Raw genomic sequence first — 55,348 nt, 5'->3', positions numbered from 1 at the left:
GCGACTGGCCGCAGCCAGCAACTCGGCGAAGGCCTCAGGGTCGGCCTGCGCCCACCGGGCCGCTTCCGTCGCACGGCCAAACGGCGCCTGCATGCCACAAACTTCGGCCAGTTGCCGTGCCAGCAACCCGCGCCATATGTGACGGGGCTCCAGCCCCTCGGCCAGAAGCTGCTCCAGGGTCTCCGCGTCGGGATGCTGACCCATGTGCGGATCCGTACTGAACCCGATCCGCACCACGGTGTTCTCCAGAGCCTTCGGCCCCCCCGACCCCACAAGACGCTGGCGGGTCGGTTGATCGAACAGGGCCGCCGTCCACACCGATTTGCCGGAACCCCGCATGCCGATCACGACCGTCGTGTCCAGACTCAGGGCACGGGTGTGGCTTTCCGGCACGTATAGCTCCCCCGGGCCGGGTGGCGTCAGGTTCTCCTGAGCGGAGACATCGGGCAATTCACACAACGCCGCCCGCAGGGCCTCCACTTCCGATTGCGTGCCGGTCACTCCTCACCCCTCCGGACACCGAGCTTCAGGCGCTCCCCGGCCACGCGGAAAAACTCGCCGTAGACCTTGTCCAGAACCTGGGCCACCGGCATCTCCGCAGGCATATTGAACGTGGCGCCTGACATCGATGTATCGGCGTACACCGGGATCGGCCAGTGCGGCATACCCTCGTCTTCCTCCTCCGGTGCAGACGGTCCGGCTTCGGCCTCTTCATCGTAGAGCCATTGCCAGGTCTCGTAGGAACGCTCCCGGAACGCGGCCTGTGCCTTCGGCGTGGACCCCGCCATGGCACCGACCGTGCTCAACCGCCAGCGCAGATCCGTATCCGGCATGTTGAACGTGATGGCGGGTGACCAGCGCAGGTGCCGGAACAGCTGTTCATAACCCGCCCATGTCGGCGGATCGTCCCGGGCGAACAGAAACGCATGCGCCCCCAGGCGGGTCACCGCCGCCGCGCCGATGTCGTGCATGCCGGCCCTCGCATCAAGCAACGCCACGTCGAACGGCTCGATGCGGTCGGCCGCAGTTTGCAAAAGCGCATGCACCGCCTCCGCGAACCCGTATTCCGCCCCGTCGACCCTGACCGACAGATACGCACGCCCCAGCTTGGCGACATAATCCCGAGTCCGGGAACCAAAGGCCGGAGCCAGCCGGATCTCCCCGGGCGTTCCGGGTGCCAGCTCGACGCTTCCCAGCATCCCTTCGAACAACTCGCGATCAGCCTGCCCCACTCGGCCCTCGACCAGCCAGTCCACCACGCCGTAATCCGGCCAGGGGGACGCAGCCTCGCGCCTCGGTCCCAGCAGGAAGTTCTGGACCCCGGGAGCCTCCAGGTCCAGGTCCACCACCAGCACCTTCATGCCCCGGCCCGCCAGATGATGAGCCCAGGCCGCCAGCGTGGTTGACCGTCCCACCCCACCCTTCAGGCTGAAGGCCACCGCCGTTGGCAGCGGGGGCTGGTCGGTGACGGGCGTTCGCAACCAGTCCTGGTTGTTCATCAGGCGGTCCACCAGACGAATTTCGAGGATGTCGTCACCGTCGAGCCCGACCCATTCCGGCGACTCGAATACTTCCTCCGGCATGAGCAGGTCGTCGCGCGTCTGCACGGCTTCGTCGGCACCGGGGGCAAACCGTCCGAGGCGCGCATTCAGGTCACCGGAGAGCTGCGCGCGCTCCGGCAGCTCTTCCGCGGACACGTTCACCGCCAGAGAGACCCGACCCAGCAAATCCCGAATGGCGTACACACACTTGAAGCGGGCCAGTCGTTCACACGCGAACGATTCCGCAATCTGGAGCGCATCGTGGAATCGAACCATCCATTACCCCCTGAACAGGCCAGTTGCCACCAACAAGCGGCGCGCCCCTTCGCAGTGCCGCTCCACGGCGGCCTTCGGCACCGCGCCGTCTGCCGCGTACCGCTGTTCGACATCCCAGTCCGCAAACCGCTCCTCGCCTGCCAGCTCTCCAGCAAGCCCCGGAAACTGGTTCCGGAATGCAGTCGCCTGAATCTTCCTCCACAGAACGTTGATGTGCTTGCAGTGCTGATCCTCACGAAAATACCCGGCCCTCTTCAGCGCCGATTTCAAGGCGCACTCGGCCGCAAGACCGTAGAGCTGGTCCGCGTTCTCCCACCGGCTCCGCTCGTCCAGCAAACGGGCATCTCCCCAGTGGCGGCGGGCTGCCTCGTCATAGTTCTCGTCCATGCATGCTCCACAAACCGGTTCCCTGAAAACCCCGACTTTGCCGCTTCCGGGACCGAACGGGAACCCCCGGCGTTCGGCTCGCCGGCACGTTGACCAGCCCACGTCCGTCCACAATGCGCTGAGCCACAAGCTCAGCAGACGAAATCGTACGGGTGTTGCGGTGGCTCGGCCGGGTGGATCCATGCGGAACGGCCCCGGCTCCACTGCCAGGCGGCCCATGCCGCGGCGCAGGCGGCAACCGAATGGTCGCTGGCATCGGCGAGACCGAGCACCCCGTTCAGACCCTGCCGATCCAGCCATGCCAGCAGTTGCCGTCGCGCGTCCGCCGCGTGCTTCATCGCCTTCAGGGTCTCGACCGAAGCCCCGCCCAGCGCCATGGCGACCGTGGGGTGCACCTCCGCCACGCGGGCATCCGGGCGCTCGGAGGCGAGCATGCGGCTGACCGCGACACCGCGCAGCGTCAGGTAGCTCATCCTCGGCGCGGAAGGCGCCATCACGGTGCCGGCCGGCAGGCCGCACTCCACCGCCAGGCGGCGCAGGGACTGATCGGACGTGCGACTGCCCCCGGTGGGCGAGTACGACAGCGGTGCATCCAGCCCCACCACCGCCGCGGCCGGCACACGCTCCAGGATCGCCTGATCGTCCGCCCCCGCAAGCAGCTCCCGCAGCCGGAGCGCCCCGCCGCGTTCAGCGAAAACGGCGAGGGACGTCTGCCCGGCACTCCCGGGCCCGGACAGATCCACCCCGACGATCCACTGCCCCATGCGATCTCCTTTGGCCGGCTTCGAACGCGCCGGGCTGCGAACGTTCTTCTACGCTGTGGCACCATCGATGCCATGAGCGTTCGTCGTATCCTGCGTATGGGCCACCCCGACCTGCGTCGCGTCTGCGACCCGGTGGCCGATAGCGACTCCGGCAGCCCCGGGCTGCAGGCCCTGGTGGATAACCTCGTCGATACCATGCACGCCAGCGAAGGGCTCGGCCTCGCCGCCGCCCAGATCGGCGACACCCGGCGCGTGGCCGTGATCGAGATTCAGCCCGGCAACACGCGCTACCCCGATGCCGTACCCACCGGCCGCCTGGTGCTGGTGAACCCGGTGGTCACCGTGCTGGACCCGACGTTGCAACGCTACTGGGAAGGCTGCCTGTCCGTGCCCGGCCTGCGCGGCGAAGTCGCCCGGCCGCGCCACATCGCCGTCGACTACCACGAGCCCGACGGCACGCCCCGCCACCTGGAACCCGAAGGCTTCCTCGCCACCGTGTTCCAGCACGAGATCGACCACCTCGACGGCACCCTGTTCATCGACCGGGTGACCGACACCACCCGGCTCGCCTTCCTCGACGAATACCGCGAGTTCCACGCAGAAGCATAGGACTCACGCCCGGTGCAGCTTACGGCGCCGGGCGCTTTATGGCGTCAAAAAAAGGAGAGCTTATGCCGCAATACCCTCGACAATGAGATGGCTAACGTCGGTACGCTGGCTTGCATGTTCAAAGGTGATCGCGCAGACATTGCCGCTGGCATCCACATCCAGAATGGTGTTTTCGTCCAGGTCTTTCGATTCCGCAATGTCGCTGCTGCGGAACTCGATGTACAGAGTATCGCTGTCATCGAAATAGCTGACTTTCATGGCCGGAACCCCCGATCAAAGAATGCATTGTGAATCGTCTCGCCATCGTCCAGCAGAATCACCCGCAGGTACCGGCCTTCCATTGCCTCGATCCTGGCCCATCGCCTTATTCGGCCATCTGCCTGCACGTGCTCTCTCTCGGGATGCTGCACCACGTACTGGATCCATTCGTCCTTGATTCTCGCACGGTCCGGCCTGCCCCGAGTCGCCCGGAAGTATTTCGTGGTTTTCACAGATATTTTTCCTTTCCTGCATGAATCGCCGGCATCGTTCCCGTCAGGTAACCGAGGCGCCAGGCTGACTATCAGCCCCCCTCACTCGACGACACCCTGTTCATCGACCGGGTGACCGACACCACCCGCCTCGCCTTCCTCGAGGAATACCGCGAGTTCCACGCAGAAGCATAGGACTCACGCCCGGTGCAGGACCGGTCAGTCGTGCACGATGATGCGGGAGCCGGCGGCGTCGATGTCCACGCGGGAACTGGAGTAGTCGCAGGCCTTCGCGATGTCTTTCAGAGCCGGCATGTCATTGAGCTCCGCCAGACGATGCAGCAGGCTGCCGCCCTCGCAGTCACGCGGCATGCCGCCGTCGTCCAGCGTGCAGCCGAACTCGCCCCCGTTCACCGACCAGTCCATGTCGGCGGGCATCTTCAGCACCACCGGTTCTTCGTGCATCACCTGGAACTTCGCCCGCATGGCGTTCCTGCCGTTTTCCCAGTCCAGGGCCGGCATGTTGTCTACGCTGCGCATGGTATGCCTCCTTCGCGATTCCGCGAGGTTGCAACGGGTTTGCCGGAGCCGTTCCCTGCCCCTCTCCTTTGACGCTAGACGCCGTCCACGAGGCGGTCAAAGGTGACCCCGGCGGCGATGGGGAAGGATTCGTGTGGTCCATTACCGTTTGGTGGACTCCTTCAACAGGTGGCACACCGCAGGGCAAGCGGCAATTGCCCCCGAAGTTCTCGCTCCCGATCAAGCTATTTGGCGGTCCAGGACGTCGGTTCAAGGGCCCGCCCACGCGCATGGAGAGCCGTAGGTCCCTGACTACGGTGAAAAACTGGAGCCCGGACCGAGCATCAGCTACACAACAGCTTGACGACTCGTACACAAATGTACGAGTCTATGGGCAAGGGATTAGTGGGCCGCAACATGAATGGAAACGAATACCTGAAGCGGCTGCAGAGGCTGGGAAAGAAAACCGGCACGCCGGTTCAACTGGTCGAGCACCAAGGGAAAGGGAGCCATGGCCGAATCTACTACGGTGACCGCTTCACGACCCTGAAGGACCGTAAGAAGGAGATCGGCCCCGGGCTGCTGAAAGCCATGTGCAAGCAGCTCGGTATCGACCCGAACGACATTTGAGGACAGAGCCATGCGCTACGCATACCCCGTACAACTCGAACGCGACGAAGGCGGCCACTACCTGGCGACGTGCCGGGACGTGCCCGAGGCCCTGACGGACGGGGAATCTCAAGAGGAGGCGCTGCGCGAAATGGGCGAGGCCCTGGGCGCGGCGCTCGCTGGCTACGTCATGGAGGGGCGCCCCATCCCCTCCCCCACCGACGCGGAACCGGGCGAGGCAATCGCGCCGGTGTCGCCCCTGATCGCCGCCAAACTCGCGCTCCGGGTCGCCATGCGGGCGGAAGGGGTCAGCAACTCGGAACTGGCACGCCGAATGGGCAGCCATGAGGGTGCGATCCGGCGGCTAATCGACGTGGATCACCGCTCCAGGATCGAGGCGGTCCACGCCGCGATCGCCAGTCTGGGTCATGGTCTCGTCGTGGAGGATGCTCGCCCCTTTAAACCCGTCGCAGCATAGAGGGTAACCGCCAGCGCCCGCCCGGGCTCGCGGGTTCAGGCCTGCGCGGCCTCGCCGATGCGGCGGAGGAAGGGGGCCTGCGGCGGGCCGGTGACGATCAGCTCGTCCATGGCCCGGGTCATGGCCACGTAGAGCAGGCGGGCCTCTTCGGCCTCGCGCTCCTCGGCGGTGTCCATCTCGCCCAGGCCGGTCAGGGCCACCACGGGAAACTCCAGGCCCTTGCTGGAGTGCATGGTCACCATCTTGACCGTGTCGGCCGGGGTGGCCGACTTCTGGCGATTGCGGTCCCCGAGGTTTTCCAGCGGGATGCCCGCACGCTCGAACACCGCGCGGATCTTGCCGGCGGCGGGCACGCGGCGGTGCAGCACGGCCATCTCGCTCCAGGGGCGGCCCTGTTCGTGCAGCCGCTTGAAGTGCCCGGCGATGTATTCGATCTCCTGCGGCTGGGCGGGCAGGGGGATGATCGCGGGCTCCGGGCCTTCGCGGCCCGCGCTTTCCGGCGGCACGAGCGGGATGCCGTCTTCCTCGGCCTCCTGCGGGTCCAGCAGTTCGCGGGCGAAGCGGGTGGCCAGGTCCAGCACCTGGCGGGTGTTGCGGTAATTCACCCGCAGGATGGTGGTGCGCCCGCGGGCCTCCACGCCCACGCTGGAGAAGCTGAACCGGCTCTGGCTGCGGCCGTAGATCGACTGAGCGTCGTCGTACAGCACGAGCACCGAGTTGGTGTCCGGATCGACCATCTGCGTGGCCAGCCGGAACCAGTGCGGTTCGAAGTCGTGGCCCTCGTCGATCATCACCGCGCCGTACTGCCCGCCGGGGATCTGGCCCTGGTCGACGCCGTCGATCACCTGCTGCACCAGCTGGTCGAAGAAGGCCCGCTTGTCCGTGTTATTCGGCGGGGGCGGCACGTTGTAGGTACGCAGCTGCGCGTGGCACCAGCGGTGGAAGTTGTACACCGCCACCTGATCGCCCGCGCCCTTCTCAGCCAGGATGGCCTGCAGGCGGTCGGCCAGGGTGCGGTTGTAACACAGCACCAGGAGCGGCTTGCGCAGCGCCCGCGCCAGATGCAGGCAGCGGTAGACCAGGATCAGCGTCTTGCCCGCCCCGGCCGCGCCATGGATCACCCGATGACCGGTGCCCAGGCTGCGGGCCAGCTGCTCCTGCTGCAGGTCCATCACCCGCATCAGGTCCGGGAGCACTTCGGCCGGGGATTCGGTCTCGTCCGCGTCGGACGCATCGTCGAACAGGCTGCCCTGGCGGATGCGAATCTCGGGGAACAGATGGCCGCGGATGCGGTCGATCTGCGGCAGCGACAACCGGTGCGGGAACTGCACAGTGAACATGTCCCACAGCCGCTTCTGGAAATCCTCCGGATCCTGGGACTCCGTCATCTCGTCGCGACAGATGACCCGATTGGCCGGAATCACCTCGCCCAGCTCCTGCTGCTCGAACTGCGCGCGGGTAATGTTGGCCAGCACCACCCCGTGCCCGAACGGCAGCATCAACCGGCCCTGCAGCGAAGATCCCGGCGGATGCACCAGCTGCGGATCGCGCTCCAGTGGCTTGATGACCTGATAGGCATACTGGCGCGCCTGCTCCAGCGGGTTGGGGACCACCTTCAGGCCCCGGTCCGTCAGGATGGTCGCCTCCTGGCGATCGATCTGCCGGATGGTCTCCAGCCGCCAGTCCTTCACCTCCAGGATCAGCAGACCCCGCTGCGGATGCAGCACGATGAAATCCGGATGCTCCGACCGCCCGCCCACCGGCACGTCGTACCAGCACAGGTAGTCATCCTCCAGGAAGTGCTCCAGTCGCCGCGCAAAGCGCTTCTCGCCCGACGTCATCCGCGGCAGGCAGCTGTTCAGCGAAGGTATGAGTGTTGTCACTTCCGGGGCTCTCCCAAAGTTGCGCGGAATGGCCCCCGCTTGTCGCGAAAGCCCCGCCACCGCAATCGATCTCTATCCCCCACTCCGGCCCGAAAGGCCCCACTGACCGGCCCGCCGGCAAAGCGCCACTAGCGAAATCGACGCTGAACCACACATAGGCTATGGTTTCCACAAGCTGGCACGCAAGGATGCCGCGTTACCGATTCGCCCGGAGCCAGGAGGAACCAACCATGGCCGAGCTACCCGAGTTCATCGAGTCAGGCGAAGCTGCCCGGCTGATCCCCGTCACCGCCGACTCCAACAAAGAACAACGAGCAGCCTCCATCGTCCTGGCAGCCATGCGAAGCATCTACGAGCTCCGCCAATCCATGCTGGGCTCCCTGGGCGTCCGTGTAGGCAACCGTGCAAGGCTCGGCGCCTGGACCGAAGTCACGTTCAAGGAAGAGAAGAGCGCGAAATCGAGCTCCAAAAAGAACGACCGCCCCGACGGCCTGCTGGTCCTCGATACCGGGAAGAAGCGTTGGACCGCCCTGATCGAAGCCAAGATCGGCAATGCCGAAGTGGACGAGGAACAACTCCAGTCCTACGTCCAGCAGGCCCGCGCTCACAAGATCGATGCGGTGATCACCATCACCAACCAGTTCGTGGCCCAGCCTACCCACCACCCGATCAAGCTGCCGAAAAACCAGACGCGCAACGTCGAGCTCTATCACTGGTCCTGGATGTACATCCTCACGCAGGCCACCCTCCTGTTGGAGGCCGACGGGATCAGCTCACCCGACCAGCGCTTCATCCTCGCGGAAGTGACCCGGTATCTGAATCATGACTCGAGCGGCGTCAGCCGCTTCGACAGCATGAACCGGGAATGGAAAGACGTCGTCGCCAAGGTCAAGAATGGCGCGAAGCTGAACAAGAACTCCGAAGAGGTCGAAAACACGGTTTCCAGCTGGCACCAGGAACAACGCGATCTGAGCCTGGTTCTTTCACGGAAACTCGGCCAGGCCGTCAAACTGCGCCTGAGCCGAACCCACCGCACCGACCCGCAGGCCCGCCTGAAAAGTGATTGCGAGCTCCTCGCCTGCGAACACGTACTGCGCTGCGAACTGGACATCCCGCACGCCGCAGCCGAGCTTCACGTGGAAGCGAACCTGGAGAAGCGCGTGATCGTCATGAGCATGCGGCTCGACGCACCGAAGGACAAAAAGAAGACCAGCGCCCGCGTCAACTGGCTACGCCGCCAGCTCGACAACGTCGAATCCGAGGGCTTCTTCGTGAAGGCGATCCGTCCGGGCAAGGCCGAATCCACGCAGGCCCCTCTCGGCCTCGTACTGGAAGACCCTGAACACCTCGAGTCCGAGAATACCGACGCCGCTCCAACTGCCTTCGAAGTGCGCTATGTCACCGATCAAGCCTCCCGCTTCTCCGGCAACAAGGTGTTCATCGAGGAACTTGAGCGTGCCGTGCCCCATTTCTACGAACAGGTTGGCCAGCGACTCCGGGCATGGGTGCCACCGCCGCCGAAAATGAAATCTGACCCAGTGAACACGGCGTCCGAGACCGAACAGGAAGAAGAGGCCACCCCGCCAGACGACAGGCCGAACTGAGGCAAGATGGCTCAATGGCCCTGCCCATGGCACCGTCACTGCGCTCTTGGGCTGCTGTAACGCTTAGCGTAACCGGCCGGCTTTGGAGCGCCAGCGTAAAAGCCGGTCCGTGTTGACGCTATTGTTAGGGCTGCAGCCAGTCACGATCAGGCCTCGCAAGCTGTCGGGCATTGTTATAAGCCATGTCTAATGTGAGGCAAGTCGCCGCCCGATAGAAGTCGGAGAAACGCTCCACGACAAGCGCCAAATCCGCCTTGGCTGGATCTGTAAGACTGAGAGGCAGAAGAAGCTGAATGCTACCCTGGTAGTATTGAGGAATCGCCGTCTTATAGTTTCTTTTTACTCGCTCGATCCCTGAATCAATCGCACCCTTGACTATATTTTGCAATCCGTAGGGATTCATACCCTTAAGGGATTCCGGGAAACGTTCAATATTGTCGGCAACCACATGCTCCACATTGACCCTAAGCTCTTTCCTCGTGTCAAAAACCAGCACCGAAGGATCCGCAAAGTAATGAGCCATTTCCGGCAATGAAGGAAATCTATTCAATTCCCACTCGCCTTTTCTCGCAAACTTCCAGAAATGCCAGTACGGATCAGAATCCTCAAGCTTGTTGCGAGAAAAAAGAAGAAATATCGGTTCTTGATTATCTGTAATAAGGCCTGAGTTCCAGCAGGAATATTCCTCGTCCGTCGTAACGGTAATTTTCTTCTCTTCCGCCACCCTGCGGTAGGTGTAAGTTATGTAGTTGCGTAGCACGGGATGCGGATGATGCTGTTCAGTGTGCTTGTAGTCCCACTCCTCGCGCTCGGCGAGACCTACAAGGGATTCTATGTCATCCGTAAACCGAGGCATTAAAGCGAAGTCTCTGAACAGGTCAGGAAAATCGTATGGTTGTCTCTTCGTCATAAACTCCTCACTTCTTGCGCCCTAACGCCGAAGCTAAGCGGCAGGCCCGCCGGAGGCGGGGCTGTCCGCTTGAGCGTCTTGTTGGGTGACAATCCCGCGAGAGCTAAGGAATGCACGCAGCTCATAGAACTGGCGAAAGCAAAGCTCAGTGACATCAGTAAGCTTGCCCTCATGCTCGATATAGTGTTTGGCGCCCATACGCACTACGACACCCTTTGAAGCAGCTCGCTCTTCTTGGATTAAACGTGGCGTTTTGCGGAGGTCGAAGTTAACCGCGTTACCCGGTGGCGGAATGTAGCCAGAATGATCAATGCCGACATGCTTCTCGTGAATGGTGATGTTGCGAACACCCTGGCCACCTAGTAGCGCCGAGCGGGTGGCCTTGTATGCCTTGACTGCCTCAACACCCGCAATTGGCTTTGCCTGCTCAAGAGCTGAATAAAGAGAGTTGAGGACAGCACTGAGCAAGTAGGAGACTTCCATCGCTGCCGTTGCACCGCTCGTAAGCGGGCGCTTTCTATTTTCTAGAGCATCCAATAGCTCCAGAAAAAAGCTGGCTTCAGCGAGTTTGTCGGCACTGCTCATCTTGTCACCCAACAGTAGATTAGACAGAATCTGTCATATTGGTGATATACAGATTCTGCATATCATCCTGGCGTTCTCCTCTCGGTGGCACACCAATGCGGTAAACCATGCTTTTATCATGGTAGTGGACGTCGCGTCGAGTGGCAGGGCGCCCCGCGCGCTGGGACGAACGATTTTCGTCTCTTGGTCAAAGTCTTACAGGGGCCCTATCGGTCAACGTAGGGGAGACGCAGGGGCCCACGTTAAAGGCTTGCGGGTGGACTGATTCGGGGCGAGACATGGGGAGCGGGGGCTCGGGCGTGACAGAGCGCGGTGCTATACAGAATCGGTATATCACGGTTATTGCAGCGTAGCGTGGCGAGCGGAGGCACCACGCGTGGCCCGAGAATTGGGCTTCCGCCGGGAGCTGTGGCGGCGTTCCCTGGTACGATCCGGCCAGAGACGAACCGGGAGCCGGTGTTGGAAACGCTCAAGGAAGCGAATCAGGCGGTGGTGGTCTGCGGCATTCTGGAGGACGCGCAGGGCCGGATCTTTGTGGCGCGTCGCGGGGCCGATCAGGCGCTGGCGGGGTACTGGGAATTCCCCGGGGGCAAGGCGGAGCCGGGCGAGAGGCTGGAGGCTGCGTTGTGCCGCGAATTCCGTGAAGAGCTGGCGATGGAGCTTCGGGTGGGGGAAGAAATCGGGCGCACGCCGATTCCGGGTAACGGAAGCCTTGAGTTGGTGGCGCTGCGAGCGTGGACGGATGACGAGAGCCCGGTGCTGACGGTGCACGATCGCTGGTGCTGGGTGTCGCCGGCGGAGGCGCCCGGGCTCGACCTCGCGCCCGCGGACATCCCGTTGCTCGAAGCCTTTATTGCAGGACGGTCCGCATGAGCCGGGATAGCGCCGCCAAGTCCCTGCCCGGGGGCGAATGGGTCGGCCTGCATGAACGGCTGGATACGCCGCGGGTTCGGCAGGCGCTGGAAGCCCTGGGGCTGGAGGACCACGCCCGCTGGAGCCAGGGGCTGGAGGGCGACGACCTGGCGATGACCCTGGCCGCCGAGCTGGCCCAACGGCTTGCGGAGCGCGCCGGCGAGCTGCGCGAGAAGGGGCATGAGGACTGGACCCGGGCCGTGCGGATACTGGCGGATGCGCTGGCGGCGGCCGGGCATCCGCTGTCGGGCATTGAGGAGGACCTGCCGCAGCCGCCGTTTCGGCAGTTGTTGGAGGTGCGTTCGCCGACCGCCGACCAGGTGGGGCAACAGGAGACACCGCGGCCAGACATACCGTTGGCGCTGTCCAGCCTGCTCACCGGGTCCGATCGCACGCCGAGTCTGGTGACGCAGATCGAGAAGGAGCTGGCCAGTGCGGAGCGGGCCGATTGGCTGGTGTCCTTCATCAAGTGGAGCGGGATTCGCGCCCTGCGCGAGACGCTCAAGCGCTTCACCGAGACCCCAACGGCCGATGGCTCGCCCAGGCTGCGGATCGCGACGACCTCGTACCTCGGGGCCACGGATCTCAAGGCGATCGAGTTCCTGCTGGGCCTGCCGAACACCGAGATTCGGATCTCGTACGACACGCATCGCACGCGCCTGCACGCCAAGGCCTACCTGTTCCATCGGAACACGGGGTTTGGCAGTGCCTACATCGGCTCGGCGAATGTCTCGCGCGTGGCGATGGATGAGGGGCTGGAGTGGACGGCCAAGGTCAGCGAGTACGAGCTGCCGCATATGTGGCGCCAGATCCAGGCCTCGTTCGAGGCGCACTGGGCAGACCCGGCCGAGTTTGAGCCTCTAACCGCGGAAGACCTGCCTCGCCTGCAGCAGGCGCTGGAGTCGGAATCCAGCGCAGGGCCAGCCGCGCAGAAAGACGCTGCCACATTCTTCGATCTGCGGCCATATGCCTTTCAGCAGGAGATCCTGGAGGACATCGAGCGCGAGCGCCGTTCGGGGATCGACCGCCATCTGGTGATCGCCGCCACCGGGACCGGCAAGACCATGATCGCGGCGTTCGACTATCGCCGGTTTGCGCGCGAGCAGGCGGACAAGGGGCGGCCGTCGCTGCTGTTCATCGCCCACCGCGAGGAGATCCTGCGTCAGGCGATGGCCAGCTTCCGTCAGGTGCTGCAGGACAACGAATTTGGCGACGTGCTGGTGGGCGGGGCGCGCCCGAGTCAGGACCGCCACCTGTTCTGCACGGTGCAGAGCTGGAACGCGCGGGACCTCGATCGCCTCGACCCGGCGCATTTCGATTACGTGGTACTGGATGAGGCTCACCACAGTAGCGCCGGGAGCTATCAGCGCATCCTGGACCATGTGCGGCCCCAATGCCTGCTGGGCCTGACGGCGACCCCGGAGCGCACGGATGCCGACGACATCCGCCAGCACTTCGGCCAGCGTTACACGCACGAGATCCGCCTGCCGGATGCGATCGAGCGTCGCCTGCTGGTGCCGTTCCATTACTTCGGCGTGGCCGACCACGAGTCCGTGGACCTGAGCCGGGTGAGCTGGCAGCGCGGGGGCTATGACGCGCAAGAACTGGAGGGCGTCTTCACCGGCAACCAAGCGCGCGCCGACTGGGTGTTGCGGCAGGCCCATGAACACGCGACCGACCTGGGCTCGGTTCGGGGTCTGGGGTTTTGCATCAGCCGCGCCCATGCGCGGTTCATGGCCGAGCATTTTTCAGCCAAGCAGGTGCCCAGCGCGGTGCTGACCGGCGAGAGCCCGGACCACGAGCGCGAATCGGTGCAGCGCGACCTGCGCGAGGGGCGCATCCGCTTCATCTTTACCGTGGACCTCTACAACGAGGGCGTGGATCTGCCGGAGGTGGACACCCTGTTGCTGCTGCGCCCGACCGAGAGCCTGACGGTCTACCTGCAGCAACTCGGGCGCGGGCTGCGGCTGCATGAAGACAAGCCGCACCTCACGGTGCTGGATTTCGTCGCGCCGCAGGATCGGCGCTTTCGCTACGCCGCGCGGTTCCGTGCGCTCAGCGCGCGGCCGGAGAAGCGGGTGGATCACCAGATCGAGGAGGGCTTCCCCTGGCTGCCCAGCGGCTGCCTGATCCACCTCGACCGGTTGGCCACCCAGCGGGTCCTCGACAACATCCGCGCGCAGATCAACCGCCAACGCCCGCAGATCGTGCGCGAGCTGAAGGGCTGTTTCCAGGAGGACATCGACTCCGCCAGCCTGCCCAAGATGCTCGACTGCCTGCATATGGACGACGCCGAGGACCTGCTGCGCAAGGACCTGCCCTCACGGCTGCGCGCGGACTGCGGTGGGGAGTCGACCGAGGCACTGAAACCGTATGCCAACGGCCTCAAGCGCGGGCTGCAACGCCTGGTCCGCTGTGATGACCAGCAGTTGCTGGAAACCCTGCAAAGCCATCTGGCGGAATCCGCGTCGAACGTGGATGAGCTCAGCGAGGAAGAACGACTCCGGCTGGCCCTCATCCACAGCACGCTATGGGGCAAGTCGCGCCCGGGGAACGGCGACCTCTCGTCGGTGGACCGCTTCGTCCGCGAACAACGCCCGCTCTACCGGGATCTTCAGGAGGTCGCCGAATGGCGGCGCGAGCGCATGGTGCCGGCCAGCGGCATCACATTCCCGGAGCAGACGGGGCCGCTGGAGCTGCATGCGTCCTACACCCGCGAGCAGATCCTGCTGGCGCTGGGCCTCGGGAGCCTGGAGAAGCCGATTACTCAGCAGGAGGGTGTGCGGCATGTGCCGGAACGGCGAGTGGATGCGCTGTTCGTCACCCTGGAGAAATCCGAGCAGGAGTTCTCGCCCACCACCATGTACGAGGACTATGCCCTCAACGAGCGGCGGTTCCACTGGCAGTCGCAGTCCGGCACCTCACCCACCTCGGAGACCGGGCAGCGCTACATCCACCACGAACAGCTCGGCTACACCCCCATGCTGTTCATACGCCCGGCCAAGCGCGACGCCACCGGACTGAGCCAGCCGTTCACCTTCTGCGGCCCGGTGCGCTACCAGCGCCATGAAGGCAGCAAGCCGATGAGCATCATCTGGGAACTGGATTACGAACTGCCCGCCCGCCTCCTGCACCTCGCCCGCCGCACGGTCCTGTAGCGCTCAGCGGCGAGTTCAGGTGGTGGAAAGCGGGCAGGTGATCCGGCAGCCGGGAGCAGTTCTGTTCGACTGCTTTGCTCAGAGGGCCTGTCCGTGGTCTTCGACGTCGCGGCGCAGTTCGTCGCCGGCCTCGGTCAGATCGACCAGATCGAAGGTGTAGAGCGTCCGCAGGTCCTCGATGCGGCCGCGCAGCCGGCCCCAGTCGCTGACGGAAACGTGCCGGGCCGGCACGATCGCCAGGTCGATGTCGGAGTTCCAGCGCGCCGTGCCACGCGGCCAGGAGCCGAACCAGATCACCCGGGCATCGTCGCCGAATTCCTCACGCACGATGGCCGCGGCGTCATGCGCCAGCCCGGTCACCCGCTCGCGCGGCGACACCGCCTCTTCGGCCTTCGGGATGTTGGCGTAACCCGCGGATTCCATGCTCTGCCCGTCCCCTGAGTACAGGAGAACTATAGCATCCGGGGTTGCTGACAAGCCTCGGGTCCGAGCGTCAACTTCAATGTAAAGCGCACCCCCGCATGAGGAGCCACCCCATGAGTCGCCCGTCAGTCAGCATGCCGTTGCGCCATGCCCTGGCAAAGGCGGCCTCCGTGCGAGCACGCTCTCCGATGACCAGGTCGCCGCTACCATCGATTTCACTCGGTGTTGGGCGTCCCGGTCTCGGAAGCCCGGATGCCGACAAGCATCTTTTCGAGCAGTCTGAGAATGCTGGCGGTGCCCGCAGGATCATGCGGCAGGTTGGCGACCATGTCGCCGACAAGCTGAAGCCGCCCGTCCGGTGCTGTCTCCTGTTCCAGGATTTTGATGACACTGGCCCGAGTTGCCTGCGCCATGATCGAGGCCAGATCCCCACCGAGAATGTACGCTCCGGCTTCCAGATAGTCGAAGTCTTCGTGGTCAAGCAGGCCGACATATTCACGGAACAACCGATCACGATTGCCGGCATCCAGATACGTCTCGACAAGATACCGGAGGTCTTCCGCGTCGCGCCGTCGACGGCCATCCTGCCGGCCGTCATCCCAGGCGATGAGTTTGAGCAGGGCCAGACCCGCTGGAGAGATGCATTGCGTGTCAGTTGGTGGGTCGCTCCTGACCCGCACTAGGCGGGCGGTCCTGGAAGCATCGGCGAACCCCTGCACATTCAGATGGAACACGTGGTCGGGTGGCCAGCTGATGGTATGAGCCGGCCTTTCGATCCCGCCAAACGGGATAAGATCGACCCGCACAGGTTGTTGCGCAGCAATGTACAGCAGGCGCTGCGCGGCACGATCCGTGCGGAAACGACCAGTGGCCAGGAGACCTTTTTCGAGACCCTGGAATGTATCCCAGTGTGCGATCTCCAGCGCGAGATCGATGTCCCGAGTGGCCCGCCGGACCTCGAGGCCAAAACCATGATGGAGAACCATATCCCGCGCGGTGGCCCCGACCACTACAAATGGGATACCCAGCTCGGCGGCCAGGCGACCCACCTCACCCAGCACTTCGGCTAGTAATGGGTCAATCCGGTTCGAGACGTCCAGCCAGACCGTGCTCATACAGCATCCTTGCAGTTTCAATGTTGCGTTCGTCGCCGCTGGCCATGAGTTCGGCATGGACGAGCAGTCGCGGCGCGAGGTCCGGGCCTTCGGTGTGGCATTCCGGCGGCCAGAAGGTCTGATGGAGTTCGATGTCTCCATCCGGATCCTTGCGCAGGCCGAAGGCGGCCATCACCCGGTTGGGGGTCATGCGAGTGTGGATGGAAACCCGCTCCGGGATCAGGTATCCGGTCAGCCTTGCGGCCGCGACCTCCCCTCCCCAGACGGCACCGTACGGTCCCAGGTCGGCGTCCTCCCACCACTTGGGCCCGGGGGCGCGGTAACGCCCGAGTAACGTCCTGGGCCGCAGTTGTTCCGGGTATGCGAGGGTCCACCGTTGAATCAGGGCATGATGGTTGTGCAGACGGCGGGTTCGCGATCCCGTTTCGAGGAGAAAGCCCTGGTCGCGCAGTGCCTGAAGACTGCGGCTCGCACTGCCGAGCGAGACGCCGGCGGCATCGGCAATCTCGCGGTAGGTCGCGTGGAGAAGACGGGGAGCGCACAGCAGGGCGAAGACGACGCGCAGGCCGGCGCTCTGGAAGGCAGCGCGGCCTGCCGGGTCGCGGTCCACCGATTCCGCGGCCACCGGCTTGTTGCCCCGGACGTAGACGTACACCGGCGGGGCATTGATGTAGGCGTTTCCGGCCAGGTCCAGATAGCCGATATCCATGCTCTTCAGGCGTTCGGCCAGGCGCGGGTTCACATACTCGCTGACGATCAGTACGGGGTATTCGGGCTCGAGACGGGCGGCGATCCAGCTCACGCTGGCCGGGGTGAGACGGGGCACGGTGTGGACCTCGAAGCACCGCTGGGTGCGTTCCGGGGCAACCCGCAGGTAAAGGGATGATGCACGTTCGATCTGCGGGTGCAGCCCGGTCGCGCCTTCCAGGCATTCGCATGCCTGTTCCAGAAGCTGTTGTTCCTGTAAACCATCCATGACCGGGCGCCTGTTCAAAGATTAAGCTTGTTCAATATTATTGAACAAAACAAACTCATGAACAACGCGAGGATGGGCGCTCAGTCGAAGACGACGGTCTTGTTGCCGTGGGTGAGCACGCGGCCTTCGAGGTGGTAGCGCAGGCCGCGGGCGAGGACCCAGCGTTCCACGTCGCGGCCCTTGCGGATCATGTCCTGCACGCTGTCGTCGTGGCGTACGCGGGTGACGTCCTGTTCGATGATGGGGCCGGCGTCCAGTTCTTCGGTCACGTAGTGGCTGGTGGCGCCGATGAGCTTGACGCCGCGGGTGTGCGCCTGGTGGTAGGGGCGCGCGCCGGAGAACGAGGGCAGGAAGCTGTGGTGGATGTTGATGATGCGCTGCGGGTAGCGCTCGCACATCCACGGCGGGAGGATCTGCATGTAGCGGGCGAGGACCACGGTGTCGGGCTGCAGTTCGTCGAGGCGTTCCTGCAGCCGGGCGAAGGCGCTCGCGCGGTCGTTGCGCGGGACGGGGATGTGCTCGAACGGGATGCCGTAGCAGCGCGCCAGGGGCTCGTGGTCGGTGTGGTTGGAGAGGATGGCGGGGATGTCCATGGGCAGCTCGCCGGCGTTCCAGCGGGCGAGCAGGTCGCTGAGGCAGTGTCCTTCGCGGCTGACCATGAGCACTACGCGCTGGCGGCTGCGCGAGTCGGCCAGCACCCAGTCCATGCGCATGTCTTCGCCCAGATGCAGCAGGCGGTCGCGCAGTTCGCCCTCGCGCGCGGGGTCGAGGGCGAAGACCCAGCGCATGAAGAACCAGCCGGCCTCGGCGTCGGTGTGCTGGGCGGCTTCGGTGATCCAGCCGTCGGTGCCGGCAATGGCCTCGGCCACCCGGGCCACGATCCCGTGCTGGTCGGGGCAGACGATGCTGAGGCGGAAGTCGTGGCGCGCGGGGGCGGTTTCCGTCATGGTCGAGATGTTCCGGGGAGATTGAAGCCGTCAGGGTACACCGGGGCGCCCGGGAGACCGATACCCGGCAAGAATGACTACGGGCTCGACCGGACGCGCTCCCCGGCCCAGCTGGCAAAGGCGGAATACACCTCCAGGGCGTCGGGGACGGCGCCGATCACGCGATCCAGATCGATCGTGTCATAAAGATGCGTCAGTACGTTGCGCATCGCGCAGGCGTCCACCAGCTGGTCGGCCAGCCCGGCATCCAGGCCATGGCGGTCGCGCAGAGCGATGAAAACTTCGCGATAGGCCGAGGCCAGCCGGTCGCCATCCCTGCGCAGGAGTTGCAGCCCGATATCGGCCGCCGATTCACACAAAAGCTGGAGCAGTCGTTCAATCGCATAGTGCTCCTGCCTCTGCACGGACACGTCCAGAGCTGCGTAATACTCCATGTCCGTCAGGAAACGATGGAGCATGTCGAGCTTGCGCCCGACCACCTCGGCGGTATCAGGGGGCATCCGTGCCCTCCATCCGGTGTTGCTGGAAGAGTACGGAGTCGGCGTGCAGGAAGAAGGCCCGGTCCTGCTCGGCGTGGAAGCGCCCGGCCTGTGCTTCGTACAGGCAGACGCCATCCCGGAAGACCTCGAACCGGGTCAGCGGGGAAGTGCCCTCGCTCAGAACCAGCAGATCAACCGGGCAGGGTTCCAGGATCTCTTCCAGTTGCCGTTGCCAGCGGCCCTGGGTCATCAGGCCTGGCATCTCCGCCGGCTGAACGGCAAGGTCGATGTCCCGGCCGGTGCCGTCCCGCGCCGTGGAGCCGAACAGGACCAGCAGCTCCCAGCCATGCTCTCTGGCGAGGTGCTCGAGCTGCGAAGTTTGTTCGGGAGAAAGCATGGGGCACCGCGGCAGCGAATCCGAAAGGGTCCAGATTAGGACAACTCCAGTTCGCGGCCAAGGCCGTTCCTACGGGGCGGGGGCTTGCAGGAGCGAGCTTGCTCGCGAATGGTGAGCAGCCTGTTCGCGGCCGAGGCCGCTCCTACCGGGGTCAGGCGGTGTCGCGCAGGCCGGGGGGGATGGAGAAGGTGATGGTCTCTTCCTGGCCGGCGACTTCGCTGACCTCGTTCACGCCGCGCTCGCGCAGGTAGTCGATGACTTCCTGCACCAGCAGTTCGGGAGCGGAGGCGCCGGCGGTCACGGCGATGCGGTCGCGGCCTTCGAGCCAGGCGGGGTCGATGTCGGCGGCGCCGTCCACCAGGTACGACGGCACGCCGGCGCGCGCGCCGATCTCGGCGAGGCGGTTGGAGTTGGAGCTGTTCTTCGAGCCGACCACCAGCAGCAGGTCGCAGTCGTCGGCGAGGGTCTTCACCGCGTCCTGGCGGTTCTGCGTGGCGTAGCAGATGTCCATCTTGCGCGGCCCCTCGATGTTGGGGAAGCGCGCGGTGAGGGCGTCGATGATGTGGGCGGTGTCGTCCATCGACAGCGTGGTCTGCGAAACGAACGCCAGGCGGTCGGGCTCGCTCACCTCCAGGCGTTCCACGTCTTCCACGGTTTCCACCAGCATCATGCGCCCGCCCTTCGAGGTGTCGAACTGGCCCAGGGTGCCCTCCACCTCGGGGTGCCCGGCATGGCCGATGAGGACGACTTCGCGCCCCTCGCGGGCATGCTTGGAGACCTCGAGGTGGACCTTGGTGACCAGCGGGCAGGTGGCGTCGAACACGGTCAGGCCGCGGCGCTCGGCCTCTTCCTCCACGCGGCGCGGTACGCCGTGCGCGGAGAAGATGACCACGTTCCCGTCCGGCACTTCGTCCAGCTCTTCCACGAACACCACGCCGGCGTCTTCCAGGCGCCCGACCACGTGGCGGTTGTGCACCACCTCGTGGCGTACGTACAGCGGGGCGCCGTGGATCTCCAGGGCGCGTTCCACGATCTCGATGGCGCGTTCGACGCCGGCACAGAAGCCGCGGGGGTTGGCGAGCCGGACCTGCATGTTCATGGCCTGTTCTCCTCGCGGATCACTCGTCCGCCGGGTGCACTTCCAGGATCTCCACCTCGAAGGTGAAGTTCTTGCCCGCCAGCGGGTGGTTGAAGTCCACGGTCACGGTCTCCTCGCTCAATTCGCTGATGCGGCCGGGCACGGCCTCGGCCGAAGGGCTGGTGAACTCGTAGATCTGACCCTCTGCCAGCTCCGCCTCGGGCGGGAACTGGTTGCGGGGCACCGACTGGAAAGCCTCTTTCTCGGGCCAAGGGAACATGGTCCCGGCCTCGATCGCAAATTCCCGCTGATCGCCCGGCTGCAGGCCGATCAGCAGGTCTTCCAGCCCGGGCAGGATCTCGCCGGCGCCGACCTCCAGCTCGGTCGGTTCCTCGCCGGTGGAATCCACCACCAGGCCGTTTTCCAGCACCAGCCGGTAGTGCATGCGTACGCGCTTTTCTTTTACTACGGTCGTCATCTTTGCTCCAGTTCGCTTGCGGACGCGGGGCGGGTCAGCTGCGGCGGGTGGCCTCGCCCTCGGTGAAGGCGGCCACGATCAGCAGCACCGCGCCCACGGTGATCGCCATGTCGGCAACGTTGAATGCGGGCCAGTGATGCCCGGCCCAGTGGAAGTCGAGAAAATCCACCACCTTGCCGATGCGCAGGCGGTCCACCAGGTTGCCGATGGCCCCGCCCACGATCAGCCCCAGCGAGGCGATGGTCAGCCAGGCATCGCGCGGCAGGCGAGCCAGCCAGACGGTGATCAGCACCCCGGCGGCGATCGCGATCCCGGACAGCAGCCAGCGGCCCCAGCCGCCGGCATCGGCCAGCAGGCTGAACGCGGCCCCCGGGTTGTACAGCAGGGTGAAGTTAAAGAACGGGGCCACTTCCACCGAGGCGAACTGGGTGAGCGCGCGCTCGGCCCAGAACTTGGTGATCTGGTCGAGGATCAGCACCACCGCGGCCAGGGCGAGCCCCGGCGCCAGCCCGGAATGCCCCGGCAGTCTCATGCGAACCGCCGGGTCTCGCCCGGCCCCTCCACGTTGGTCACGCAGCGCCCGCACAGTTCCGGATGCGCCGGGTTCTCGCCCACGTCCGGGCGCAGGTGCCAGCAACGCACGCACTTGGCGTGTTCACTGCGGTGCACCACCACGCCGATCGCGGTGCCGTCCTCCAGGGTCGCGACATGCGCATCGGCCGGGGCGGGCTCGGTGCTCAGGCGCACCTCCGAGGTGATGAACACGAACCGCACCTCGTCACCCAGGCGTTCCAGCGGGGCGCGCACCGGGGCATCGGCAGGCACGTGCAGGTCGATCTCGGCGGTCAGCGAGGCGCCGATGCGCTGCTCGTTGCGGGCGGTTTCCAGCGCGCGGGCGGCGTGGGTGCGCATCTCCAGGATGCGGTCCCAGTCGGCGTTGCTGAACGTCGCGTCCTCCGGCAGCGGGGCCAGGCCCTCGTACCAGGTAGCGAACAGCACGGAGTCCGCGCGTTCGCCCGGCAGCAGCTCCCAGATCTCCTCGGCGGTGAAGGTCAGGATCGGCGCGATCCAGGGAGTCAGGGCCTCGGCCACGTGATACAGCGCGGTCTGCGCGGAACGCCGCGCGTGCGAGTCCGCCGGCGTGGTGTACTGGCGGTCCTTGATCACGTCGAGGTAGAAGCTGCCCAGCTCCACCGAGCAGAAGTTGTGCACTCGCTGGTAGATCGGGTGGAACAGGAACTCGTCGTACGAACGGGTGATCTGTTCCTGCACCTGCAGCGCGCGGCCCACGATCCAGCGGTCCAGCGGCAGCAGCTCGTCCAGCGGCACCGCGTGCTGCTGCGGGTCGAAACCGCTGAGGTTGCCGAGCAGAAAGCGCATGGTATTGCGGATGCGCCGGTAGGCATCGGCGGTACGGTCGAGGATGTTGTCGGAGATCGCCATCTCGCCGGAGAAGTCGGTCGCCGCCACCCACAGGCGCAGGATGTCCGCGCCCAGGGTGGAGACAACCTCCTGCGGCGCGACGACATTGCCGCGCGACTTCGACATCTTCTCGCCGTTCTCGTCCACGGTGAAGCCGTGGGTCAGCACCCCGCGGTAGGGCGCCTCACCGCGCATGGCCACGCTGGTCAGCAGGCTGGACTGGAACCAGCCGCGGTGCTGGTCGGAACCCTCGAGGAACAGATCCGCCGGCAGGCCGCCCAGCTCGGGGCGCTTCTCCACCACCGTGCTGTGCAGCACGCCGGAGTCGAACCACACGTCCAGGGTGTCGGTGAGCTTGACGTACTCGGCGGCCTCCTCGCCCAGCAGTTCTTCCGGCTCCAGGCGGAACCAGGCCTCGATACCCTCCTCTTCGATCCGCCGAGCCACCTGCTCGGTGAGTTCGGGGGTCATCGGGTGCACGCGGCCGGTCTTGCGATGCAGGAAGAACGGGATTGGCACGCCCCAGTGGCGCTGACGCGAGATGCACCAGTCGGGCCGGTTGGCCACCATGCCGTGGATGCGCGCCTGTCCCCAGTCGGGCATCCAGCGGGTCTCGCCGATCGCGCGCAGGGCGTCGGCACGCAGTTCCTCGCGGTCCATGCTGATGAACCACTGCGGCGTGGCGCGGAAGATGATGGGGGTCTTGTGCCGCCAGCAGTGCGGGTAGCTGTGGTGGAGTTTGCGCGCCACGATCAGCGCGGCCTTCTCGTGCAGCACGTCGATCACGTGGCCGTTGGCCTGGTGCACGTTCTGCCCGGCGAAATACGGCGTGCCCTCCACGAACACCCCGTCGGGGCCCACCGGGTTGTCCACCGGCAGGTTGTACTGCAGGCCCACGGCGTAGTCGTCCTGACCGTGGCCGGGGGCGGTATGCACGCAGCCGGTACCAGCCTCGGTGGTCACGTGGTCGCCGAGAATCAGCGGCACCTCGCGCTCCAGGAACGGGTGCTGCAGCACCAGGCCTTCCAGCGCGGCACCCTTCACGCGTGCCAGCACGCGGCCTTCGCCCAGGTCGTAGCGGGCCAGGCAGTCCTCCAGCAGCTCTTCCGCCAGCAGCAGGCGTTCGTGTTCCAGCTCCACCAGCGCGTAATCCAGCTCCGGATGCACGGCCACCGCCTGGTTGGCCGGCAGGGTCCACGGCGTGGTGGTCCAGATCACCACGCTCACCGGACCGTCGGCATCCGCCCCGGAGAAACGCCGCACCAGGTCCACGTCGTCCACCACGCGGAAGCGCACGTCGATCGCCTGCGAGATCTTGTCTTCGTACTCCACCTCGGCCTCGGCCAGCGCGGAACCGCAGTCCACACACCAGTGCACGGGCTTCTCGCCCATCTGCACATGGCCGCGTTCGTAGATACGGGCGAGGGCGCGCACGGTGTCCGCCTCGACCTGGTAGTCCATGGTCAGGTACGGGTTCTCCCAGTCCCCCAGCACGCCCAGGCGCTGGAAGTCGGCCGACTGCCCCGCTACCTGCTCGGCGGCATACGCCCGGCAGGCCTCGCGGAAGGAGGCCGCGTCCACTTCGTGTCCCGGCTTGCCGATGTTGTGCTCCACCTGCAGCTCGATCGGCAGGCCGTGGCAGTCCCAGCCCGGCACGTAGGGGGCGTCGAAGCCCGCCAGCGTGCGGCTCTTGACGATAATGTCCTTGAGGATCTTGTTGACCGCGTGGCCGACGTGGATCGAGCCGTTGGCGTACGGCGGGCCGTCGGCCAGCACGAACCGCGGGCGTCCGGCGCAGTGCTCGCGCAGGCGGCGATAACGGTCCTCCGCCCGCCACTGCTCCAGCCATTCCGGCTCGCGCTTTGCCAGGTTCGCCCGCATGGGGAAGGCGGTCTGCGGCAGGTTGAGCGTATCCTTGTAGGGATTCGGCGGTGCCTGTTTCTTGGCCATGGCTCTTCCGGATGGGCCCCGCGGGGCCGGTTGCTGTGGAGTTGAAGGATTCGGCAGTTTCGACCGGTGTCAGCAGACGGTACGGGGCACACGGCCCGGTTCATCGCCCGCCAGGCATTCACGCGCCGTGTCGGCGTCCCGTGCGATCTGCGCCTTGAGGGCATCCAGCCCGTCGAAGCGCTGTTCGCCGCGAACCAGCGCGCGCGGTTCGAACGCCACGCGCGCGCCGTAGAGCTCGGGGGCGGCGTCCAGCACATGGATCTCCAGGCGCTGTTCGGTGCCCTGCACCGTGGGCCGCCAGCCGATGTTCGCCACCGCAGCCAGCGGTTCGCCGCCCGCGCCTTGCAGCCAGCCGGCATACACCCCGCGCAGCGCCAGCGGCCAGCGGCCCAGGCGCACGTTGGCGGTGGGAAAGCCGATGGTGCGCCCAAGGCGATCGCCATGCGCCACCCGGCCATGCAGCCGGTACGGCCGTCCAAGCAGCCGCGCGACCTCGTCGAAGCCGCCCTCGCGCGCGGCGGCGCGCACCCGGGTGCTGCTGATGCGCCCGTCGGCATCGCTGACCGTGGGCGTGGACTCCACGCTGAAGCCCAGCCGCTCCCCTTCGGCACGCATCAGGGCGCTGTCGCCCTCGCGCCCGCGGCCGAAGCGGAAATCATCGCCCACCAGCACGTGGCGCGCGCCCAGCCGCCGATACAGGACCTCCTCGAGGAAGTCGCGCGCCGGCAGCCCCGCCAGGCGGGCATCGAAACGCAGCACCCAGGCGGCGTCCAGGCCGCGGCCGTCCAGCGCCACCAGACGGTCGCGCAGGCGCTGCAGCCGCCCCGGCGGCGTGGGCGCCCCGGCGTGTTCGGCGAAATATTCGCGCGGCAGCGGCTCGAAGGTCATCAGCACCGACGGCGCCGCATGCTCGCGCGCGGCCGCCAGCAGGCGATCCACCACCGCCTGATGCCCGCAGTGCAGACCATCGAAGTTGCCGATGGTCACCACGGCGCCACGCACCGCGGTCAGCCCGGAATCCGTACCGTCGGGCCTTCCCAGCCCTCGAATCAGCCGCATTGCCCCGTATCCAGGAAAAACGGCAAGTATAACCCGGCGTGCCCCGCGAGATCAGGCCTCGCGCAACAGGAAATGCCGCGGACGCAGCCCGGCCAGCCACAGGGTCACCCCGAGACTGGCCACCCCGGCGACGATCAGCCCGGTCAGCGCGGTCCCGCGCTCGGGGATGGACCAGTCCGTCCATGCGTCCAGCGCCGGCGACAGCAACACCAGCACCGCCACCATCACCGCCAGGGCCACGGGCAGCCCGTAGCGCAGGCGCCGCAGGGCCGGCCCCGGCCGGTAGATCCCTTCGCGCACCAGCCCGCGGTACAGCAGCCCGGCGTTGATGTAGGCCGAGACCGAGGTCGCCAGCGCCAGCCCGGCATGCGCACCCGGCACCCCGGACAGATACCACGGCAGCACGAACAGGCCGTTGAGCAGCATGTTCCACAGCATGGCAATGATCGCGATGCGCACCGGGGTTTTCGTGTCCTGGCGGGCGAAGAAGCCCGGCGCGAGCACCTTGATCAGGATGAAGCCCGGGAGCCCCAGCGAATAGGCGGCCAGCGCCAGTGCGGTCATGTGGGTGTCGTGCGGGGTGAACTCCTGATACTGGATCAGCGTCGCGAGGATCGGCACCGCCAGCACCACCAGCCCGGCCATCGCCGGCAGGGCCACCAGCATCGCCGTGCGCAGCGCCCAGTCCAGGGTGCGGCCGAAGGCCTCGGGCCGCTCCTCGTTGAACTGTTTCGCCAGGCGCGGAAGGATTACCGTGCCGATGGCGATGCCGAACAGCGCCAGCGGCAGTTCGACGAAGCGATCGCCGAAATACAGCCAGGAGATCGAACCCGCCACCAGGAACGAGGCGATCAGGGTGTCCACCAGCAGGTTGATCTGCACCACCGAGGTCCCGAGGATCGCGGGCAGCATCAGCTTGACGATCCGGCGCACGCCCTCGTGCGCCCGGCGGAAACGCGGCCGTGGCAGCAGCCCGGCCCGCCACAGAAACGGGATCTGGAAAGCCAGCTGCAGCCCCCCGGCGATGAACACGCCCCAGGCCAGCGCGACCACCGGTTCGGCGAACATCGGCGCCAGCCACAGTGCCGCGCCGATCAGCGCCAGGTTGAGAAACACCGGAGTGAACGCCGGCACCGCGAAGCGCCCGATGCTGTTGAGGATGCCCGCCGCCATCGCGGTCAGGGAGATGAACAGCAGGTACGGGAAGGTGATGCGCAGCATGTCCGCCGCCAGGTCCTGGCGGCCTTCCGCCTGCGCCAGCCCGGGCGCGAAGACCCAGATCAGGGCCGGGGCCGCGAGGATGCCCAGCAGCGTGATCACCGAGACTGCCGCCATCAGCGCCCCGGCGGTATGGTCCAGCAAATCGCGCAGGGCCTCGCGCCCGCGCTTCTCGCGGAATTCGGCAAACACCGGCACGAAGGCCTGGTTGAAGGCCCCCTCGGCGAACAGCCGGCGCAGAAAATTGGGGATGCGGAAGGCGACGAAGAAGGCGTCGGTGGCCGCGCTGGCCCCGAAGGTCACCGCCAGCACCATGTCGCGCAGATAGCCCATGATCCGCGAGATCATGGTCATGCCGCTGACCACAGCGGTGGATCGGAACAGTCGGTTCATGCGGAAGCCGGCACCACACAGACAATGAGCGGACCGGAGTGTAACCGACTCGCCCGTCGCCAGGCCCGGCGACGGCTGCCCCGGAGAACCGCGGGCAGCCGTCAGGAGGAAGGGAGGATTACTCGATCTTCAGGTAGGCGAAGCCTTCGTCGTTCTGCAGCTCGGTCAGGCGCACCACGCCGGAGGGCACCAGCTCGATGTCCACGCCATCCATCAGATCCTCTTCCGGAAGGCCGATGTCACCCCGGGTGATGTCGCACAGCTCCAGCGTCACACCATAGGTGTTGGCCAGGGTGCGCAGGCGGCTCTGCAGCCGTTCGCGCTCCTCCAGCAATTCCTCGTCGGCCTCGAACGGGGTGTCTTCGAGGTCGTCATCGGCGATGAAACGGATGCCGTGGGACACGAACACGATCCGCACGTCCGCCTCGATGAACTCGCGCTCGTAATGGGTGACCATGTTGTTGATGCTGGTGAGCATTGCCGAGAAGCGCCGCGGATCGGCGAAATCGGCGTGGTAGGCGACCTTGGCCTCCGGCTCGAAGGCGCGCGCCTGCTGCGGGACCAGGACCAGGCTGGCGGCGAACAGGGCCAGCAGCACCAGCACGAAGCCGGGGACCACGGCGTTGTTGCGGGCGGCGGGGTATTTCATCTCCATGCTCCTTTTTGTGTTGTGATGCCTGCAATGTAGACGCACAGGCTCCGGGATTCCATTCCGGGGGCGACCGGGGCCCGGTTCGCGTAGGAGCCTGCTTGCAGGCGAAGACGAGCTTGACCCTGACCGGCGCCCCGAGTATGCTTTGTCGCCTTTCAGAGAACCCGGCGAATCACGCGAGGGATAGAGTTTTGGCGAATATTGCTTCTGCCCGTAAAAGGGCCCGTCAGTCCATGAAGAACCGCGCCCACAACATGGCGCTGCGGTCGCGTTTCCGTACGTACATGAAGGCGGTCCTCAAGCCGCTGCGTCAGGGAGACGTCGAGGCTGCCCGCGAGGCGTATCGCCAGGCGGTCCCGATCATCGACAAGACCGCGAACAAGGGTCTGATCCACAAGAACAAGGCGGCCCGGCACAAGAGCCGCCTGAACCAGCGGATCCGCGCCCTGCAGGCGTAAGACCGTCGGGCCTGCGGGCCCGGCCGGCAGCCCGAGGACAGAACAAGCCCGCCCCTCTGCGAAGGGGCGGGCTTGTTTGCGTGCGCATGTCGTGCGCGTGTCGCTACAGCAGGACCATGTTGTCGCGGTGCACGAGCTCCGGCTCGAACTGATAACCCAGCTCCGCCTCGATCTGATCGGCGCGCAGACCGCGGATGCGCTCCACCTCGGCCGCCGAGTAGTTGACCAGTCCACGCGCAACACCGGAGCCATCCGGGGCCACGCAGGTCACCACCTCGCCGCGGCGGAATTCCCCCTCGACCCGCGCCACGCCCACCGCCAGCAGGCTGCGACCGGATTCGCGCAGCACCCGCGCGGCACCCTCGTCGAGATGCAGCACACCGCGCGAATGCAGCTGGTCGGCGATCCAGCGCTTGCGCGCGGCCAGCGGCTCGCGGTCCGGCTGCAGCCAGGTCCCCACGTCTTCGCCGGCCAGGACCCGCGCCATCACGCGCTCCTCGCGCCCCGAGGCGATCACGGTATGAGTACCGGAACGCGCGGCACGCTCCGCGGCGTACAGCTTGGTGGCCATGCCGCCGCGTCCCAGCCGCCCGAACTCCGGAGCCACGAACTGCTGCAGCGTCACGTCGGAGGCGCGGCCTTCGGCGATCCGCCGGGCCTGCGGGTCACGCCGCGGATCGGCGTCGAACAGGCCCTCCTGATCGGTCAGGATCAGCAACAGATCGGCCACCACCAGGTTGGCGACCAGCGCCGCCAGGGTGTCGTTGTCGCCCAGCCGGATCTCCTCGTAGGCCACGGTGTCGTTCTCGTTGACCACCGGGATGGTGCCGAGGGTCAGCAAGGCCTGCATGGTCGAACGCGCATTCAGGTAGCGCTCGCGGTCGGCCAGGTCGTCATGCGTCAGCAGGACCTGGGCGGCGTGCAGCCCGTGCGCCGCGAATTCCTGCTCGTAGGCCTGCACCAGCCCCATCTGACCGACCGCGGCCGAGGCCTGCAGCTGATGCAGCTGGTGCGGCCGCTCGGTCATGCCCAGGCGATACATGCCTTCGGCCACCGCCCCGCTGGACACCAGGATCACCTCCAGCCCCTGCTCCCGCAGTTCGGCCATCTGCCGGGCCCAGGCCTGCAGGGCCGGGCGGTCGAGGCCGGTGCCATCGGCGGTAATCAGCGCGCTGCCGATCTTCACCACCACGCGCCGCGCCTGCGGCAGGGCGCGGCTCATGCTTCGCCCTCCGGCTCGCCCTCCGCCGGGTCGAGACGCCGGCGCTCGACTTCGCGCATCACGGCCTGCAGCAGACCGTCCACGCCGTCGCCGGTGGCGGCGGAGATGCGGTACTGCGGCACGTCGCCGCCGGGCGCCGCCTGCATGCGCTCGCCCAGCGCGTCCAGCGCCTCCGCGTCCAGCAGCTCGCACTTGTTGAGCACCAGCCAGCGCGGGCGCGCCGCCAGTTCTTCGCTGTGCCGCTGCAGCTCGGTGAGCGCGGTCTGCATGTCGGTGACCGGGTCCGCTTCGGGGTCCGGCGGGGCCACGTCCACCAGGTGCAGCAGCAGCTCGGTGCGCCCCAGGTGCTTGAGGAAGCGGGTGCCCAGCCCGGCACCCTCGGCCGCGCCCTCGATCAGCCCGGGTATATCGGCCATCACGAAGCTCTGCTCGGGCCCCACGCTGACCACGCCCAGTTGCGGATAAAGCGTGGTGAACGGGTAGTCGGCCACCCGCGGACGCGCGGCCGACGCGCGCGACAGCAGGGTCGATTTGCCGGCATTCGGCAGCCCCAGCAGCCCCACGTCGGCCAGCACCCGCAGTTCCAGCTGCAGGCGACGCTGCTCGCCCGGCGTGCCCGGCTTGCTCTGGCGCGGGGCCTGGTTGGTGGAGCTCTTGTAGCGGGTGTTGCCGAGCCCGTGATAGCCGCCCTGGGCGACCAGCAGACGCTGGCCGTCCGCGGTGATGTCGCCCAGCAGCTCGTCGGTTTCCGCGTCACGCACCACGGTGCCCACCGGCACCGCGATCTCGAGGTCTTCGCCGGACGCGCCGGTGCGGTTCTGACCCATGCCGTTTTTCCCGCGCGGCCCGTCGAAACGCTTCTGGTAGCGGAAGTCGGCCAGGGTGTTCAGGCGCTCGGTCCCGACCAGCCACACCGAACCTCCGTCCCCGCCGTCGCCGCCATCCGGCCCGCCGAAGGGGATGTACTTCTCGCGGCGGAAGCTCACGCAGCCATTACCGCCATCGCCGGCCCTGACCACGATGTTCGCCTCGTCGATGAACTGCATCCTTCGCCTCCGGAGGGGATAGAAACAAAAAAAGCCCCGCAGAACGGGGCTTTACGGCGATCCGCGTAGCGGTCAGCCGGATTACTGCTGCGGCTGGACCGTCACGAAACGGCGGTTGAAACGACCGCCCTTCTTGAACACGACCTCGCCATCCACCTTGGCGAACAGCGTGTGGTCCTTGCCGCAACCCACGTTCTCGCCGGGATGATACTGCGTACCGCGCTGACGCACGAGGATGTTGCCGGCGCTCACGATCTGGCCGCCAAACCGCTTGACGCCAAGGCGTTTACTCTCGGAATCGCGCCCGTTCTTGGAACTGCCGCCTGCCTTCTTGTGTGCCATGTTCTCGTTCTCCCGAGTACTGTCGTGCCGCAGCTCAGCCGGCGATGCCGGTGATGCGCACGGTGGTGTAGTGCTGCCGGTGGCCCGCCTGCTTCATGCTGTGCTTGCGGCGCCGGAATTTGATGATGCGGACCTTGTCGCCGCGGCCGTGGTCCTCGACTTTGGCGGTGACCTTGCCGCCATCGACCACCGGGGCCCCGACGCGGACATCGTCACCCGCACCCACCATCAGCACCTGGTCGAAATCGACCTCGGAACCGACTTCGGCGTCGAGCTTTTCGATGCGGATCACGTCACCTTCGGCGACGCGGTACTGTTTACCACCTGTTGCGATGATCGCGTACATTTCCCTGGGACTCCGTTGCGATGACCTGTATGGACCAGGTGCTGATGACTGGTCTCGCGAAAGGGCGGCAATGCTAGCAGCACCCCCGCCGGGGGTCAACGTTTCGGCCACCCGTATTGCTTGACACCCCGCCACCCCCTTTCTAGCATGCCGGGCTCTTCATTTGCTGGAGGCGGCGCGCGCGTGCGGGCCTGCCGAAACCGACCCCACCCTCACCGGCCTGCCGAACCGCATGTCCATAGACGCCATCCGAGAGCTCGCTGCCGACGACATGCAGGCAGTCGACGCCTGCATCCGCGACCGGCTCAGCTCCCCCGTGGTGCTGATCAACCAGCTCGGACACTACATCATCCACAGTGGCGGCAAGCGACTGCGGCCGTTGCTGGCGACCCTGTCGGCCCGGGCCTGCGGTTACGAGGGCGACAAGCACGTCACCCTGGCGGCGCTGGTGGAGTTCATCCACACCGCGACCCTGCTGCACGACGACGTGGTGGATGCCTCGGAAATGCGCCGCGGCAACGAGACCGCGAACCACATCTTCGGCAACGAGGCCGCGGTGCTGGTGGGCGACTTCCTCTACACCCGCGCCTTCGAGATGATGGTCGAGATCGACTCGATGCGGGTGATGGAGATCCTGTCGCGCGCGACCAACGTCATCGCGGAAGGCGAAGTGATGCAGCTGATGAACTGCCACGACGCGGATGTCGACGAGGCGCGCTACATGGACGTGATCCAGTCGAAGACCGCCAAGCTGTTCGAGGCGGCCTGCCAGATCGGCGGCATCCTGGCGCAACGCGACGCCGCCGACGAGGCCGCGCTGGCGCGCTACGGCATGCACCTGGGCACCGCGTTCCAGCTGATCGACGACGTGCTCGACTACTCGGCCGACCCCGAGGTGACCGGCAAGCAGCTGGGCGACGACCTCGCCGAGGGCAAGCCGACCCTGCCGCTGATCCACGTGCTGCGCGAGGGCAGCGACGCCGAAAAGGCCGTGGTGCGCCGGGCGATCGAACAGGGCGGGCGCGAGGAAACCGACGCGGTGATCGCGGCCATGCACTCCACCGGCGCGCTGGAGTACGCCCGGGCGCGGGCGGAGGCCGAAACCGACGCGGCGATCGACGCCATCGCCGGGCTGCCGGACACCCCCCACCGCCGCGCCCTGGCGGACATCGCCCGCTTCGCCGTGGGCCGCGATCACTGACACCGCGTTCGCCCGGGGCATGGACAACCCCGAACAAACACGGCACAATATCGAGCTCAGCGTCGGAGTGTAGCTCAGCTTGGTAGAGCACTGCCTTCGGGAGGCAGGGGTCGAAGGTTCGAATCCTTTCACTCCGACCATTTCCCGATTTCTCCGGTCGGGCGGTGCATCCGGCACCGCCCGGTCCTTCCTTCGGCGGATGCCTGCATGAGCGTTTCTTCCCGGCCCGCACGTGGCACGCTGTACATCGTTTCCGCACCTTCGGGTGCCGGCAAGACCAGTCTGGTCGGCGCATTGCTGGACAGCGTCGAGGACGTCGAGGTCTCGGTCTCGCACACCACGCGTCAGCCGCGCCCGGGCGAGGTCGACGGCATCGACTACCATTTCGTTTCGGCGGAGACCTTCCTCGGCATGATCGAGGACGGCAAGCTGCTGGAACACGCCAAGGTGTTCGACAACTTCTACGGCACCGCACTGGCCAGCGTGAACGAACGCCTGGACGCCGGTTTCGACGTGATCCTGGAGATCGACTGGCAGGGTGCCCGGCAGGTCCGCGCCGCGGTGCCGGACTGCCGCTCGATCTTCATCCTGCCGCCTTCGCGCACCGAACTGGAACGTCGGCTGCGCGGCCGTGGTCAGGATAGTGAGGAGGTGATCGAACGCCGCCTGCGTGATGCCGAGTCGGACTGCACGCATTACCGCGAATACGACTACACCGTGGTCAACGCGGAGTTTGATCAGGCTCTGCGGGATCTCGCCAGCATCTTCCGCTCCAACCGGCTGCGCACGGTGGAGCAGGAGATCCGCTCTGCGGACACCCTGAACAACCTGCTGGCCGGTGCCCGGGCATCGGCCTGACATACGCAACAGACGCAACAGCCGGAGCAAGACCATGGCCCGCATAACCGTCGAGGACTGCCTCGAAAAAGTCGACAACCGCTTCGAGCTGGTGATGATGGCCGCCCGTCGCGCGCGTCACATCGCCCACGGCAAGGAACCCCGAGTGCCCGAGAACAACGACAAGCCAACGGTCATCGCCCTGCGCGAGATCGCAGCGGGCGTGGTCGGGGCCGAGGTGTTCGACGAGCACGACGAGCGTCCGCAGAACCAGATGCTGGATTTCTCCACGATCCGGCACCTGGAACAGCTCGAAGCCGACGAACGGTAGGTGGAGCCCTTGGCCGCTGGGCTTTCAGCGCCCGGGGCCGTCTCCTCGGCTTCCTCGGGCTCCGCGCGTTTCCTGATCAGCGACCTGTGCGCTGAGCTGGAGGCGTACCTGGAGCCCGAGCAGGTCGAGGAGATCTATCGCGCGTATCTATTCGGCGCCGAAGCCCACGAGGGCCAGACGCGCAAGACCGGCGAGCCGTACATCTACCACCCCCTGGCCGTGGCCCGCACCATGGCCGAGATGCGCATGGACCACCGCGCGATCTGCGCGGCCATCCTCCATGACGTGATGGAGGACACCCCCACCAGCAAGGACCGCATCCACGCCGAGTTCGGCGAGGAAGTCGCAGAGCTGGTCGACGGGGTCTCCAAGCTGACCCACCTGCAGTTCCAGTCCAAGGCCGAGGCGCAGGCGGAGAACTTCCGCAAGATGATGCTGGCGATCACCCGCGACATTCGGGTGATCCTGGTCAAGCTGGCCGACCGCCTGCACAACATGCGCACCCTGGGCGTGATGCGCCCGGACAAGAAGCGCCGCATCGCCAACGAGACCCTGGAGATCTACGCCCCCATCGCGCAGCGCCTGGGGATGAACGCCATGCGCCGCGAGCTGGAACACCTCGGCTTTGTCGCCAGGCATCCCTGGCGGTCCGCGGTCCTGGAACGCGCGATGCAGGACGCCCGCGGCAACCGCCGCGAGCCGATGCGCAACATCGAGCAGGCGATCTGCTCGCGCATGGAGGCCGCGGGCATCGAGGGCCGGATCTCCGGACGCGAGAAATCGCTGTACAGCATCTACCGCAAGATGCGCTCGAAGCGGCACACCTTCGAAGATGTGTTCGACGTGTTCGCGATCCGCATCGTGGTCGACGACATGGACACCTGCTACCGCTCGCTGGGGGTGGTCCACAACCTGTACAAGCCGGTGCCGGGGCGCTTCAAGGACTACATCGCGATCCCCAAGTCCAACGGCTACCAGTCACTGCACACCGTGCTGTTCGGCCCGCAGGGCATCCCGATCGAGGTGCAGATCCGCACCACCGAGATGGATCGTGTCGCGGAAAGCGGCATCGCCGCCCACTGGCAGTACAAGTCGGGGGGCGAGCTGGCGCAGACGGCGCAGAGCCGCGCACGCGAATGGCTCAAGGATGTCCTCGAGATCCAGAACAGCGTGGGCAATTCGATCGAGTTCCTGGAAAACGTGAAGGTCGACCTGTTCCCCGACGAGGTCTACACCTTCACCCCGGGTGGCGACATCCTGGTCCTGCCGCGCAACGCCACGCCCATCGACTTCGCCTATGCCGTGCACTCGGACGTCGGCAACCGCTGCGTGGCCGCCAAGATCGACCGCCAGCTGGCGCCGCTCTCCAGCCGGCTGCAAAGCGGCCAGACGGTGGAGATCGTCACCGCGCAGGGTGCCCGGCCCAACCCCGCCTGGCTGTCGTTCGTGGTCACCGGCAAGGCCCGCACCGGCATCCGCCACTGCCTGAAATCCATGCAGAAGGACGAGGCGCGGGCCCTTGGCCGCCGCCTGCTGGAAAAATCCCTGGCGGCACTGGATTCCAGCCTCGCGCGGATCTCCCCGGCACAGCTGGACCAGCTCCTGGACAACATGAAACTCACCGAGCTGGATGATCTGCTGGCCGAGATCGGTCTGGGGAATCGCATGGCCTCGCTGGTGGCACGCCAGCTGGTGGGCCTGGACGGCGAGGCGGCCGAGATCGAGGGCGAGACCGACGGCCACGAGACCGCATCCCTGGCGATCCGCGGGACCGAGGGCATGGTCCTGAACTATGGCCGCTGCTGCTATCCCATCCCGGGTGATCCAATCATCGGTCAGCTGAGCGCCGGGCGCGGCCTGGTGGTCCATCGCGAGAACTGCCGCAACCTGCACGAGGGCCGCGAACGCCCGGATCGCAGGATCGACCTCGAGTGGTCGCACGAACCGGGCCTGCAGTTCACCGCTGCGGTGCGCACGCGTACTGCCAACCGCCGCGGCGCGCTGGCCGAGATGGCTGCCTGCATCGCCGACCAGGGCTCCAACATCGAGCACATCTCGTTCAACGAGCAGGACGGCCACTCCACCGCCATGACCTTCCAGCTGACAGTGCGCGACCGCCAGCACCTGGCGCAGATCATGCGCGGCCTGCGGCGCCTGCCGGACGTGCTGCGGATCTCGCGCCCGCGCGGCTGACGCGGTATGGTTCCCGGCGCTGAATAACCAGGAGGTTCCATGTCCCGCGAAGTAATCCAGACCGACGCCGCCCCGGCCGCCATCGGCCCTTACTCCCAGGCGGTGCGCACCGGCGACACCCTGTACCTCTCCGGCCAGATCCCGCTGGACCCGGCCACCATGGACCTGGTGGACGGCGGCATCGAGGCGCAGATCCGCCGGGTGTTCGACAACCTGGCGGCAGTGCTGGATGCCGCCGGCGCGCGCCTGGGCGATATCGCCAAGCTCAACATCTACCTCGTCGACCTGACCCATTTCCCGCTGGTCAACGAGCTGATGAGCGAATACTTCAGCGAGCCTTATCCGGCGCGCGCGGCGATCGGCGTGGCCGCCCTGCCCAAGGGGGCACAGGTGGAGATGGACGCCATCGCCTGGTGTCCGCGGGGCTGAGGCCCCGCGCCCCGGAGCACTGCAGATGGACCTGCAGGCCCCGCTGACCGAACTCACCGGCGTGGGACCGCGCCAGGCCGAGCGCCTGGCGCGGCTGGGCCTGCATGTCTGTGGCGACCTGCTGTTCCACCTGCCGCTGCGCTTCGAGGACCGCACCCGCATCACCCCGCTGGACCGCCTGCGCCCGGGCCGCGCCGCCCTGTTCGAGGGCGTGGTCGAGCGCAGCGAGGTCGTGATCCGCCGTCGGCGCATGCTGGTGGTGACCCTGGGGGACGGCCACGGGGTGATCACCCTGCGCTTCTTTCACTTCGGCAACGCCCAGCAGAAGCGCCTGGCGACCGGGACCCGGGTGCGCGGCTTCGGCGAACCGCGCGGCATGGCCGGGGCGCTGGAGTGCGTGCATCCGGAGACCGAGATCGTCGATCCGGACGCCCCGCCGGCGCTGGAACAGCGCCTGACCCCGGTCTACCCGGTCACCGAGGGTGTGTCCCAGCCGCTGCTGCGCAAGCTGGTGCGCCAGGCCCTGCCCGGCATCCGGCAGCTGCCCGACCTGTTGCCGGAACTGGAGCGTGAAGGCCTGCCGCCGCTGCAGCAGGCCGTGCAGGACCTCCACCAGCCGCCACCCAACGCGCAGACCGCGACGCTCGAGCCTGGCATCGACGGACGCTCGGCCGCGCAGACCCGGCTTGCGCTGGAGGAACTGGTCGCGCACCAGCTCGCCCGCCTGCAGCATGCCCGGACCGAACCCGACGAACACGCCCCGGCGCTGGATCCGCCCGGCGATCTGTGGGAACGCCTGCATGCCGGACTGCCGTTCCCGCTGACCGGGGCCCAGCAGCGCGTGATCGGCGAGATCCGCGCGGATCTCGCCCGCGAACGCCCGATGAACCGCCTGCTGCAGGGCGACGTCGGTTCGGGCAAGACCCTGGTCGCGGTGGCCGCCGCCCTGGCCGCGGTGGAGGCGGGCTACCAGGTCGCGTTCATGGCCCCCACCGAACTGCTGGCACGCCAGCACGCCCGCAACCTGGCGGCCTGGCTGGAGCCCATGGGCATCCCCATCGCCTGGCTGGGCGGGCGCCAGGCACGCGGGGAGCGCGGCCAGCTGCTGAACGAACTGGCCAGCGGCGACCGCCCGGTCGCGGTGGGCACCCACGCCCTGTTCCAGGAAGACGTGCGCTTCCACCGCCTGGGCCTGGCGGTGGTGGACGAGCAGCACCGCTTCGGCGTGCATCAGCGCATGGCGCTGCGCGAGAAGGGCAACGGGGGCACCCCGCACCAGCTGATCATGACTGCCACGCCCATCCCTCGCACCCTGGCGATGACCCTGTATGCCGGGCTGGAGACCTCGATCATCGACGAGCGCCCGCCCGGGCGCACGCCGGTGCGCACCGCGCTGATCAGCCACGAGCGCCGCGACGAGGTGATCGAGCGCATCCGCGTGGCCTGCGGCGACGGCACCCAGGCCTACTGGGTGTGTCCGCTGGTGGAAGACTCGGAGCAGCTGGAGGCCGAATCCGCCGAGGCCACCCGCGAGCGCCTGGCCGAGGCCCTGCCGGGGCTGCGCATCGGGCTGGCCCACGGCCGCATGAAGGGCAGCGAGCGCGATCAGGTGATGGAGGGGTTCCGGCGCGGCGAGATCGACCTGCTGGTGGCGACCACGGTGATCGAGGTCGGCGTGGACGTGCCCAACGCCAGCCTGATGGTCATCGAGAACGCCGAACGCATGGGCCTGTCGCAGCTGCACCAGCTGCGCGGACGGGTTGGGCGCGGCAATGCCGCCAGCGCCTGCGTGCTGCTGTATCGCCCGCCGCTGGGCGAGACCGCACGCGAACGACTGGAGGCGATGCGCCGCACCGACGACGGTTTCGAGATTGCCGAGGTGGACCTGAAGCTGCGCGGCCCGGGGGAACTGCTGGGCACGCGCCAGACCGGCGACCGCAGCTTCCGCGTGGCCGACTGGTCACGCGATCAGGACCTTCTGCCACGCGCCACCCGGATCGCCGAGGGCCTGCTGCAGGACCCGCCGCGCGGCGGCGCGCTGATCGATCGCTGGCTGGGGGATGCGACCCGCTACGGCCAGGTCGGCTGACGGCCGCTACCGATCGCCGCGCAGGTGGTCCTTCAGCCGCTGCAGCTCGTCTTCCGACCAGCCTTCGGGATCCGTCACGTGGCGCCAGGCGTAGACATAGTGTTCCGGGGCATACACATGGCCGTAGCCCACCGGGGCATCATCCGCGGCGGCCACGTCGATCGCCAGCTGCAGCATGGTCACCACCGGGTACCATTGCAGCTTGTCGGTCACGTCCGGGCCGCGCGGTTCTTCCATCCATTCCGGCTGGCGGTAGAAGGCCTCGGGCTCGAAGAAGGTGACGGGGTCGCTGGCGTACTGCAGGTACACGATGCGCATGCTCCCCCATTCGGCACCGGGGATCTCCAGGTGCGGATCCTGGTTGGTGAACCGCACGATGGAACTGTCGCGAAAACGCGGCAGCCACGCGGGCGAGTCCGGCTCGCGCTGCGCGGTGATCTCGCGCCAGGCCTCGGAGCGGAACGGCGGGCCGCTCCACAGGGCGCCGGAGAACGGATCGCCGACGATGTCGTAGAGATCCGCCGCGCGTTCGGAGTTCAGTGCCCCCAGACTGAGCCCGTAGAGATACAGCTCGGGGCGTTCGTCGACCGGCAGCTCACGCCAGTGGCCATAGACTTCGGCGAAGACCGCCTGCGCGGTCTCCAGCCCGTAGGACGACTCCGACATCAGCGACAGCCAGCTCGGCAGGTAGGAGTACTGCACCGCCACCGAGGCCACGTCGCCCCGATGCAGGTACTCCACCGCCTGCATCGCATCGCGATCCACCCAGCCGCGCCCGGTAGGGGTCGCCAGCACCAGCACCGAGCGGTCGAAGGCATCGGTACGCTTGAGCTCGTCCAGGGCCAGGCGGGCGCGTTCCTCGATGGTCTCCGCGGCGTTCAGCCCCACGTATACCCGCAACGGGGCCGGCGTGGGCTCGCCGAAGAACTCGCTCATCTGTTCGGTGTCGGGCGTGAAGCCGACGTAGCGCCGGCCGTGCTGCCCCAGCTCCTCCCAGCGGATGAGCGATTCCTCGCTGCCGGAGAGCTGCGAGTCACCGGGATGCTCCACGTCCGCTTCCATGCGCACGTCGAACTGGCGGAAAGTGTTGTCGGCGGTGCGCAGGCCGTATTCCAGCAGCACCCCGTCGATCACCGCCCAGAACAGTGCCAGCGCTACGATCACGCCGGTCACGTTCGCCAGCCGCCGCGGGATGAAGCGGCGCAGGCGCACGGCAACGAATCGGAAACTGAGCAGGAACAGCCGCCCCACCGCCAGCGCCGCCGCGAACACCGCAAGACCGATCACGCCCGTACGGAACGGATGGGCGCTGTCCACCGGGTCCATCTCCATCAGCTCGCGGATCGAGTTCTGCCACTGGGCGGCCTGCATCAGGAACCCGACGGCGATCACCGCACACAGCGCCGCGGCCACGATCACCATGATCCGGTGCACCCGTTCGCCCGCCTCCGGCAGCTCGAGGTAAGCCCACAGCCAGTGCAGGAAGACCCCGAGCAGATAGCCCGCCGACAGGGAGATCCCGGACAGGATGCCCTGCATCTCCCAGGTCCGCGGGATCAGGCTGGGCGACAGCGAGGCGGCGAAGAACAGCGTGCCCAGCAGCAGCCCGGGCACCGACAGCGAGGCGGCCAGGCGCCGCGCCCAGCCCGGCGCCAGCCAGCGGGACAACGGGATGCGGGCGGTCAGACGGGCCACGGAATCAGGGAACGACATGACGCGTCAGCGACGGGCATACACCGGGGGATGTCCCGGCGGCGGTGGGTGGAAGCGCTTGTAGGCCCAGTTGTACTGCTCCGGGCAGCGCCTTACCAGGTCCTCGACGATGCGGTTGACCGCCGCGGCGGCACGCACGAAATCGGGGTCGCGGACCTCGGGGCCGGCCTCGATCTCGTGGTAGCGGAAGCCGCGCCCGCGCGGCAGGCGCTCGGCGAACAGGAACACCACAGGGTCGTCGCGCCCGCGCAGCAGGCGCGGCAGCAGGGTCATGGTCAGGGCCCGGCGGCCGAAAAACGGCGCGTGCACGCCCGACGCCCCCTTCGGGCTCTGGTCGGGCAGCACGCCGATGATCTCGCCGGCATCGCGCGCCTTCTGCAGGATGCGCAGCCCGGAGCGGTCGGCCGGCGCCAGCTTCGCCCCGGTGGCGGAACGGGCCTCGCGCACCCACCGGTCGATCTCGGGGGTCGGAAGCGGGCTGTACAGCGAGGCCATCGGCCCGTGCATGGCCGCGTGCAGGCCGGCGAATTCCCAGGAGCCCAGATGCGGCGTGGCCAGGAACAGCGCACGGCCGGGCTCTCGGCTCTGCAGCCGGGCGTAGCACGGCGGCGCCTCCGCCAGCCCCGCCAGGCGCTCGGGCCCGGCCCGCCACAGCCAGGGCGACTCGGTCAGCGAGCGCGCCATGGCCTGCAGCGAACGCCGCGCGGTGCGGCGGTGCCAGGCCGCGTCCTTGTCGGGAAAACAGAGCGCCAGGTTGATGCGCGTGAGCCGTGCGGAGCGCGTGGGCAGCAGCCACACCAGGGTACCCAGAACACCGCCCAGGGCGTGGTTGACCCGCAGCGGCAGGCGCCCCAGCACCCGCAGGATCACCCCGATCAGGCGGTCGCGCAGCTGCCGTCGCTCAGCCATCGGCCGTTTCCCCGGATGCCACCGGATCCACGGCCCGCGAAGCATCGGCGGCATCGGGTGCATCATCCGGCCCCGGGATCCCCCCCTCGGTCATCAGTGGCCGCAGGGTGGTGCGCAGGTTGCGAAACAGTTCGGCAAACTCGCCCTCCTCGCGTGCCAGCAGGGCCTTCATGTGCTCGCGCCGGGTGGGCATGGAGAAGCAGGCCGGGCAGTTGTCGAGGATGACCGGCAGTCCGGCCGCCTCGGCAAAGTCGCGGGTCTGGCGCTCGCGCACGTAGACCAGCGGCCGGATCACGCGCAGGTCGCCGGCATCGATGCGGTAATGGGCCTTCATGGTGCGCAGCTGACCGCCATGGAAGGCGCTCATCAGGAAGCTCTCGGCGAGGTCGTCCAGGTGCTGGCCCAGCGCCAGCACGTTGTACCCGTGCTCGCGCGCGGTGCGGTACATCAGGCCGCGTTTCATGCGCGAGCAGAACGAGCAGAAGGAGTCGTTGTCCATGTGCTCGCCGGCCAGTTCGGCGATCGGCTCGGAGACGAAGTGATACGGGATCCCGTAGCCGCCGAGGTAGTCCTGCAGGCGCTCCGGGTCGAAGCCGTCGATCTCCGGGTCGATGGTCACCGCGCCCACCTCGAAATGCACCGGCGCGCGACGCGCCAGGTCGTGCAGCAGCCACAGCAGGGTCAGCGAGTCCTTGCCGCCGGACAGGCCGACCAGCACGCGGTCGCCGTCGCGAATCATGTCGAACTCACGAATCGCCTGGCCGGCCAGACGGCGGATGGAGCGGGGTACGGACGGTGTTTCCATGCCCGCAACATAGGGACGGGGCGCGGAAGGCGCAAGCCCCGACGCCGGCCGCGAGGGGATGCACCGGGGCGGTGCGATTGCCCGTGAGCGCGCGGGCTCCTGCACCAGCTCGATTCACCCGCGCGCTCGGTTATCGGGCACCCGGCCGTCATGAGCGGGACCGGTCGCCGTGGCATCGGGCTTGCATGCGCACCGGGACGGACACCGCGCGGAACTTCGACATGTACGACCGCAAGACCCTGACCCTCGCCGGCGAGCTCAAGCGTGCCCTGCGCAGCGAGTTCCCGGCGGCGGGTCGCCTCTCGTTCGCCGATCCGGATTTCATGGAGATTCTGCTGGACTATGCCGGCCGCAGCCGCTCGAGCATGGTGCAGGCTGCGGCGATGACCCTGCGGGGGCATCTGAACGCCCCGGCGGCGTCCCCGCGCCCCGCGGCCGATGCGGACGCCGACACCACGCAGGAAGAAGCGTCGGCCGCAGAGCCGGGGGAGACACCGGACGCCCCGGGTGCGACCGATGCCGCCGAACCCGAAAAGAAGAAGGGTCGCCGGGTCTATCGCGGAAGGGTGATCGACGACGACTGACAGCCGCGCCGTTTTTGGCCAGACTTGGGGCTGGTGTTACTCGAGGCCCGCCATGGACGCATTCTACCCCCCGACCGAACCCCATACCACCGGCACCCTGGAGGTCGGCGACGGCCACCGCCTGTATTACGAGGAATGCGGCAACCCGGAGGGCATCCCGGCGGTGTTCCTGCACGGCGGCCCCGGCTCCGGCTGCGAACCGTGGCACCGGCGGTTCTTTGATCCGGCGCGCTATCGCATCGTGCTGTTCGACCAGCGCGGCTGCGGGCGTTCCACCCCGCACGCCAGCCTGGAGGCCAACACCACCTGGCACGCGGTGGCCGACATCGAACGTCTGCGCGAGGAACTGGGGATCGAGCGCTGGGTGGTGTTCGGCGGCTCCTGGGGCTCCACCCTGGGGCTGGCCTATGCGCAGACGCACCCCGGCCGGGTGCTGGGCCTGGTGCTGCGCGGCATCTTCCTGTGCCGGCCGCGCGACATCCAGTGGTTCTACCAGTCGGGGGCCGACCGCCTGTTCCCCGAGGCCTGGGCGGCCTATCGCGATCACATCCCCACGGAGGAACGCGACGACCTGGTGGCGGCCTATCATCGGCGCCTGACCGACCCGGACCCGGCGGTGCGCGAGGCGGCCGCGCAGGCGTGGTCGGCCTGGGAGGGGCATGCCTCCTGCCTGATCCCCAACGACGACGTGATCGACCACTTCGAGGACCCCGAGGTGGCCCTGAGCCTGGCACGCATCGAGTGCCACTACTTCAGCCACGACACCTTCCTGGAGCCGGACCAGCTGCTGCGCGATGCCGGATGCCTGCGCGATATCCCGGGCTTCATCGTCCACGGGCGCTACGACGTGGTGTGCCCGGTGGAGCAGGCAGTGGCGCTCGCCGAGGCCTGGCCCGAGGCGGATCTGCAGATCATCCCGGACGCCGGGCACTCGGCCGCCGAACCGGGGATCGCGCGGGCGCTGGTCGCCGCCACCGATCGCCTGACCCACCTGGCGGGCGGGCTGGAACCGGGCAGCGGCAGGGCGCGGGCATGATCAGCCTGATCCAGCGGGTCAGCCGGGCGCGGGTGGAGGTCGCCGGGGAGATCACCGGCGAGATCGGCACCGGGCTGCTGGCGCTGGTGGGGGTGGAACCGGACGACGACGAATCGGCGGTCGAGCGCATGCTCGACCGCCTGCTGGGCTATCGCGTGTTCCCGGACGAGGAAGGGCGCATGAACCGCTCGCTGGGGGAGACCGGCGGCGGGCTGCTGCTGGTGCCGCAGTTCACCCTGGCGGCGGATACCGGCAAGGGCATGCGCCCCAGCTTTACCACGGCCGCCCCGCCGGAACGCGGCGAGGCCCTGTTCCACCACCTGCTGCAGCGGGCGCAGCGGCGCCACGAACCGGTCGCGACCGGGCGGTTCGGCGCCGACATGCAGGTGAGCCTGACCAACGACGGGCCGGTCACCTTCTGGCTGCAGGCGCGGCCCCGGGGCTGAACCGCGTTCGGACTCAGGGAAACACTGATCAATATACACGCTCGCGTTGGCACCCCGGGTTCCGCGAGACAAGGCGCGGTGCGCAGCTGGTAGTGGTTCTACCGGCAAGGGCCGCAACGCAGGATCGGGGAACCCGGGGTGCCAACCCCGAAGGGGCTCGGCCGCTTTTGTGCGCGCACGGCGTTGCGGCTCCCTTGTGCAGAATGACTGCACGGCGGTCACCGCGCCTTGTTCGCGCGCAAAAGCGACTCGAGCGCGAGCGTGTATATTGATCAGTGTTTCCCTCAGACGTCCAGCACCAGGCGCGCCGGGTCCTCGATGGCCTCCTTGATCGCCACCAGGAACTGCACCGCGTCGGCGCCGTCGACCAGGCGGTGGTCGTAGGACAGCGCGACGTACATCATCGGCCGGATCACCACCTCGCCGTCCACCGCCACCGGGCGTTCCTTGATCGCGTGCATGCCAAGGATGGCGCTCTGTGGCGGATTGACGATGGGCGTGGAGAACAGCGAGCCGAACACCCCGCCGTTGGTGATGGTGAAGGTGCCGCCGCGCAGCTCGTCGATATCCAGCTTGCCGTTGCCGGCGCGCTCGGCGAAGTCGCGGATGCGGCGTTCGATGTCGGCAATGGAGGCGTTGCCGGTATCGCGCAGCACCGGAACCACCAGCCCGCGCGGGGACGACACCGCGATGCCGATATCGGTGTAGTGGTGGTAGACGATCTCTTCGCCGTCGAGGGCGGCATTGATCACCGGGAAGCGCTGCAGGGCCCGGGTCGCGGCCACCACGAACAGCCCCATGAAGCCGAGCTTGATGCCGTGGGTCTGCTCGAAGCGGTCCTTGTAGCGCCCGCGCAGGGCCATGGCCTGCGACATGTCGATCTCGTTGAAGGTGGTCAGCATCGCGGTGGACTGCTTGGCCTCCAGCAGGCGTTCGGCGATGCGCGCCCGAAGCCGGCTCATGGGCACCCGCTCGGTGCCGCGCTCGCCGGCCGCACGCGGGCCGCCGGCGGGCGGTTCCGCGCCAGCGGCAGCCCGCGCGCTGTCGCGTCCGGCGTCGTCGGCCGCCGGGCGACGAGACGTGTCATCGCCCTTGCCCCCGACCCCGGAACCCGCCGCCAGTTGCGCGCGCTCCACGTCCTCGCGCTGGATACGGCCATCGGGCCCGGTGCCGCGCACCTGATCCTCGCTCAGGCCGGCCTCCTGCAGCAGGCGGCGTACCGCCGGGCTCGGCGGGGGCGGCGAGCCGGCGTCCGCGACCGGTTCGGGCTCGGGGCCTTCGTCCCCCGCGTCGGCCTCGTCGGCCTCGGCCGAGGCGGGGTCGGGTTCGGGCTCGACGTGCTCCCCGGCCGCCGGCGCTTCTTCCGCGGCCTGTGCCGGGGCCGGGCCCAGATGGCCGAGGACGTCATCGGCATGCACGGTGTCGCCTTCGGCCACGGCCAGGTCGACCAGGGTTCCGTCGGCGGGGGCGTTGACCTCCAGCACGACCTTGTCGGTCTCCAGCTCGGCGATCAGTTCGTCGCGGCGTACGGCATCGCCCGGCTTCCTGTGCAGGGCGACCACGGTGGCATCGGCCACGGATTCGGGGAGTTGCGGAACCTGGATCGGGGTCTGCTCGGCGGACATCGGGCTTCCTTGTTCGGCGGTTTTGCGGGACGGACTCAGGGGGTCGGGTGCGGGAGATCCCGGGTACTCAGCGGCCCGAAGGCGCGCTCCAGCAGCTCCTCGTGCTGGGAACGATGGACCTCGGGATAGCCCACCGCGGGGGCCGCCGCCGGCGGGCGCGCAACCGCGTGCAGGGCATGACCGCGCTCGGCCAGCAGCGGGGCCAGGCGCGGATACACGAAGCCGAGATAGCCCTGGTTTTCCGGCTCGTCCTGGATCCAGACGAATTCCTCGGCCTGCGGATAACGCTCCAGCACCTCGCGCATGCGGTCGCAGGGGAACGGATAACACTGCTCCAGGCGCACCACGGCGACATCCTCGCGTTCGTCGGTCTGGCGGGTGGAGACCAGATCGTAGTGGATGCGACCGCTGGTCAGCAGGACCCGACGGACCTGCTGCGGATCGGTCACCTCCGGGTCGTCCAGCACGGTCTCGAACCGTCCTTCGGCGAGGTCCTCCAGCGAGGACACGGCCTGGCGGTGCCGCAGCAGGCTCTTGGGGGTCATGACCACCAGCGGCTTGCGGTAGGGGCGCACCATCTGCCGGCGCAGCAGATGGAAGATCTGCGCCGGCGTGGTCGGCACGCAGACCTGCATGTTCTCCTGCGCCGCCAGCTGCAGGAAGCGCTCGGGCCGCGCGGAGGAATGCTCCGGTCCCTGGCCCTCGTAGCCGTGCGGCAGGAACAGGGTCAGGCCACACAGCCGCCCCCATTTCTGCTCGCCGGAGGAGATGAACTGGTCGATCACCACCTGAGCGCCGTTGACGAAGTCGCCGAACTGCGCCTCCCAGATCACCAGCGCCTCGGGGGCCGCGGTGGCATAACCGTATTCGAACGCGAGCACGGCCTCCTCGGACAGCAGCGAGTCGATGACCAGGAAGCGCGGATGGTCCGGGTCCAGGCGGCGCAGCGGGACGTAGGTGTCGCCGGTGTTGCGTTCGTGCAGCACGCTGTGACGATGGAAAAAGGTCCCGCGCCCGGAGTCCTGTCCGGACAGGCGCACGCGATAGCCGTCCTGGATCAGGCTGCCGTAGGCCAGGGTCTCCGCGGCGCCCCAGTCCAGCGGCTGTTCGCCGCGCGCCATCTGGCGCCGCGCCTCGAGGATCTTGTGCACCCGCGGGTGGGGCTCGAAGCCCTCCGGCGGGGTCGACAGGTGTTCCAGCGCGGTCGCCAGGCGCTCGCGGTCGACGCCGGTATCGACCGGCTGATCCCAGGGCTGATGCAGGTACGGGCCCCAGTTGGTGCCGCCCGCACGGATCTCGCGGGTGCGATCGCGCAGCAGCGAGTCGGCCACCGCCTCGCCGGCATCCAGCCGGTCGCGGTAGGCGTCGAGGATCTGCTCCTGCTGCTGCGCGTCGGTCAGGCCTTCCTCGATCAGCTGACGGGCATAGCGCTCGCGGGTGGTCGGCAGGTCGCGGATGCGGTGGTACATGCGCGGCTGGGTCGCGGCGGGTTCGTCGGCCTCGTTGTGCCCCTGACGGCGATAGCAGACCAGGTCGATGACCACGTCCTTGCCGAAACGCATGCGGTAATCCAGCGCGATCTGGGTCACGAACACCACCGCCTCGGGATCGTCGCCGTTCACGTGCAGGATGGGCGCATTCACCATCTTGGCGACATCGGTCGCGTAATGCGTCGAACGCGCGTCCTTCAGCGTGCTGGTGGTGAACCCGATCTGGTTGTTCACGACCACGTGCACGGTGCCCTTGGTGGAGAACCCGCGGGTCTGCGACATGTTGAGGGTCTCCATCACCACGCCCTGCCCGGCGAAGGCCGCATCGCCGTGGATCACCACCGGCATCACCCGGTTGCCCTGGCGGTCGCCCAGGCGCACCTGGCGCGCGCGCACCGAACCCTCGACCACCGGCGTCACGATCTCCAGATGCGAGGGGTTGAAGGCCAGCGCCAGATGCACCGCCCCGCCGGGGGTCTCCACGTCGGAGGAGAACCCCATGTGGTACTTGACGTCACCGGTACCCCGATCATCGCGCGGGCGCCCTTCGAACTCGTCGGCGAGCTCGCCCGGCGATTTGCCCAGCAGGTTCACCAGCACGTTGAGACGGCCACGATGCGCCATGCCCAGCACGAGCTCGGTCAGGCCGCGGGCGCCACCGCGCTGGACCAGGGCATTGAGCAGCGGGATCAGGCTCTCCGCACCCTCCAGCGAGAAACGCTTCTGGCCCACGTAGCGCTTGTGCAGGTAGCGCTCCAGGCCCTCGGCGGCGGTGAGGCGCTCGAGGATCGCCAGGCGGGTATCGTCGCCGAAACCGAAGCGCCCATGCGCCGACTCCAGGCGCTCCTGCAGCCAGCGCTTCTCGTCGGTGGCCGTGATGTGCATGTATTCCGCGCCGATGCTGGCGCAGTAGGTCTCGCGCAGGACCTGTTCGATGGTGTCCAGCGGTGCCGGACCGTCGAGGAACAGCGAGCCGGGGTCGAAGGTCATGTCCGGACCCACGCCTTCCAGCCCGTGGTATTCGCGGCTCAGCTCGCGCGGCGCCACCGGGGCCTCGCGCTCCAGCGGGTCCAGACGCGCACCGAAATGCCCGAGGTAACGATAGGCGTTGATGAACTGCAGCACGCGGATCTGCAGGCGCTCGTGCTCCAGGTCGGGGCGATCGGTATGCCGGCGGCGCTCCTCGCCCCGCGCCGGCGCACGCGCCTGCGGTGCCGCATCCTCCAGGGCCCGGAAATAGTCGGCCCAGGCCGCCGGGACCGAAGACGGATCTTCGCGGAAACGCTCCAGCAGCGTCTCGGCAAACGCCAGATTGTCCGGGTGGGGGTCCTGTCCGGAAACCGGTTGATCCAGCCGATGGCGGGATGACATGTCGTTCATGGTGGTCCTGTGACGTGGGGCGTGCGCGCGAAGTTCTGCAGACCTCGACTGTACCGCGTTTGCTACCATGCGCGCATGGACGTTTCTCCCCTTCTTGAAGGCCTCAATCCGGCGCAGCGCGAGGCCGTGGCCGCGCCGTCGCAACCCGTTCTGGTGCTGGCCGGTGCCGGCTCCGGCAAGACCCGCGTGCTGGTCCACCGCATCGCGTGGCTGATCGGCGTGGAGAACATCGCCCCGCACGGACTGCTGGCGGTGACCTTCACCAACAAGGCCGCCAGCGAGATGCGCGGGCGCATCGAGGAACTGCTGGACTATCCGGCCAGCGGGCTGTGGGTGGGGACCTTCCACGGTCTGGCCCACCGCCTGCTGCGCCAGCACTGGCAGGAAGCCGGACTGCCGCAGGGCTTCCAGATCCTGGATTCCGACGACCAGCTGCGCATGGTCAAGCGCGTGCTGCGCGGGCTGGAGCTGGAGGAGTCGCACTGGCCACCGAAGCAGGCCCAGGGCTACATCAACGCGCGCAAGGACGAGGGCTCGCGCCCGGAACACCTGCCGGACACCGGCGACCCGATCGCGCGGCAGTGGGTGCGTATCTACACCGCATATCAGCAGGCCTGCGAGCGCGCCGGGGTGGTGGACTTCGCCGAGCTGCTGCTGCGCTCGCTGGAACTGCTGCGCGACAACCCCGGGCTGCTGGAGCATTACCGCACGCGCTTTCGCCACGTGCTGGTGGACGAGTTCCAGGACACCAACGACATCCAGTACGCCTGGCTGCGGCTGATCGCCGGCGGCAGCCCGGTGTTCGCGGTGGGCGACGACGACCAGTCGATCTACGGCTGGCGCGGGGCGAAGATCGAGAACATCCAGCACTTCCAGAAGGACTACCCCGGCACCCAGGTGGTGCGGCTGGAACAGAACTACCGCTCCACCGCCAGCATCCTCAACGCCGCCAACGCGCTGATCCGCCACAACAGCGGCCGTCTGGGCAAGGAGCTGTGGACCGAGGACCTCGAGGGCGCGCCGGTGCGGCTGTACACCGCGCTGAACGAGCAGGAGGAGGCGCGCTTCATCGCCGAGACCATTGCCAGGCACATCGAGGACGGCGGCCAGCACCGCGAATGTGCGGTGCTGTACCGTTCCAACGCGCAGTCGCGCGTGCTGGAAGAGACCTTCATCGCGCGGCGCCTGCCGTACCGGGTGTACGGCGGGCTGCGCTTCTTCGAGCGCCAGGAGATCCGCGACGCGCTGGCCTATCTGCGCCTGGCCGGCAACAGCGACGACGACCCGGCCTTCCTGCGCGCGGTCAACCAGCCGCCGCGCGGGATTGGCGAGAAGACCCTGGACGACCTGCGCGCGGTGGCCGCGGAACAGGACATCTCGTTGCTGCGCGCGGCGCAGCGCGCGGTGCAGGCGAACGCGCTGCCCGGACGCGCGCGCAACGCGGTGGCGGGTTTCCTGCAGCTGGTCGAACAGATCCGCGAAGCCCTGACCGGGCGGCCGCTGGGGGAACAGGTGGAACAGGCCATCGCCCTGTCCGGGCTGCGCGAGCACTACGCGAAGGAAAAGGGCGAACGCGGCGAGGCACGCCTGGAGAACCTCGACGAGCTGGTGGGTGCGGCGCGGGCCTTCGACATGGAGGAGATCCGCGACGAGGAAACCACCGGCGACCGCCTGACCGATTTCCTGTCGCACGCCGCGCTGGAGTCGGGCGAGGGCTCGGCGGACCCCGACGAAGACGCGATCCAGATGATGACCCTGCACTCGGCCAAGGGCCTGGAGTTCCCGCTGGTGTTCCTGACCGGGCTGGAGGACGGACTGTTTCCCAACGCCCGCTCGGTGGACGAGCCCGGGCGCCTGGAGGAAGAGCGCCGCCTGGCCTACGTGGGCATGACCCGCGCGGAGCGCCAGCTGTACCTGACCCACGCCGAAACCCGCCGGCTGTACGGCCGCGAGGCCTCCAACCCGGCCTCGCGCTTTCTCAACGAGATCCCGGAAGACATGCTCGAGGTGCTGCGCCCGCAGTCCTCGCCGTTCGGCGCCGGACGCTTTGCCGCCGCGCGCCAGCGGACCAGCGGCATGGACGCACGCGCGGAATCGGCCCGCGAGGAGGGCCTGGCGATCGGCACCCGGGTGCACCACGCGCGCTTCGGCGAGGGGCTGGTCACGGCCTTCGAGGGCTCGGGGTCCTCGGCCCGGGTACAGGTCAACTTCGCCGACGCCGGCGCCAAGTGGCTGGTGGTCGGCTTCGCCAAACTGGACGTGCTGGCCTGACCCGGCTCAGACGCCGTATTCGGCGCGGTAGGCGCGCAGGGCATCCAGGTGTTCCGGCGCGCGGCCGGTCTGCTCCAGCAGGGTGACCAGGTCGGTCAGCCGCGCCACGCGCACCACCTGCATGCCCAGATCACTCTCCACCTCCTGGATGGCCGAGCGGTCGCCCGCACCGCGCTCCTCGCGGTCCAGGGCGATGGCCACCCCCACCGGCGAGGCGCCGGCGGCGCGGATGATGTCCACCGATTCGCGGATGGCGGTGCCGGCGGTGATCACGTCGTCCACGATCAGCACACGACCCTCCAGCGGGGCGCCCACGATGTTGCCGCCCTCGCCGTGGTCCTTGGCCTCCTTGCGGTTGAAGGCCCAGGGGCGATCCATGTCGTGGTCGCGGTACAGCGCCTCGGCCACGGCCGCCGCCAGCGGGATGCCCTTGTAGGCCGGGCCGAAGATCAGATCGAAGTCGATCCCGGAATCGACAATCGCCTGCGCATAGAACTCGCCCAGGCGGGCCAGGTCGGAGCCGCGGTTGAACAGCCCGGCGTTGAAGAAATAGGGGCTGGTGCGGCCCGATTTCAGCGTGAACTCGCCGAAACGCAGGACGTCGCGCTGCAGGGCGTATTCGAGGAAGGCGTGGGCGGTCATGACGGCTCCATGGTCGATTGCGAGGGGAAACGGTCCCTATTCTGACACAGCGCCCCGGCGGGTCTTTTCGCCGGCCGCGCGCGCGGGTATCGTTGCGCGCCATGCGCATAATGTCCATGAACGCCAACGGCATCCGTGCCGCCGCCCGCAAGGGCTTCTTCGACTGGCTGCCCGCCACCGAAGCCGACGTGGTCTGCATCCAGGAGACCAAGGCCCAGATCCACCAGATCCAGGGCGAGCCCTTCCATCCGCCCGGTTATCACAGCGCCTACGTGGACGCGGTGAAACCCGGCTACAGCGGTGTGGCCATGTACAGCCGGATGCAGCCGGACGAGATCATCACCCGGCTGGGCTTCGAGGAGGCGGACAACGAGGGGCGCTACGTGGAGATGCGCTTCGGCAACCTGTCGGTGGTGTCGCTGTACCTGCCGTCCGGCTCCTCGGGCGACCACCGTCAGGATTCGAAATGGCGCTTTCTCGATTTCTTCCGCCCGTGGCTGGCGGAGCGCATGCAGGACGGACGCGAATGGGTGATCTGCGGCGACTGGAACATCGCGCACAAGGAAATCGACCTGACCAACTACCGTTCCAACCGCAAGAACTCGGGCTTTCTGCCCGAGGAACGGGCGTGGCTGGACCACCTGTTCGACGAGATCGGCATGGTGGATGTGTTCCGCCGGCTGGACGACCGCCCCGGGCAGTACACCTGGTGGTCCAACCGCGGTCAGGCCTGGGCGAAGAACGTGGGCTGGCGCATCGACTACCAGATCGCCACGCCGGGCATCGCCGCCACCGCGCGCGACCCGTTCATCTATACCGAGCAGCGCTTCTCCGATCACGCGCCGTTCTGGATCGATTATGACTACGCGCCCTGACAGCCGCACCGGGCTCCCGGTCCGGCACATGCCCCGTCGATGAGCGCCGCCGACGACGCGCAGGCCGCACCGCGCCGTGACTGGCGCGCGGCACTGGCGGTGTACCGCCACCCGCGCGTCATCGGCATGCTGTTCCTCGGCTTTGCCGCCGGGCTGCCGCTGCTGCTCACCGGCGGCACCTTCACCGCCTGGCTGCGCGATCTCGGGGTGGAGCTGTCGTCCATCGGCTTCCTCAGCTGGGTGGGCATGGCCTACAGCATCAAGGTGCTGTGGGCGCCGATCGTGGATCGCATGCCGCTGCCGCTGCTGACACGGCTGTTCGGCCGGCGCCGCGCGTGGATGCTGCTGGCGCAGGCCCTGATCATCATCTCGCTCACGGGCATCGCGCTCACCGACCCCACCGAACACCTTTGGCTGGTGGCGGTGTGGGCGGTGATCACGGCGTTCGCGGCCGCGACTCAGGACATCGCCATCGACGCCTACCGCATCGAGGCGGTGAGCAAGGAACGCCAGGGGGCGATGGCCGCGGCCTACGTGACCGGCTACCGCGTGGCCCTGCTGACCGCCGGGGCCGGGGCACTGCACATCGCCGCGGTGGGGACCTGGGGCCTGGCCTACGGCACCATGGCCGCGCTCATGCTGGTGGGCGTGATCTGCACCCTGATCGTGCGCGAGCCCGAGGTGGCCGAGCGCGACCGCAGGACCGCGCAGATCGAGCAGCGCGTGCTCGACTACATCAACAACACCTCGGACACCGGCTACTGGCGCGCCTTCAAGGCCTGGTTCATCGGCGCCTTCGTCTGCCCGTTCGTGGAGTTCTGGAAGCGCTTCGGCAAGATCGCCCTGCTGCTCATCGCGTTCATCGCGATCTTCCGCATCAGCGACATCTTCATGGGGGTGATGGCCAACCCGTTCTACCTGGACCTCGGCTTCAGCAAGGATCAGATCGCCAATATCGCGGCGGCCTTCGGCCTGGCGATGACCCTGGGCGGGGCCGCCGTGGGCGGACTGCTGGTCGCGCGCTTCGGCATCATGCGCATGCTGATCGCCACCGCGCTGCTGGCGCCGATCACCAACCTGACCTTCTCCTGGCTGGCCCTGCTGGGTCCGGAGCTCTACGGGCTGGTATTCGCCATCATGGCCGACAACGTGACCGGCGGCATGGCGATCTCGGTGTTCATCGCCTACCTCTCCAGTCTCACCAACAGCGCCTACACCGCCACCCAGTACGCACTGTTCAGCTCCCTGATGACCCTGCCCGGGCAGTTCCTCGCCGGTTTCACCGGGGTGATGGCCGAGTTCATGGGCTGGTTCTGGTTCTTCGTCAGTTCGGCCGCGATCGGCATCCCCGCGGTCCTGCTGGCGCTGTGGATCGCGCGCGTCGCCAACCCCGACCGCTTACCCCAGCCCGGGCGCGAAGAGGCCCCCGCCGAACGGACCGACTGACCCCGTGGGAGCGTGCTCGCACCCGATGCGGGCAGCGGCCTTGCCCCCGCGCACAAAACCCGGTTGTATACGGGGTAACGGGGAGAGAAACGGGGACGGCGAAGGAATGCGCTTCTTTGAATACCAGGACCGGGCACGCCGGCGGCTGACGCTGCTGCTGGGGCTGTTCGCCCTGGTGGTAGTGCTGATGGTGGCGCTGCTCAACATCCTGCTGCTGTATACCCTGGTCGAGCCCTGGCAGGAGCTCCGGCGGCTCATGCCCACCGCCGAGATGCTCGCGGAGCACCGTGGCTTCCTGCTGTGGACCACCGGCCTGGCGATCGCGGTCATCGCCGGGGCCAGCCTGGGGCGCCTGTACCAGCTGCGCCGTTCCGGCGGCGGGCGCGGCATCGCCCGCGAGATGGGCGGCGACCCGGTGGATGCCGAGCCCGAGGACCCGAAGAACCGGCGGCTGCGCAACATCGTCGAGGAGATGGCGATCGCCTCCGGACTGCCGGTTCCGGCGATCTTCGTGCTGGAACGCGAGCTGGGCATCAACGCCTTCGCCGCCGGCTTCACCCCGCATGACGCGGCCATCGCGGTGACGCGCGGGGCGATCGAGAGCCTCAACCGGCAGGAACTGAAGGCGGTGGTCGCCCACGAATTCGGCCATATCCGTGCCGGCGACATGCGCCTGAACACGCAGCTGGTCGGCATCCTGTTCGGCATCGAGATGATCGCGCTGCTGGGCCTGGGCATGCTGCCCGGACGGCGCGCGCGCAGCGACCCGGGAGAGATGCGGGGGCCGGTGTGGTTCAACTTCGCGCTGGTGGCCGCCGGTGGGATCGGCCTGATCGGCGGGCGCCTGATCCGCGCAGCCATCGCGCGCGAACAGGAGTACCGCGCGGATGCCCACGCGGTGCAGTTCACCCGCAATGGGGACGGCATGGCCGGCGCCCTGCGCAAGGTAGCCGCGCGCTACGCCGGGCTCAACGCCAGCCCGGCGATGGTCGGACACATGCTGTTCGCCAACGGCGCCATTGACCAGCTGCTCGATACCCATCCGCCGCTGGAGAAACGCCTGGAGCGGCTGGGCCAGCCACTCGACGAGGAGGGTCTGGAACGCCTGGGCCGCGAGGCCACCGACCGGGTGCGCCGTGCGGTGACCGAACGCGAACGCCGGCGCCGCGAGCAGGAGGCTGCCGCCGAGCAGCGGCGGGAAGAGGAGGAAAACGGGCCGCTGGGCGAGGCCTTCGGCGCCGTCCCCGGCTCGCTGGCCGCCGCCCTGCTGGCCGCGCTGCCGGGGGAACTGGCCCGCTCCGCCCGCAATCCGCACTGGGTCGCAGACCTGGTGCTCTACCTGATCCTGCATCCGGATCCGGAGATCCGCGAACAACAGCTCCACATGATCCTGGAGACCCGCGGCCCGGAGAGCGAAGAACGCGTGCGCCAGCTCCGCGCGATGGTCCCCGAACCCGCGGCCGAACACCGTCTTCCGCTGACCGAGATGGCCTTCCCTGCGCTGGCTCGGCTGAGCCGCGACGAACAACGGACCCTGGCCGGACTCGTGGAACGCCTGATCCATGCCGACGGCCGCCTGTCCGCCACCGAGTACGCCCTCGGCCGCATGCTGATCGAACACCTCGACCGGCGTCACGGGCACGGGGGCAAAACGACGCACGGGCGCAAGGATCCCGCCGGGAAGAACGCCCGGCATCGCGAAAACGCGGCACGCTACCTGCTGGCGACCCTCGCGCTGCACGGCCACCCCGACGACCTCGAGGCGGCGGAGGCCGCGCTGATCGCCGGCCTGGGCCGCTTCACCGGCAGCCTGCCGTTCAGCGCCCCCATCCCCGAGGAACTGCGTCAGGCCAGCCAATCCGCGGCCTGGGCACGCATCCTCGACCGCGCGCTGGAGCGCCTGGCGCGCATGCCGCGCCACGACCGCCAGCGGCTGCTGCAGGCCATGGACGACACCGTGCAGCAACGCGGCGACCCCACCGCGGAACAGCGCGAGCTGGTACGCATGATGGCCGCCTCGCTGCACCTCAACGTACCGCTGCCGGATGCCGGCGAACTGTTCGACGCCGGCCACTGAAGGGGCTTCGGGGCACACTGCGCCACCGGCCCTGCCTCCAACGAAAGAAGGCCCGCATCTCGCGATGCGGGCCTTCCCGTTACAGCCGCTTGCTGAGACTCGCGCGGTACGCGATCAGAAGCTGTAGTGCATGCCGACCATGAAGACCTTGTTGGAACCGTCTTCGGGGAACGGGATCGGATCCGTGCCTGTATCACGCGCACGCTCGGCCGGAATCGCACCGGTCGGCTCTTCCTCGTAATAGTACTCGGCGAAGAACTTCA

The 55,348-nt window shown here is 67.6% G+C and carries 54 protein-coding genes, 1 tRNA gene and 1 pseudogene (2 of these 56 only partly in view); 22 read left to right on the top strand and 34 right to left on the bottom strand.

Annotation, left to right across the window (positions count from 1 at the left end; genetic code table 11):
• The 4 genes from D893_RS04570 to D893_RS04555 form a co-directional block, all read right to left on the bottom strand.
• Nucleotides 1-501: the beginning of a hypothetical protein gene (locus D893_RS04570; protein ID WP_146220539.1), read on the bottom strand. 975 nt of this gene lie to the left of the window's left edge; the window shows 501 of its 1,476 coding nt (coding positions 1-501); the start codon lies at nucleotides 499-501; its stop codon lies off the left edge, out of view.
• Complete coding sequence (locus D893_RS04565; protein WP_110619234.1) at nucleotides 498-1,817, bottom strand: AAA family ATPase; 1,320 nt, start codon at nucleotides 1,815-1,817, stop codon at nucleotides 498-500. Before D893_RS04565 ends, D893_RS04570 begins: the two co-directional genes overlap by 4 nt.
• A 3-nt stretch (nucleotides 1,818-1,820) precedes the next feature.
• Nucleotides 1,821-2,204, bottom strand: a complete 384-nt coding sequence (locus D893_RS04560; protein WP_024329429.1) for a hypothetical protein — start codon at nucleotides 2,202-2,204, stop codon at nucleotides 1,821-1,823.
• Nucleotides 2,205-2,335: 131 nt separating this feature from the next.
• A complete protein-coding gene (locus tag D893_RS04555; RefSeq protein WP_110619233.1) occupies nucleotides 2,336-2,968 on the bottom strand; it encodes a DUF429 domain-containing protein in 633 nt (210 codons plus the stop codon).
• Between the two features lie 72 nt (nucleotides 2,969-3,040).
• Between D893_RS04555 and def the strand changes: the two genes are divergently transcribed.
• The gene (def, locus tag D893_RS04550) at nucleotides 3,041-3,577 is read left to right on the top strand and encodes a peptide deformylase (protein ID WP_110619232.1); all 537 of its coding nucleotides are present in this window, start codon (nucleotides 3,041-3,043) and stop codon (nucleotides 3,575-3,577) included.
• A 60-nt stretch (nucleotides 3,578-3,637) separates the two neighbouring features.
• Here the strand turns inward: def and D893_RS04545 are convergent, their stop codons facing one another.
• Nucleotides 3,638-3,835 (bottom strand): DUF2283 domain-containing protein, encoded by a 198-nt coding sequence (locus D893_RS04545; RefSeq protein ID WP_019570592.1) that lies wholly within the window; start codon nucleotides 3,833-3,835, stop codon nucleotides 3,638-3,640.
• A complete protein-coding gene (locus D893_RS04540; RefSeq protein ID WP_019570591.1) occupies nucleotides 3,832-4,068 on the bottom strand; it encodes a hypothetical protein in 237 nt (78 codons plus the stop codon). The genes D893_RS04545 and D893_RS04540 overlap by 4 nt, the downstream gene beginning before the upstream one ends.
• An 84-nt stretch (nucleotides 4,069-4,152) precedes the next feature.
• Here D893_RS04540 and D893_RS04535 point away from each other — a divergent pair.
• Nucleotides 4,153-4,242, top strand: a pseudogene (locus D893_RS04535) (peptide deformylase); the annotation flags it as partial.
• 24 nt (nucleotides 4,243-4,266) lie between these two features.
• Here the strand turns inward: D893_RS04535 and D893_RS04530 are convergent.
• The gene (locus D893_RS04530; RefSeq protein ID WP_110619231.1) at nucleotides 4,267-4,587 is read right to left on the bottom strand and encodes a hypothetical protein; all 321 of its coding nucleotides are present in this window, start codon (nucleotides 4,585-4,587) and stop codon (nucleotides 4,267-4,269) included.
• A 396-nt stretch (nucleotides 4,588-4,983) separates the two neighbouring features.
• On the opposite strand from D893_RS04530, the gene D893_RS04525 reads away from it, so the two are divergent.
• Nucleotides 4,984-5,196, top strand: a complete 213-nt coding sequence (locus tag D893_RS04525) for a type II toxin-antitoxin system HicA family toxin (protein WP_110619230.1) — start codon at nucleotides 4,984-4,986, stop codon at nucleotides 5,194-5,196.
• A 10-nt stretch (nucleotides 5,197-5,206) separates the two neighbouring features.
• On the top strand, nucleotides 5,207-5,653 hold the full coding sequence (locus tag D893_RS04520) for a type II toxin-antitoxin system HicB family antitoxin (protein ID WP_018868994.1): 447 nt from the start codon (nucleotides 5,207-5,209) through the stop codon (nucleotides 5,651-5,653).
• A gap of 35 nt (nucleotides 5,654-5,688) precedes the next feature.
• Here the strand turns inward: D893_RS04520 and D893_RS04515 are convergent, their stop codons facing one another.
• Nucleotides 5,689-7,494 (bottom strand): 3'-5' exonuclease, encoded by a 1,806-nt coding sequence (locus D893_RS04515; protein ID WP_110619229.1) that lies wholly within the window; start codon nucleotides 7,492-7,494, stop codon nucleotides 5,689-5,691.
• 272 nt (nucleotides 7,495-7,766) lie between these two features.
• Between D893_RS04515 and D893_RS04510 the strand changes: the two genes are divergently transcribed.
• Nucleotides 7,767-9,140 (top strand): hypothetical protein, encoded by a 1,374-nt coding sequence (locus D893_RS04510; RefSeq protein ID WP_110619228.1) that lies wholly within the window; start codon nucleotides 7,767-7,769, stop codon nucleotides 9,138-9,140.
• Nucleotides 9,141-9,264: 124 nt separating this feature from the next.
• Here the strand turns inward: D893_RS04510 and D893_RS04505 are convergent, their stop codons facing one another.
• Nucleotides 9,265-10,050: a DUF3825 domain-containing protein gene (locus D893_RS04505; RefSeq protein ID WP_110619227.1), complete on the bottom strand. Its 786-nt coding sequence runs from the start codon at nucleotides 10,048-10,050 to the stop codon at nucleotides 9,265-9,267.
• 33 nt (nucleotides 10,051-10,083) lie between these two features.
• Complete coding sequence (locus D893_RS13735) at nucleotides 10,084-10,635, bottom strand: hypothetical protein (RefSeq protein WP_146220538.1); 552 nt, start codon at nucleotides 10,633-10,635, stop codon at nucleotides 10,084-10,086.
• A gap of 459 nt (nucleotides 10,636-11,094) precedes the next feature.
• Here D893_RS13735 and D893_RS04500 point away from each other — a divergent pair, with 459 nt between their 5' ends.
• Complete coding sequence (locus tag D893_RS04500; protein ID WP_110619252.1) at nucleotides 11,095-11,508, top strand: (deoxy)nucleoside triphosphate pyrophosphohydrolase; 414 nt, start codon at nucleotides 11,095-11,097, stop codon at nucleotides 11,506-11,508.
• Nucleotides 11,505-14,705 carry a DEAD/DEAH box helicase gene (locus D893_RS04495; RefSeq protein ID WP_110619226.1) on the top strand — a complete coding sequence of 1,067 codons (3,201 nt, stop codon included), beginning with the start codon at nucleotides 11,505-11,507 and terminating at the stop codon, nucleotides 14,703-14,705. Before D893_RS04500 ends, D893_RS04495 begins: the two co-directional genes overlap by 4 nt.
• Before the next feature lie 78 nt (nucleotides 14,706-14,783).
• On the opposite strand, the gene D893_RS04490 is transcribed toward D893_RS04495, so the two are convergent.
• From D893_RS04490 to D893_RS04430, 13 genes are all read right to left on the bottom strand, one after another.
• The gene (locus D893_RS04490) at nucleotides 14,784-15,128 is read right to left on the bottom strand and encodes a nucleotidyltransferase domain-containing protein (protein WP_110619225.1); all 345 of its coding nucleotides are present in this window, start codon (nucleotides 15,126-15,128) and stop codon (nucleotides 14,784-14,786) included.
• 215 nt (nucleotides 15,129-15,343) lie between these two features.
• A complete protein-coding gene (locus D893_RS04485) occupies nucleotides 15,344-16,243 on the bottom strand; it encodes a nucleotidyl transferase AbiEii/AbiGii toxin family protein (RefSeq protein ID WP_077244434.1) in 900 nt (299 codons plus the stop codon).
• Complete coding sequence (locus D893_RS04480; RefSeq protein WP_110619224.1) at nucleotides 16,206-17,219, bottom strand: type IV toxin-antitoxin system AbiEi family antitoxin; 1,014 nt, start codon at nucleotides 17,217-17,219, stop codon at nucleotides 16,206-16,208. Before D893_RS04480 ends, D893_RS04485 begins: the two co-directional genes overlap by 38 nt.
• A gap of 80 nt (nucleotides 17,220-17,299) precedes the next feature.
• The gene (purU, locus tag D893_RS04475; RefSeq protein ID WP_024329447.1) at nucleotides 17,300-18,166 is read right to left on the bottom strand and encodes a formyltetrahydrofolate deformylase; all 867 of its coding nucleotides are present in this window, start codon (nucleotides 18,164-18,166) and stop codon (nucleotides 17,300-17,302) included.
• A 77-nt stretch (nucleotides 18,167-18,243) separates the two neighbouring features.
• Entirely contained in the window at nucleotides 18,244-18,666 is a 423-nt protein-coding gene (locus D893_RS04470; RefSeq protein WP_024329448.1) for a HepT-like ribonuclease domain-containing protein, read from the bottom strand.
• Nucleotides 18,656-19,042, bottom strand: coding sequence for a nucleotidyltransferase domain-containing protein (locus tag D893_RS04465; protein ID WP_024329449.1), 387 nt, complete (start codon nucleotides 19,040-19,042; stop codon nucleotides 18,656-18,658). Before D893_RS04465 ends, D893_RS04470 begins: the two co-directional genes overlap by 11 nt.
• Nucleotides 19,043-19,193: 151 nt before the next feature.
• A complete protein-coding gene (gene ispH, locus D893_RS04460; RefSeq protein ID WP_110619223.1) occupies nucleotides 19,194-20,141 on the bottom strand; it encodes a 4-hydroxy-3-methylbut-2-enyl diphosphate reductase in 948 nt (315 codons plus the stop codon).
• Between the two features lie 19 nt (nucleotides 20,142-20,160).
• Entirely contained in the window at nucleotides 20,161-20,598 is a 438-nt protein-coding gene (locus tag D893_RS04455) for an FKBP-type peptidyl-prolyl cis-trans isomerase (protein WP_018868985.1), read from the bottom strand.
• A 34-nt stretch (nucleotides 20,599-20,632) separates the two neighbouring features.
• Nucleotides 20,633-21,130: a signal peptidase II gene (lspA, locus tag D893_RS04450; protein WP_110619222.1), complete on the bottom strand. Its 498-nt coding sequence runs from the start codon at nucleotides 21,128-21,130 to the stop codon at nucleotides 20,633-20,635.
• Nucleotides 21,127-23,970, bottom strand: a complete 2,844-nt coding sequence (ileS, locus tag D893_RS04445; RefSeq protein ID WP_110619221.1) for an isoleucine--tRNA ligase — start codon at nucleotides 23,968-23,970, stop codon at nucleotides 21,127-21,129. Before ileS ends, lspA begins: the two co-directional genes overlap by 4 nt.
• 69 nt (nucleotides 23,971-24,039) lie before the next feature.
• Complete coding sequence (ribF, locus tag D893_RS04440) at nucleotides 24,040-25,029, bottom strand: bifunctional riboflavin kinase/FAD synthetase (RefSeq protein WP_018947179.1); 990 nt, start codon at nucleotides 25,027-25,029, stop codon at nucleotides 24,040-24,042.
• Nucleotides 25,030-25,080: 51 nt separating this feature from the next.
• A complete protein-coding gene (murJ, locus tag D893_RS04435) occupies nucleotides 25,081-26,640 on the bottom strand; it encodes a murein biosynthesis integral membrane protein MurJ (protein ID WP_110619220.1) in 1,560 nt (519 codons plus the stop codon).
• Between the two features lie 118 nt (nucleotides 26,641-26,758).
• Complete coding sequence (locus D893_RS04430) at nucleotides 26,759-27,289, bottom strand: DsrE family protein (protein WP_024329452.1); 531 nt, start codon at nucleotides 27,287-27,289, stop codon at nucleotides 26,759-26,761.
• A 194-nt stretch (nucleotides 27,290-27,483) separates the two neighbouring features.
• Here D893_RS04430 and rpsT point away from each other — a divergent pair, with 194 nt between their 5' ends.
• On the top strand, nucleotides 27,484-27,750 hold the full coding sequence (rpsT, locus tag D893_RS04425) for a 30S ribosomal protein S20 (RefSeq protein ID WP_026279417.1): 267 nt from the start codon (nucleotides 27,484-27,486) through the stop codon (nucleotides 27,748-27,750).
• Between the two features lie 103 nt (nucleotides 27,751-27,853).
• Here the strand turns inward: rpsT and proB are convergent, their stop codons facing one another.
• The 4 genes from proB to rplU all read right to left on the bottom strand — a co-directional run bounded on the left by proB (nucleotide 27,854) and on the right by rplU (nucleotide 30,706).
• Nucleotides 27,854-28,972 carry a glutamate 5-kinase gene (proB, locus tag D893_RS04420; RefSeq protein WP_018947182.1) on the bottom strand — a complete coding sequence of 373 codons (1,119 nt, stop codon included), beginning with the start codon at nucleotides 28,970-28,972 and terminating at the stop codon, nucleotides 27,854-27,856.
• Nucleotides 28,969-30,018, bottom strand: coding sequence for an Obg family GTPase CgtA (cgtA, locus tag D893_RS04415; RefSeq protein ID WP_077244439.1), 1,050 nt, complete (start codon nucleotides 30,016-30,018; stop codon nucleotides 28,969-28,971). The genes proB and cgtA overlap by 4 nt, the downstream gene beginning before the upstream one ends.
• An 81-nt stretch (nucleotides 30,019-30,099) precedes the next feature.
• A complete protein-coding gene (gene rpmA / locus D893_RS04410; RefSeq protein ID WP_018947184.1) occupies nucleotides 30,100-30,360 on the bottom strand; it encodes a 50S ribosomal protein L27 in 261 nt (86 codons plus the stop codon).
• A 34-nt stretch (nucleotides 30,361-30,394) separates the two neighbouring features.
• Entirely contained in the window at nucleotides 30,395-30,706 is a 312-nt protein-coding gene (rplU, locus tag D893_RS04405; protein ID WP_018936343.1) for a 50S ribosomal protein L21, read from the bottom strand.
• Nucleotides 30,707-30,938: 232 nt separating this feature from the next.
• Here rplU and ispB point away from each other — a divergent pair, with 232 nt between their 5' ends.
• From ispB to recG, 7 genes are all read left to right on the top strand, one after another.
• Nucleotides 30,939-31,907 (top strand): octaprenyl diphosphate synthase, encoded by a 969-nt coding sequence (ispB, locus tag D893_RS04400; protein WP_026288993.1) that lies wholly within the window; start codon nucleotides 30,939-30,941, stop codon nucleotides 31,905-31,907.
• Nucleotides 31,908-31,970: 63 nt separating this feature from the next.
• Nucleotides 31,971-32,047 (top strand) — tRNA-Pro (locus D893_RS04395).
• A 67-nt stretch (nucleotides 32,048-32,114) separates the two neighbouring features.
• Nucleotides 32,115-32,765 carry a guanylate kinase gene (gene gmk / locus D893_RS04390; protein ID WP_110619219.1) on the top strand — a complete coding sequence of 217 codons (651 nt, stop codon included), beginning with the start codon at nucleotides 32,115-32,117 and terminating at the stop codon, nucleotides 32,763-32,765.
• Nucleotides 32,766-32,799: 34 nt separating this feature from the next.
• Nucleotides 32,800-33,075, top strand: a complete 276-nt coding sequence (gene rpoZ / locus D893_RS04385) for a DNA-directed RNA polymerase subunit omega (RefSeq protein ID WP_018947187.1) — start codon at nucleotides 32,800-32,802, stop codon at nucleotides 33,073-33,075.
• Nucleotides 33,076-33,084: 9 nt separating this feature from the next.
• Nucleotides 33,085-35,268, top strand: a complete 2,184-nt coding sequence (gene spoT, locus D893_RS04380; RefSeq protein WP_026288994.1) for a bifunctional GTP diphosphokinase/guanosine-3',5'-bis pyrophosphate 3'-pyrophosphohydrolase — start codon at nucleotides 33,085-33,087, stop codon at nucleotides 35,266-35,268.
• A gap of 39 nt (nucleotides 35,269-35,307) precedes the next feature.
• Nucleotides 35,308-35,697, top strand: a complete 390-nt coding sequence (locus D893_RS04375) for a RidA family protein (RefSeq protein ID WP_018947189.1) — start codon at nucleotides 35,308-35,310, stop codon at nucleotides 35,695-35,697.
• 25 nt (nucleotides 35,698-35,722) lie between these two features.
• Nucleotides 35,723-37,786, top strand: a complete 2,064-nt coding sequence (gene recG, locus D893_RS04370; RefSeq protein WP_110619218.1) for an ATP-dependent DNA helicase RecG — start codon at nucleotides 35,723-35,725, stop codon at nucleotides 37,784-37,786.
• A gap of 6 nt (nucleotides 37,787-37,792) precedes the next feature.
• Here the strand turns inward: recG and D893_RS04365 are convergent, their stop codons facing one another.
• The 3 genes from D893_RS04365 to D893_RS04355 are packed head-to-tail and all read right to left on the bottom strand — an operon-like array spanning nucleotide 37,793 to nucleotide 41,213.
• Nucleotides 37,793-39,499, bottom strand: coding sequence for an alpha/beta-hydrolase family protein (locus D893_RS04365; RefSeq protein ID WP_110619217.1), 1,707 nt, complete (start codon nucleotides 39,497-39,499; stop codon nucleotides 37,793-37,795).
• 6 nt (nucleotides 39,500-39,505) lie between these two features.
• The gene (locus tag D893_RS04360; protein WP_018947192.1) at nucleotides 39,506-40,408 is read right to left on the bottom strand and encodes a lipid A biosynthesis acyltransferase; all 903 of its coding nucleotides are present in this window, start codon (nucleotides 40,406-40,408) and stop codon (nucleotides 39,506-39,508) included.
• The gene (locus tag D893_RS04355; RefSeq protein ID WP_110619216.1) at nucleotides 40,401-41,213 is read right to left on the bottom strand and encodes an ATP-binding protein; all 813 of its coding nucleotides are present in this window, start codon (nucleotides 41,211-41,213) and stop codon (nucleotides 40,401-40,403) included. Before D893_RS04355 ends, D893_RS04360 begins: the two co-directional genes overlap by 8 nt.
• Nucleotides 41,214-41,434: 221 nt before the next feature.
• On the opposite strand from D893_RS04355, the gene D893_RS04350 reads away from it, so the two are divergent.
• The 3 genes from D893_RS04350 to dtd are packed head-to-tail and all read left to right on the top strand — an operon-like array spanning nucleotide 41,435 to nucleotide 43,279.
• Entirely contained in the window at nucleotides 41,435-41,797 is a 363-nt protein-coding gene (locus tag D893_RS04350) for a hypothetical protein (protein WP_038036230.1), read from the top strand.
• A 52-nt stretch (nucleotides 41,798-41,849) separates the two neighbouring features.
• Nucleotides 41,850-42,833 carry a prolyl aminopeptidase gene (pip, locus tag D893_RS04345; RefSeq protein ID WP_018947195.1) on the top strand — a complete coding sequence of 328 codons (984 nt, stop codon included), beginning with the start codon at nucleotides 41,850-41,852 and terminating at the stop codon, nucleotides 42,831-42,833.
• The gene (dtd, locus tag D893_RS04340) at nucleotides 42,830-43,279 is read left to right on the top strand and encodes a D-aminoacyl-tRNA deacylase (protein ID WP_018947196.1); all 450 of its coding nucleotides are present in this window, start codon (nucleotides 42,830-42,832) and stop codon (nucleotides 43,277-43,279) included. Before pip ends, dtd begins: the two co-directional genes overlap by 4 nt.
• A 284-nt stretch (nucleotides 43,280-43,563) precedes the next feature.
• Here the strand turns inward: dtd and odhB are convergent, their stop codons facing one another.
• Entirely contained in the window at nucleotides 43,564-44,904 is a 1,341-nt protein-coding gene (odhB, locus tag D893_RS04330; RefSeq protein WP_110619215.1) for a 2-oxoglutarate dehydrogenase complex dihydrolipoyllysine-residue succinyltransferase, read from the bottom strand.
• A gap of 35 nt (nucleotides 44,905-44,939) precedes the next feature.
• A complete protein-coding gene (locus D893_RS04325) occupies nucleotides 44,940-47,774 on the bottom strand; it encodes a 2-oxoglutarate dehydrogenase E1 component (RefSeq protein WP_024329466.1) in 2,835 nt (944 codons plus the stop codon).
• A gap of 75 nt (nucleotides 47,775-47,849) precedes the next feature.
• On the opposite strand from D893_RS04325, the gene uvrD reads away from it, so the two are divergent.
• Complete coding sequence (gene uvrD / locus D893_RS04320) at nucleotides 47,850-50,045, top strand: DNA helicase II (RefSeq protein WP_110619214.1); 2,196 nt, start codon at nucleotides 47,850-47,852, stop codon at nucleotides 50,043-50,045.
• 6 nt (nucleotides 50,046-50,051) lie between these two features.
• Here the strand turns inward: uvrD and pyrE are convergent, their stop codons facing one another.
• Complete coding sequence (gene pyrE / locus D893_RS04315; protein WP_028492026.1) at nucleotides 50,052-50,687, bottom strand: orotate phosphoribosyltransferase; 636 nt, start codon at nucleotides 50,685-50,687, stop codon at nucleotides 50,052-50,054.
• Nucleotides 50,688-50,788: 101 nt separating this feature from the next.
• On the opposite strand from pyrE, the gene D893_RS04310 reads away from it, so the two are divergent.
• The 3 genes from D893_RS04310 (at nucleotide 50,789) to D893_RS04300 (ending at nucleotide 55,085) form a co-directional block, all read left to right on the top strand.
• Nucleotides 50,789-51,562: an exodeoxyribonuclease III gene (locus D893_RS04310; protein ID WP_256377178.1), complete on the top strand. Its 774-nt coding sequence runs from the start codon at nucleotides 50,789-50,791 to the stop codon at nucleotides 51,560-51,562.
• A gap of 39 nt (nucleotides 51,563-51,601) precedes the next feature.
• Nucleotides 51,602-53,008 (top strand): AmpG family muropeptide MFS transporter, encoded by a 1,407-nt coding sequence (locus D893_RS04305; protein WP_110619213.1) that lies wholly within the window; start codon nucleotides 51,602-51,604, stop codon nucleotides 53,006-53,008.
• A gap of 106 nt (nucleotides 53,009-53,114) precedes the next feature.
• Complete coding sequence (locus D893_RS04300) at nucleotides 53,115-55,085, top strand: M48 family metalloprotease (RefSeq protein WP_110619212.1); 1,971 nt, start codon at nucleotides 53,115-53,117, stop codon at nucleotides 55,083-55,085.
• Between the two features lie 114 nt (nucleotides 55,086-55,199).
• On the opposite strand, the gene D893_RS04295 is transcribed toward D893_RS04300, so the two are convergent.
• On the bottom strand, nucleotides 55,200-55,348 hold the 3' portion of the coding sequence (locus tag D893_RS04295) for a porin (protein WP_018947204.1). 889 nt of this gene lie beyond the right edge of the window; 149 of the gene's 1,038 nt are visible here — the last part of the coding sequence; its start codon lies beyond the right edge, outside the window; the stop codon is at nucleotides 55,200-55,202.

This window comes from Thioalkalivibrio sp. ALE21 (assembly GCF_003208255.1).
Taxonomy (GTDB): Bacteria; Pseudomonadota; Gammaproteobacteria; order Ectothiorhodospirales; family Ectothiorhodospiraceae; genus Thioalkalivibrio; species Thioalkalivibrio halophilus.
The sequence above is the reverse complement of the archived record's forward strand: the minus strand, read 5'-3'. Positions and strand labels throughout refer to the sequence as shown.

Bases quoted from the DNA above. Each gene is read 5' to 3' on its own strand.
- D893_RS04565 (WP_110619234.1), bottom strand. From the start codon at position 1,817: ATGGTTCGATTCCACGATGCGCTCCAGATTGCGGAATCGTTCGCGTGT.
- D893_RS04560 (WP_024329429.1), bottom strand. From the start codon at position 2,204: ATGGACGAGAACTATGACGAGGCAGCCCGCCGCCACTGGGGAGATGCC.
- D893_RS04555 (WP_110619233.1), bottom strand. From the start codon at position 2,968: ATGGGGCAGTGGATCGTCGGGGTGGATCTGTCCGGGCCCGGGAGTGCC.
- def (WP_110619232.1), top strand. From the start codon at position 3,041: ATGAGCGTTCGTCGTATCCTGCGTATGGGCCACCCCGACCTGCGTCGC.
- D893_RS04545 (WP_019570592.1), bottom strand. From the start codon at position 3,835: ATGAAAGTCAGCTATTTCGATGACAGCGATACTCTGTACATCGAGTTC.
- D893_RS04530 (WP_110619231.1), bottom strand. From the start codon at position 4,587: ATGCGCAGCGTAGACAACATGCCGGCCCTGGACTGGGAAAACGGCAGG.
- D893_RS04525 (WP_110619230.1), top strand. From the start codon at position 4,984: ATGAATGGAAACGAATACCTGAAGCGGCTGCAGAGGCTGGGAAAGAAA.
- D893_RS04520 (WP_018868994.1), top strand. From the start codon at position 5,207: ATGCGCTACGCATACCCCGTACAACTCGAACGCGACGAAGGCGGCCAC.
- D893_RS04515 (WP_110619229.1), bottom strand. From the start codon at position 7,494: ATGACGTCGGGCGAGAAGCGCTTTGCGCGGCGACTGGAGCACTTCCTG.
- D893_RS04510 (WP_110619228.1), top strand. From the start codon at position 7,767: ATGGCCGAGCTACCCGAGTTCATCGAGTCAGGCGAAGCTGCCCGGCTG.
- D893_RS04505 (WP_110619227.1), bottom strand. From the start codon at position 10,050: ATGACGAAGAGACAACCATACGATTTTCCTGACCTGTTCAGAGACTTC.
- D893_RS13735 (WP_146220538.1), bottom strand. From the start codon at position 10,635: ATGAGCAGTGCCGACAAACTCGCTGAAGCCAGCTTTTTTCTGGAGCTA.
- D893_RS04495 (WP_110619226.1), top strand. From the start codon at position 11,505: ATGAGCCGGGATAGCGCCGCCAAGTCCCTGCCCGGGGGCGAATGGGTC.
- D893_RS04490 (WP_110619225.1), bottom strand. From the start codon at position 15,128: ATGGAATCCGCGGGTTACGCCAACATCCCGAAGGCCGAAGAGGCGGTG.
- D893_RS04485 (WP_077244434.1), bottom strand. From the start codon at position 16,243: ATGAGCACGGTCTGGCTGGACGTCTCGAACCGGATTGACCCATTACTA.
- D893_RS04480 (WP_110619224.1), bottom strand. From the start codon at position 17,219: ATGGATGGTTTACAGGAACAACAGCTTCTGGAACAGGCATGCGAATGC.
- purU (WP_024329447.1), bottom strand. From the start codon at position 18,166: ATGACGGAAACCGCCCCCGCGCGCCACGACTTCCGCCTCAGCATCGTC.
- D893_RS04470 (WP_024329448.1), bottom strand. From the start codon at position 18,666: ATGCCCCCTGATACCGCCGAGGTGGTCGGGCGCAAGCTCGACATGCTC.
- D893_RS04465 (WP_024329449.1), bottom strand. From the start codon at position 19,042: ATGCTTTCTCCCGAACAAACTTCGCAGCTCGAGCACCTCGCCAGAGAG.
- ispH (WP_110619223.1), bottom strand. From the start codon at position 20,141: ATGAACATGCAGGTCCGGCTCGCCAACCCCCGCGGCTTCTGTGCCGGC.
- D893_RS04455 (WP_018868985.1), bottom strand. From the start codon at position 20,598: ATGACGACCGTAGTAAAAGAAAAGCGCGTACGCATGCACTACCGGCTG.
- lspA (WP_110619222.1), bottom strand. From the start codon at position 21,130: ATGAGACTGCCGGGGCATTCCGGGCTGGCGCCGGGGCTCGCCCTGGCC.
- ileS (WP_110619221.1), bottom strand. From the start codon at position 23,970: ATGGCCAAGAAACAGGCACCGCCGAATCCCTACAAGGATACGCTCAAC.
- ribF (WP_018947179.1), bottom strand. From the start codon at position 25,029: ATGCGGCTGATTCGAGGGCTGGGAAGGCCCGACGGTACGGATTCCGGG.
- murJ (WP_110619220.1), bottom strand. From the start codon at position 26,640: ATGAACCGACTGTTCCGATCCACCGCTGTGGTCAGCGGCATGACCATG.
- D893_RS04430 (WP_024329452.1), bottom strand. From the start codon at position 27,289: ATGAAATACCCCGCCGCCCGCAACAACGCCGTGGTCCCCGGCTTCGTG.
- proB (WP_018947182.1), bottom strand. From the start codon at position 28,972: ATGAGCCGCGCCCTGCCGCAGGCGCGGCGCGTGGTGGTGAAGATCGGC.
- cgtA (WP_077244439.1), bottom strand. From the start codon at position 30,018: ATGCAGTTCATCGACGAGGCGAACATCGTGGTCAGGGCCGGCGATGGC.
- rpmA (WP_018947184.1), bottom strand. From the start codon at position 30,360: ATGGCACACAAGAAGGCAGGCGGCAGTTCCAAGAACGGGCGCGATTCC.
- rplU (WP_018936343.1), bottom strand. From the start codon at position 30,706: ATGTACGCGATCATCGCAACAGGTGGTAAACAGTACCGCGTCGCCGAA.
- ispB (WP_026288993.1), top strand. From the start codon at position 30,939: ATGTCCATAGACGCCATCCGAGAGCTCGCTGCCGACGACATGCAGGCA.
- gmk (WP_110619219.1), top strand. From the start codon at position 32,115: ATGAGCGTTTCTTCCCGGCCCGCACGTGGCACGCTGTACATCGTTTCC.
- rpoZ (WP_018947187.1), top strand. From the start codon at position 32,800: ATGGCCCGCATAACCGTCGAGGACTGCCTCGAAAAAGTCGACAACCGC.
- D893_RS04375 (WP_018947189.1), top strand. From the start codon at position 35,308: ATGTCCCGCGAAGTAATCCAGACCGACGCCGCCCCGGCCGCCATCGGC.
- recG (WP_110619218.1), top strand. From the start codon at position 35,723: ATGGACCTGCAGGCCCCGCTGACCGAACTCACCGGCGTGGGACCGCGC.
- D893_RS04365 (WP_110619217.1), bottom strand. From the start codon at position 39,499: ATGTCGTTCCCTGATTCCGTGGCCCGTCTGACCGCCCGCATCCCGTTG.
- D893_RS04360 (WP_018947192.1), bottom strand. From the start codon at position 40,408: ATGGCTGAGCGACGGCAGCTGCGCGACCGCCTGATCGGGGTGATCCTG.
- D893_RS04355 (WP_110619216.1), bottom strand. From the start codon at position 41,213: ATGGAAACACCGTCCGTACCCCGCTCCATCCGCCGTCTGGCCGGCCAG.
- D893_RS04350 (WP_038036230.1), top strand. From the start codon at position 41,435: ATGTACGACCGCAAGACCCTGACCCTCGCCGGCGAGCTCAAGCGTGCC.
- pip (WP_018947195.1), top strand. From the start codon at position 41,850: ATGGACGCATTCTACCCCCCGACCGAACCCCATACCACCGGCACCCTG.
- dtd (WP_018947196.1), top strand. From the start codon at position 42,830: ATGATCAGCCTGATCCAGCGGGTCAGCCGGGCGCGGGTGGAGGTCGCC.
- odhB (WP_110619215.1), bottom strand. From the start codon at position 44,904: ATGTCCGCCGAGCAGACCCCGATCCAGGTTCCGCAACTCCCCGAATCC.
- D893_RS04325 (WP_024329466.1), bottom strand. From the start codon at position 47,774: ATGAACGACATGTCATCCCGCCATCGGCTGGATCAACCGGTTTCCGGA.
- uvrD (WP_110619214.1), top strand. From the start codon at position 47,850: ATGGACGTTTCTCCCCTTCTTGAAGGCCTCAATCCGGCGCAGCGCGAG.
- pyrE (WP_028492026.1), bottom strand. From the start codon at position 50,687: ATGACCGCCCACGCCTTCCTCGAATACGCCCTGCAGCGCGACGTCCTG.
- D893_RS04310 (WP_256377178.1), top strand. From the start codon at position 50,789: ATGCGCATAATGTCCATGAACGCCAACGGCATCCGTGCCGCCGCCCGC.
- D893_RS04305 (WP_110619213.1), top strand. From the start codon at position 51,602: ATGAGCGCCGCCGACGACGCGCAGGCCGCACCGCGCCGTGACTGGCGC.
- D893_RS04300 (WP_110619212.1), top strand. From the start codon at position 53,115: ATGCGCTTCTTTGAATACCAGGACCGGGCACGCCGGCGGCTGACGCTG.